This window comes from Mycobacterium sp. JS623, assembly GCF_000328565.1.
Lineage (GTDB): Bacteria > Actinomycetota > Actinomycetes > Mycobacteriales > Mycobacteriaceae > Mycobacterium.
The window spans coordinates 4,996,611-5,052,090 of sequence record NC_019966.1 but is presented as its reverse complement, the minus strand read 5'-3'; the positions used below and the strand labels follow the sequence as shown (position 1 = coordinate 5,052,090).

56 protein-coding genes and 1 pseudogene (2 of these 57 only partly in view) are annotated in these 55,480 nt (G+C 65.9%); 30 read left to right on the top strand and 27 right to left on the bottom strand.

Annotation, left to right across the window (positions count from 1 at the left end; all coding sequences use genetic code 11):
• Positions 1-649: the 3' portion of an NAD(P)H-dependent amine dehydrogenase family protein gene (locus MYCSM_RS24625; protein WP_015308889.1), read on the top strand. It extends 401 nt beyond the left edge of the window; only the last 649 of its 1,050 coding nucleotides appear in the window; its start codon lies beyond the left edge, outside the window; the stop codon is at positions 647-649.
• A 13-nt stretch (positions 650-662) separates the two neighbouring features.
• Here the strand turns inward: MYCSM_RS24625 and MYCSM_RS24620 are convergent, their stop codons facing one another.
• Together MYCSM_RS24620 and MYCSM_RS24615 are read right to left on the bottom strand one after the other, a co-directional pair.
• The gene (locus tag MYCSM_RS24620) at positions 663-1,406 is read right to left on the bottom strand and encodes an SDR family NAD(P)-dependent oxidoreductase (RefSeq protein ID WP_015308888.1); all 744 of its coding nucleotides are present in this window, start codon (positions 1,404-1,406) and stop codon (positions 663-665) included.
• Positions 1,403-2,446, bottom strand: a complete 1,044-nt coding sequence (locus MYCSM_RS24615) for a zinc-binding dehydrogenase (protein ID WP_041312633.1) — start codon at positions 2,444-2,446, stop codon at positions 1,403-1,405. The genes MYCSM_RS24620 and MYCSM_RS24615 overlap by 4 nt, the downstream gene beginning before the upstream one ends.
• A gap of 22 nt (positions 2,447-2,468) precedes the next feature.
• Between MYCSM_RS24615 and MYCSM_RS24610 the strand changes: the two genes are divergently transcribed.
• The gene (locus tag MYCSM_RS24610) at positions 2,469-3,329 is read left to right on the top strand and encodes a class II glutamine amidotransferase (protein ID WP_015308886.1); all 861 of its coding nucleotides are present in this window, start codon (positions 2,469-2,471) and stop codon (positions 3,327-3,329) included.
• Here the strand turns inward: MYCSM_RS24610 and MYCSM_RS24605 are convergent, their stop codons facing one another.
• Positions 3,330-4,046 carry an HAD family acid phosphatase gene (locus MYCSM_RS24605; protein ID WP_015308885.1) on the bottom strand — a complete coding sequence of 239 codons (717 nt, stop codon included), beginning with the start codon at positions 4,044-4,046 and terminating at the stop codon, positions 3,330-3,332.
• 37 nt (positions 4,047-4,083) lie between these two features.
• On the opposite strand from MYCSM_RS24605, the gene MYCSM_RS24600 reads away from it, so the two are divergent.
• Positions 4,084-4,941 (top strand): patatin-like phospholipase family protein, encoded by an 858-nt coding sequence (locus tag MYCSM_RS24600; RefSeq protein WP_015308884.1) that lies wholly within the window; start codon positions 4,084-4,086, stop codon positions 4,939-4,941.
• A gap of 1 nt (position 4,942) precedes the next feature.
• On the opposite strand, the gene MYCSM_RS24595 is transcribed toward MYCSM_RS24600, so the two are convergent.
• Positions 4,943-5,896, bottom strand: coding sequence for a patatin-like phospholipase family protein (locus MYCSM_RS24595; protein WP_015308883.1), 954 nt, complete (start codon positions 5,894-5,896; stop codon positions 4,943-4,945).
• Positions 5,897-5,919: 23 nt separating this feature from the next.
• Positions 5,920-6,351 (bottom strand): lipoprotein LpqV, encoded by a 432-nt coding sequence (locus MYCSM_RS24590; protein ID WP_051073810.1) that lies wholly within the window; start codon positions 6,349-6,351, stop codon positions 5,920-5,922.
• A 287-nt stretch (positions 6,352-6,638) separates the two neighbouring features.
• Here MYCSM_RS24590 and MYCSM_RS24585 point away from each other — a divergent pair, with 287 nt between their 5' ends.
• A complete protein-coding gene (locus MYCSM_RS24585; RefSeq protein WP_015308881.1) occupies positions 6,639-7,190 on the top strand; it encodes a cysteine dioxygenase in 552 nt (183 codons plus the stop codon).
• A complete protein-coding gene (locus MYCSM_RS24580) occupies positions 7,190-7,561 on the top strand; it encodes a rhodanese-like domain-containing protein (RefSeq protein WP_015308880.1) in 372 nt (123 codons plus the stop codon). The genes MYCSM_RS24585 and MYCSM_RS24580 overlap by 1 nt, the downstream gene beginning before the upstream one ends.
• Here the strand turns inward: MYCSM_RS24580 and MYCSM_RS24575 are convergent.
• Genes MYCSM_RS24575 through MYCSM_RS24565 form a run of 3 tightly spaced genes read right to left on the bottom strand, consistent with a single transcriptional unit; the run spans position 7,558 to position 11,112 of the window.
• Positions 7,558-9,252: an alpha/beta hydrolase gene (locus MYCSM_RS24575; protein WP_015308879.1), complete on the bottom strand. Its 1,695-nt coding sequence runs from the start codon at positions 9,250-9,252 to the stop codon at positions 7,558-7,560. The two genes, MYCSM_RS24580 and MYCSM_RS24575, sit on opposite strands and share 4 nt — an antisense overlap.
• Positions 9,253-9,262: 10 nt before the next feature.
• Positions 9,263-10,051 carry an enoyl-CoA hydratase gene (locus tag MYCSM_RS24570; RefSeq protein WP_015308878.1) on the bottom strand — a complete coding sequence of 263 codons (789 nt, stop codon included), beginning with the start codon at positions 10,049-10,051 and terminating at the stop codon, positions 9,263-9,265.
• A 2-nt stretch (positions 10,052-10,053) separates the two neighbouring features.
• Positions 10,054-11,112 carry an enoyl-CoA hydratase/isomerase family protein gene (locus MYCSM_RS24565; protein ID WP_015308877.1) on the bottom strand — a complete coding sequence of 353 codons (1,059 nt, stop codon included), beginning with the start codon at positions 11,110-11,112 and terminating at the stop codon, positions 10,054-10,056.
• A gap of 158 nt (positions 11,113-11,270) precedes the next feature.
• Here MYCSM_RS24565 and MYCSM_RS24560 point away from each other — a divergent pair, with 158 nt between their 5' ends.
• Both MYCSM_RS24560 and MYCSM_RS24555 read left to right on the top strand, forming a co-directional pair.
• Positions 11,271-12,119: a Bax inhibitor-1/YccA family protein gene (locus MYCSM_RS24560; RefSeq protein WP_015308876.1), complete on the top strand. Its 849-nt coding sequence runs from the start codon at positions 11,271-11,273 to the stop codon at positions 12,117-12,119.
• Positions 12,120-12,280: 161 nt separating this feature from the next.
• Positions 12,281-13,144: an endonuclease domain-containing protein gene (locus MYCSM_RS24555; protein WP_015308875.1), complete on the top strand. Its 864-nt coding sequence runs from the start codon at positions 12,281-12,283 to the stop codon at positions 13,142-13,144.
• A 54-nt stretch (positions 13,145-13,198) separates the two neighbouring features.
• Here the strand turns inward: MYCSM_RS24555 and MYCSM_RS24550 are convergent, their stop codons facing one another.
• Positions 13,199-14,416 (bottom strand): acetyl-CoA C-acetyltransferase, encoded by a 1,218-nt coding sequence (locus MYCSM_RS24550; protein WP_015308874.1) that lies wholly within the window; start codon positions 14,414-14,416, stop codon positions 13,199-13,201.
• 32 nt (positions 14,417-14,448) lie between these two features.
• Positions 14,449-15,414, bottom strand: coding sequence for an SGNH/GDSL hydrolase family protein (locus MYCSM_RS24545; RefSeq protein WP_015308873.1), 966 nt, complete (start codon positions 15,412-15,414; stop codon positions 14,449-14,451).
• Positions 15,415-15,611: 197 nt separating this feature from the next.
• Between MYCSM_RS24545 and MYCSM_RS24540 the strand changes: the two genes are divergently transcribed.
• The 5 genes and pseudogenes from MYCSM_RS24540 to MYCSM_RS39130 form a co-directional block, all read left to right on the top strand.
• Entirely contained in the window at positions 15,612-16,673 is a 1,062-nt protein-coding gene (locus MYCSM_RS24540) for an alpha/beta hydrolase fold domain-containing protein (protein ID WP_015308872.1), read from the top strand.
• 29 nt (positions 16,674-16,702) lie between these two features.
• Positions 16,703-18,097, top strand: coding sequence for a cystathionine beta-synthase (locus tag MYCSM_RS24535; protein WP_015308871.1), 1,395 nt, complete (start codon positions 16,703-16,705; stop codon positions 18,095-18,097).
• 118 nt (positions 18,098-18,215) lie between these two features.
• Positions 18,216-18,899 carry an RDD family protein gene (locus MYCSM_RS24530; protein WP_015308870.1) on the top strand — a complete coding sequence of 228 codons (684 nt, stop codon included), beginning with the start codon at positions 18,216-18,218 and terminating at the stop codon, positions 18,897-18,899.
• A gap of 18 nt (positions 18,900-18,917) precedes the next feature.
• Positions 18,918-19,475, top strand: a complete 558-nt coding sequence (locus tag MYCSM_RS24525) for an RDD family protein (RefSeq protein WP_015308869.1) — start codon at positions 18,918-18,920, stop codon at positions 19,473-19,475.
• Positions 19,476-19,488: 13 nt separating this feature from the next.
• Positions 19,489-19,755, top strand: a pseudogene (locus MYCSM_RS39130) (hypothetical protein); the annotation flags it as partial.
• 804 nt (positions 19,756-20,559) lie between these two features.
• On the opposite strand, the gene MYCSM_RS24515 reads toward MYCSM_RS39130, so the two are convergent.
• Positions 20,560-21,726 (bottom strand): acyl-CoA dehydrogenase family protein, encoded by a 1,167-nt coding sequence (locus MYCSM_RS24515; protein WP_015308867.1) that lies wholly within the window; start codon positions 21,724-21,726, stop codon positions 20,560-20,562.
• Positions 21,727-21,780: 54 nt separating this feature from the next.
• Here MYCSM_RS24515 and MYCSM_RS24510 point away from each other — a divergent pair, with 54 nt between their 5' ends.
• Entirely contained in the window at positions 21,781-22,935 is a 1,155-nt protein-coding gene (locus MYCSM_RS24510; protein WP_015308866.1) for a cystathionine gamma-synthase, read from the top strand.
• Here MYCSM_RS24510 and MYCSM_RS24505 read toward each other — a convergent pair.
• From MYCSM_RS24505 to MYCSM_RS24495, 3 genes are all read right to left on the bottom strand, one after another.
• A complete protein-coding gene (locus tag MYCSM_RS24505; protein WP_015308865.1) occupies positions 22,924-23,589 on the bottom strand; it encodes a GOLPH3/VPS74 family protein in 666 nt (221 codons plus the stop codon). The two genes, MYCSM_RS24510 and MYCSM_RS24505, sit on opposite strands and share 12 nt — an antisense overlap.
• Before the next feature lie 61 nt (positions 23,590-23,650).
• Complete coding sequence (gene greA, locus MYCSM_RS24500) at positions 23,651-24,145, bottom strand: transcription elongation factor GreA (RefSeq protein WP_015308864.1); 495 nt, start codon at positions 24,143-24,145, stop codon at positions 23,651-23,653.
• A 238-nt stretch (positions 24,146-24,383) separates the two neighbouring features.
• Positions 24,384-24,806 carry a DUF4307 domain-containing protein gene (locus tag MYCSM_RS24495; RefSeq protein WP_015308863.1) on the bottom strand — a complete coding sequence of 141 codons (423 nt, stop codon included), beginning with the start codon at positions 24,804-24,806 and terminating at the stop codon, positions 24,384-24,386.
• A gap of 109 nt (positions 24,807-24,915) precedes the next feature.
• On the opposite strand from MYCSM_RS24495, the gene mca reads away from it, so the two are divergent.
• Genes mca through MYCSM_RS24475 form a run of 4 tightly spaced genes read left to right on the top strand, consistent with a single transcriptional unit; the run spans position 24,916 to position 28,366 of the window.
• Positions 24,916-25,782: a mycothiol conjugate amidase Mca gene (gene mca / locus MYCSM_RS24490; protein WP_041314861.1), complete on the top strand. Its 867-nt coding sequence runs from the start codon at positions 24,916-24,918 to the stop codon at positions 25,780-25,782.
• On the top strand, positions 25,779-26,015 hold the full coding sequence (locus MYCSM_RS24485; protein ID WP_015308861.1) for a hypothetical protein: 237 nt from the start codon (positions 25,779-25,781) through the stop codon (positions 26,013-26,015). The genes mca and MYCSM_RS24485 overlap by 4 nt, the downstream gene beginning before the upstream one ends.
• On the top strand, positions 25,999-27,984 hold the full coding sequence (locus MYCSM_RS24480) for a thioredoxin domain-containing protein (protein WP_015308860.1): 1,986 nt from the start codon (positions 25,999-26,001) through the stop codon (positions 27,982-27,984). The genes MYCSM_RS24485 and MYCSM_RS24480 overlap by 17 nt, the downstream gene beginning before the upstream one ends.
• Positions 27,985-27,994: 10 nt before the next feature.
• Positions 27,995-28,366 (top strand): nuclear transport factor 2 family protein, encoded by a 372-nt coding sequence (locus tag MYCSM_RS24475; RefSeq protein ID WP_015308859.1) that lies wholly within the window; start codon positions 27,995-27,997, stop codon positions 28,364-28,366.
• A gap of 75 nt (positions 28,367-28,441) precedes the next feature.
• On the opposite strand, the gene trhA is transcribed toward MYCSM_RS24475, so the two are convergent.
• On the bottom strand, positions 28,442-29,179 hold the full coding sequence (trhA, locus tag MYCSM_RS24470; protein ID WP_051073809.1) for a PAQR family membrane homeostasis protein TrhA: 738 nt from the start codon (positions 29,177-29,179) through the stop codon (positions 28,442-28,444).
• 55 nt (positions 29,180-29,234) lie between these two features.
• Between trhA and MYCSM_RS24465 the strand changes: the two genes are divergently transcribed.
• From MYCSM_RS24465 to MYCSM_RS24450, 4 genes are all read left to right on the top strand, one after another.
• Positions 29,235-30,032, top strand: a complete 798-nt coding sequence (locus MYCSM_RS24465) for a (2Z,6E)-farnesyl diphosphate synthase (RefSeq protein WP_015308857.1) — start codon at positions 29,235-29,237, stop codon at positions 30,030-30,032.
• 40 nt (positions 30,033-30,072) lie between these two features.
• The gene (locus MYCSM_RS24460; protein ID WP_015308856.1) at positions 30,073-31,422 is read left to right on the top strand and encodes a hypothetical protein; all 1,350 of its coding nucleotides are present in this window, start codon (positions 30,073-30,075) and stop codon (positions 31,420-31,422) included.
• A gap of 134 nt (positions 31,423-31,556) precedes the next feature.
• Entirely contained in the window at positions 31,557-31,964 is a 408-nt protein-coding gene (locus MYCSM_RS24455) for a hypothetical protein (RefSeq protein WP_015308855.1), read from the top strand.
• A gap of 88 nt (positions 31,965-32,052) precedes the next feature.
• Positions 32,053-32,460, top strand: a complete 408-nt coding sequence (locus MYCSM_RS24450; protein ID WP_015308854.1) for a hypothetical protein — start codon at positions 32,053-32,055, stop codon at positions 32,458-32,460.
• Between the two features lie 73 nt (positions 32,461-32,533).
• Here the strand turns inward: MYCSM_RS24450 and coaA are convergent, their stop codons facing one another.
• On the bottom strand, positions 32,534-33,472 hold the full coding sequence (coaA, locus tag MYCSM_RS24445) for a type I pantothenate kinase (protein WP_015308853.1): 939 nt from the start codon (positions 33,470-33,472) through the stop codon (positions 32,534-32,536).
• 36 nt (positions 33,473-33,508) lie between these two features.
• On the opposite strand from coaA, the gene MYCSM_RS24440 reads away from it, so the two are divergent.
• The 6 genes from MYCSM_RS24440 to MYCSM_RS24415 all read left to right on the top strand — a co-directional run bounded on the left by MYCSM_RS24440 (position 33,509) and on the right by MYCSM_RS24415 (position 39,936).
• Positions 33,509-34,717 (top strand): hypothetical protein, encoded by a 1,209-nt coding sequence (locus tag MYCSM_RS24440; protein ID WP_015308852.1) that lies wholly within the window; start codon positions 33,509-33,511, stop codon positions 34,715-34,717.
• Positions 34,718-34,833: 116 nt separating this feature from the next.
• Positions 34,834-36,300, top strand: a complete 1,467-nt coding sequence (locus MYCSM_RS24435) for a glycine hydroxymethyltransferase (RefSeq protein WP_015308851.1) — start codon at positions 34,834-34,836, stop codon at positions 36,298-36,300.
• A gap of 67 nt (positions 36,301-36,367) precedes the next feature.
• A complete protein-coding gene (locus tag MYCSM_RS24430) occupies positions 36,368-37,189 on the top strand; it encodes an acyl-ACP desaturase (RefSeq protein WP_015308850.1) in 822 nt (273 codons plus the stop codon).
• Between the two features lie 183 nt (positions 37,190-37,372).
• A complete protein-coding gene (locus MYCSM_RS24425; RefSeq protein WP_232425655.1) occupies positions 37,373-38,737 on the top strand; it encodes a PhoH family protein in 1,365 nt (454 codons plus the stop codon).
• 75 nt (positions 38,738-38,812) lie between these two features.
• Positions 38,813-39,694, top strand: a complete 882-nt coding sequence (locus MYCSM_RS24420; RefSeq protein ID WP_015308848.1) for a polysaccharide deacetylase family protein — start codon at positions 38,813-38,815, stop codon at positions 39,692-39,694.
• Positions 39,695-39,705: 11 nt separating this feature from the next.
• Complete coding sequence (locus MYCSM_RS24415) at positions 39,706-39,936, top strand: hypothetical protein (RefSeq protein ID WP_041312628.1); 231 nt, start codon at positions 39,706-39,708, stop codon at positions 39,934-39,936.
• Here MYCSM_RS24415 and MYCSM_RS24410 read toward each other — a convergent pair.
• From MYCSM_RS24410 to glpX, 7 genes are all read right to left on the bottom strand, one after another.
• Positions 39,900-41,735, bottom strand: coding sequence for a metallophosphoesterase family protein (locus MYCSM_RS24410; protein ID WP_015308847.1), 1,836 nt, complete (start codon positions 41,733-41,735; stop codon positions 39,900-39,902). The genes MYCSM_RS24415 and MYCSM_RS24410 overlap by 37 nt on opposite strands.
• 95 nt (positions 41,736-41,830) lie before the next feature.
• Positions 41,831-42,040 carry a hypothetical protein gene (locus MYCSM_RS24405; protein WP_015308846.1) on the bottom strand — a complete coding sequence of 70 codons (210 nt, stop codon included), beginning with the start codon at positions 42,038-42,040 and terminating at the stop codon, positions 41,831-41,833.
• 106 nt (positions 42,041-42,146) lie between these two features.
• On the bottom strand, positions 42,147-44,858 hold the full coding sequence (locus MYCSM_RS24400; protein WP_015308845.1) for a helix-turn-helix transcriptional regulator: 2,712 nt from the start codon (positions 44,856-44,858) through the stop codon (positions 42,147-42,149).
• A gap of 134 nt (positions 44,859-44,992) precedes the next feature.
• Positions 44,993-46,078, bottom strand: a complete 1,086-nt coding sequence (locus MYCSM_RS35345; protein ID WP_051073808.1) for a LuxR family transcriptional regulator — start codon at positions 46,076-46,078, stop codon at positions 44,993-44,995.
• Positions 46,048-47,286 (bottom strand): tetratricopeptide repeat protein, encoded by a 1,239-nt coding sequence (locus MYCSM_RS35340; RefSeq protein ID WP_051073807.1) that lies wholly within the window; start codon positions 47,284-47,286, stop codon positions 46,048-46,050. Before MYCSM_RS35340 ends, MYCSM_RS35345 begins: the two co-directional genes overlap by 31 nt.
• Before the next feature lie 71 nt (positions 47,287-47,357).
• Entirely contained in the window at positions 47,358-48,782 is a 1,425-nt protein-coding gene (locus MYCSM_RS24390) for a class II fumarate hydratase (RefSeq protein WP_015308844.1), read from the bottom strand.
• A gap of 23 nt (positions 48,783-48,805) precedes the next feature.
• Positions 48,806-49,834: a class II fructose-bisphosphatase gene (glpX, locus tag MYCSM_RS24385; protein WP_015308843.1), complete on the bottom strand. Its 1,029-nt coding sequence runs from the start codon at positions 49,832-49,834 to the stop codon at positions 48,806-48,808.
• 56 nt (positions 49,835-49,890) lie between these two features.
• On the opposite strand from glpX, the gene MYCSM_RS24380 reads away from it, so the two are divergent.
• Positions 49,891-50,568 carry a DUF4245 domain-containing protein gene (locus MYCSM_RS24380; protein WP_015308842.1) on the top strand — a complete coding sequence of 226 codons (678 nt, stop codon included), beginning with the start codon at positions 49,891-49,893 and terminating at the stop codon, positions 50,566-50,568.
• Positions 50,569-50,576: 8 nt separating this feature from the next.
• Positions 50,577-51,380 (top strand): dienelactone hydrolase family protein, encoded by an 804-nt coding sequence (locus MYCSM_RS24375; protein ID WP_015308841.1) that lies wholly within the window; start codon positions 50,577-50,579, stop codon positions 51,378-51,380.
• Here MYCSM_RS24375 and MYCSM_RS24370 read toward each other — a convergent pair.
• From MYCSM_RS24370 to MYCSM_RS24360, 3 genes are read right to left on the bottom strand one after another with little or no spacing between them, the layout of a single operon-like run.
• Positions 51,367-52,557 (bottom strand): AI-2E family transporter, encoded by a 1,191-nt coding sequence (locus MYCSM_RS24370; RefSeq protein ID WP_015308840.1) that lies wholly within the window; start codon positions 52,555-52,557, stop codon positions 51,367-51,369. The two genes, MYCSM_RS24375 and MYCSM_RS24370, sit on opposite strands and share 14 nt — an antisense overlap.
• A gap of 10 nt (positions 52,558-52,567) precedes the next feature.
• Entirely contained in the window at positions 52,568-53,428 is an 861-nt protein-coding gene (locus MYCSM_RS24365; RefSeq protein ID WP_015308839.1) for an SDR family NAD(P)-dependent oxidoreductase, read from the bottom strand.
• Positions 53,425-54,195, bottom strand: coding sequence for an SDR family NAD(P)-dependent oxidoreductase (locus MYCSM_RS24360; RefSeq protein WP_015308838.1), 771 nt, complete (start codon positions 54,193-54,195; stop codon positions 53,425-53,427). Before MYCSM_RS24360 ends, MYCSM_RS24365 begins: the two co-directional genes overlap by 4 nt.
• Before the next feature lie 80 nt (positions 54,196-54,275).
• Here MYCSM_RS24360 and MYCSM_RS24355 point away from each other — a divergent pair, with 80 nt between their 5' ends.
• Entirely contained in the window at positions 54,276-54,728 is a 453-nt protein-coding gene (locus MYCSM_RS24355) for an SRPBCC family protein (protein WP_015308837.1), read from the top strand.
• A 13-nt stretch (positions 54,729-54,741) separates the two neighbouring features.
• Here the strand turns inward: MYCSM_RS24355 and MYCSM_RS24350 are convergent, their stop codons facing one another.
• Positions 54,742-55,480, bottom strand: the 3' portion of a protein-coding gene (locus tag MYCSM_RS24350) for a formylglycine-generating enzyme family protein (protein WP_015308836.1). Its footprint extends 140 nt past the window's final position; the window shows 739 of its 879 coding nt (coding positions 141-879); its start codon lies off the right edge, out of view; its stop codon occupies positions 54,742-54,744.

Genomic DNA, 55,480 nt, shown 5'->3' with positions numbered 1-55,480 from the left:
GAAGTTTCCGCTGATGTTCTCCATCATGTCCACGGGCGTGACATTCGTTCGCGCCGAGGAGTTTTCCGACCTGCGGTCCTATGAGGCGCCGGATGTGGTGCGCCACATAATGGGCTTCGGCGAAGTGCCGGAGAAGGCGCTGTCGGGGCCGATGCAGAAGCTGCTCGACGGCGGCTTCATCCAGTCGGTTCAGATGTGTGTGGACAAGCTGGGTTTCAACGCCGACCCGAAGGTGCGGTCTACGCAGGAGATCGCGGTGGCGACGGCGCCTATCGACTCGCCGATCGGGGTCATCGAGCCGGGCCAGGTCGCTGCTCGAAAGTTCCACTGGGAGGCGCTCGTCGGCGACGAGGTCGTCGTGCTCGTGACCGTGAACTGGTTGATGGGTGAGGAAAACCTCGACCCCGCATGGACATTCGGCTCCGAGGGGCAGCGCTACGAGATCGAGGTCCGCGGCAACCCGGATATCACGGTGAGCATCAAGGGCTTTCAATCGGCAATCGGCGGTGAGGGTCCGGAGTACGGCATCGTCGGTACGGCCGCGCACTGCGTGAACTCGATTCCCGCGGTGTGCGCTGCCGAGCCCGGCATCGCCACGTATCTGGACCTGCCGTTGATGAGCGGCAAGGCGGCGCCGCGGTTGAGCTAGCACACAAGTCGCATCAGCGCGGCAGGATACCGCCGTCCAGCGTGACCACCTTGTTGGTCAGATACCCGTTGCGCAGCATGGCAATTGCCATGTCCGCCACCTCGGCGGGCCGGCCCGCGCGGCCGACCGGAATCGGCATCGGTGTGCGGGTGGCGCTATCCGGGTCGACGGGGAACATTCCGGTGTCGCCGATCAACGCAGGCGCCAACGTATTGACGGTGACGCCGTCGGCGGCCACCCGCGGCGCCAGGTGATGCATCAAGCCGTGCAGCCCAGCCTTGCTCGCGGCGTAATGGGCGCCGACGACGCCGCCGTTGAGGCCGGCCACCGACGAAACGAACAACACCCTTCCGAACCGCTTCTCTACCATCGCGGGCAGCACCTGCTGCGCCAGCAGAAACGGTGCCGTCAGGTTGATCGCCAGCGTCGCATTCCACGACTCGAGATCGATGTCCTGCCAACCCTTTACGTCTGCGGTGCCGGCGTTGGCGACCAGGATGTCGACGCCGCCCAGGTCACTCACGGCCCGCGCGACCAAGCGGGCCGGCGCGGCCGGGTCCGCCAGGTCCGCCGATCCGACGACGACGCGTCTGCCGACGCCGCGGGCGTGGGTGGCAACTTCCTCGGCATCATCAGCATGGCGGCCGTACGTCAGGAACAGATCCACGCCCTCGTCGGCGAGCGCCCGGGCGATGCCCTTGCCGATGCCGCCCGACGCGCCGGTCACCAAGGCCACCCGGGCCGCCAGCTCCGTCACGGCTGCACCAAGATCCGAATCGGGTTGCCCTCCTGGCGTTCCAGCTTCTCGATGCCGACCCTGACGTCCTCCAGGGAGACGACGTCGCTGATGGAGCGCGACAGATCAAGCCGGCCCAGGGACACCAAGGTGGCCAGTGTTTCGATGTCGACATTCTGGTAGCCCAGGTGGCCCACCACGTGCTTCTGCGTCAGTCCGAACATGCTGGTTGGACCAACGCTCGGAGCCTCGGCGCTCATCCCCACGCCGACGAGACGCCCGCCAACGGTGATGCAGTCGAGTGCCTGCTCGAACGTCGACTTCAGACCGACCGCATCGAAAGCCACATCCAACATTCTGCCGCCGGTGATCTCGGCGATCTTGTCGCGCAGCGCGGGGTCGCTTGCGTCCAGCGCGTGGTCGGCGCCCAATTCCAGCGCTCGGTCCAACACGGCGGGCTTGATGTCGATCGCGAGCACTGGCGCGGCACCGACGAGTCGGGCCAGTTGGACGATGTGCGTGCCGACGCCGCCGACACCCCACACGCCGACCGATTCTCCGATGCCCACCCGCCCGGTGCGCACCACCGCGCCGAACGGCGTGGACACCGCGTCGGCCAGGATCGCGGCCTGCTCGAGCAGCATGTTCTCGGGCACCCGGGTCAGGCCGACGGCCTGCGCGACCGTGTACTCGGCCCACGCGCCGTCATAGGCGAAGGCCATCAACTGAAGCCGCTGGCAATTGGGGATGTCGCCGCGCCGGCATTTCGGGCATGTTGTACAGGGCCTGCCTGCAGCGACGATCACGCGGTCGCCCTCTGACCAGCCGGTGACATCGGGGCCCAGCTTGGCGATAGTGCCCGACGCCTCATGGCCCTGCGTCACCACCGGCAGCTGTGCGGGGAAGGTGCCGTTGATCAGGCTGAGATCGGAATGGCAGATGCCGCAGAACGCGACCTTGACGAGCACCTCGCCGGGACCCGGCTCTGGAATCGGAACATCCTCCACCGCAATGGTTTTGGAGTCAGCGTAGAAACGCTCGGCACGCATGGTGTCAACCATTCCGTCACGCTACCATCGGGCCATGTGCCGACTGTTCGGCCTTCATGCCGACAAACGCGTGGTTACCGCGACGTTCTGGTTGCTCGATGCGCCCGATAACCTCGCCGAGCAGAGCAAGCGCAATCCCGACGGGACCGGGCTGGGGGTGTTCGCGGCCTGCGGTAAGCCGGGGGTTTACAAGCAACCGATCGCGGCCTGGCAGGACCAGGCGTTCGCGACCGAGGCGCACGAGCTGACCGGCACGACGTTCATTGCCCACGTCCGGTATTCGTCGAGCGCTGCGCTAGAGCCCCGCAACACCCACCCGTTCCTGCAGGACAACCGGATCTTCGCGCACAACGGCGTCGTCGAGGCGCTGGATGTGATCGACGCGCGGCTCGCCGACCTCGGCGTCGACGATTTGGTGGTCGGCGAGACGGACTCGGAGCGAATCTTCGCGTTGATCACCGGCTGCATCAGGCGCGGCGACGATGTCGGCGCGGGCATCGTCGACGCGATCGGTTGGCTGGCCCAAACCGTGCCGATCTTTGCGGTCAACATCCTGCTGAGCACGGCGACCGACATGTGGGCGCTGCGCTATCCCGAGACCCATGAGCTGTATCTCCTCGACCGCCGCGACGTGGACAACCGGCGGCTGCGGATGCGCAGCCCCCGCATCACCGCCCACTGCGACGAGCTGACGTCAGATGCCTCGGTGGTGTTCGCCAGCGAGCCGATGGACGACGATGACTGGCAGCCGCTGGCACCGGGGGAGTTGGTGCATGTCGACGACGACCTGCAGATCGAGCGTCGCATCGCATTCCCGGATTCACCCAAACATCAACTGCGCCATCAGGATTTGACCCCGCGGGCCGCGGCCTCCCAGCACGCCTCGGTGGCGTGATCAGGGAATGCGATAGAACGGGTTCGGCAGAAGGTAGGTCTGCTCGGAGAAGCCGCCGGCCAGGTCGGATGGTTGATCACCGAGATTCGCGATGATCGTGTAGCCCTGCTGCTCGATCTTCTCTCGCTGCGGCGCTTTGAAGTCCGCGGCCGAAACATAGTGGGCGCCAGCGGGTTCCATGATCAACTGGGTATAGCCCGTGTAGCCGACGGCCTGCAGATTGCGTTCGGTGGCCGTGCGCTGGGTCTCATCACGTCCGGTGATGAAGAAGATCGCCGCACCACGATCACGCACCGTCCTGAAGACGTCCATCGTCGGCTGGATCACCGTCGACTGCGCCCGCTGATCCCACGCGATCAAGCCGCACGGGCCTTGCGGCAATCGGTCGCAGGGGCCGTTGAAACGGCCAAAGTCGTTGGCTTTCAGACCTTCCCAGTTCGACAGCGCCGTCTCGTCGATATCGAAGACCACCGCTGGCCGGTCCACCCGCGGCGCCTCGTCGTTGATCCAGGAGATCGCAGGCGCGGTTGCGATCTGCAGGTCGGTCAGGTAGGCGCCGCTGTTGTAATAGTCGGTCGCGGTGAACTTCAGATCGCCGATGTTCGCGGGCTGCGCCGGCGGCGGGATGATCGGCTCGGGCGGTGCGGGCGGCTCGGCAACCGCGCTCGGTGCGAATCCGACTAACCCGCCGACGACCAGGGCTACGACAATGCGCATGTCTGGACCCTAACGGGGGCCTGGCACACTCGCTGCCGTGGCAACGAAACGCGCGCTGGTGCTGGCCGGTGGAGGGCTGGCGGGCATCGCATGGGAGACCGGCATTCTGCGGGGCATCGCCGACGAGTCGCCAGACACCGCGCAGGCCCTGGTGGACGCCGACGTGCTGGTGGGCACCTCGGCAGGATCGACGGTCGCCGCTCAGCTGAGCAGCGGACTAGGGCTGGACGCGCTGTTCGACCGGCAGACCACCACGTCATCGGCCGAGCTCAACCCCAATGTCGGCATCGACGAGATCACCGACATGTTCCTCGCCGCGATGCTGGCGCCGAACACGACGCAGGCGGAGAAGCTGCAGAAGATCGGCGCCGTGGCGCTGTCGACACCGACCGTCAGCGAAGCAGTGCGCCGCCAGGTGATCGCGCAGCGACTGCCTTCGCACGACTGGCCGCAGCGCGTGCTGCGGATCTCCGCGATCGACACCGCCACCGGCGAGCTGGTCACCTTCGACAACGACTCGGGTGTCGGCCTGGTCGACGCGGTGACCGCCAGCTGTGCTGTTCCGGCCGTCTGGCCGCCGGTCACGATCAGCGGCCGGCGTTACATGGACGGCGGCGTCGGCAGCAGCGTCAACATGAGGCTCGCGAACGACTGCGATGTCGCGGTGGTGCTGGTGCCGTCGGGCCGAAACACGCCGTCTCCGTTCAGCGCCGGTGCGGGCGAAGAGGTCGACGCGTTCGGCGGCGCCACGTTCGGGGTGTTCGCCGACGCCGCGTCGATCGCCGCGTTCGGTCCCAATCCACTGGATCCCGCCTGCCGCAAGCCTTCCGCGCTGGCTGGCCGTGAGCAAGGCCGACGGACCGCCGCTGCGATCGCGGACTTCCTCGGCAGCTGAATCAGCTTTCCTGCGTTGACTTTTCGAGCTCGTCGAGCACAGCGACGGCCAGCTCGCGGCCGATGTCGATGACCTCGGCCGCGCGATAGAACTCCAGGCTTCGGCATGCAGTCCGCGGCACCTCGACCAACACATCGGGCGGATACGCCGCCAGCGTGTGCCGTGCCAGCGCCGCCTGCGCGATGTCGATGGTCCGATTCATCACCTCGAAGCTCCCCAGCCGCGGCACTTGCTCAACCGGACCTACTGGCTCTTCCTTGGATACGTCGACCAGTTCCTCGGCGGACTCGTCGGGAGCGGCACCCGTGCGTTCGAACAACGCGGTCGTGCTTCGCCACATCCGGCTCAACCATTCGGAGGTCGCTCGCGGTTCGGTTTCGGTCGGCTCGTAGCGGCCGCCCGTCTCGCTGCCCGCCAAACTGACCGCGATAGTGAGGTCCGCGTTGACGGCGGCGATCGGCGCCATCGGCAACGGGTCGAGGATGCCGCCGTTGGCGAGCAACCGTCCGTCGAACACGTGCGGGGTGATCACGCCTGGGATGGCGATCGAGGCCCGGATTGCCGCATCCACCGGACCACGTTGCAGCCAAACGGATTTCCCCGATAGCAGGTCGGTGGACACCTCGGTATAGGGAATCGGCAGCTCCTCGATTGTCACTTCGCCGAGAATGTCGCGGACAGCGTCCAGGATCTTCTCCGCGCGCAGCACTCCCGCGGCGGCGATCGACGGATCGAGCAGCCGCAGCACCGCCCGCTGTGTCAATGACTTGGCCCAGTCGGAGAATTCGTCGAGCTTGCCCGCGGCCTGCAACCCGCCGACGAGGGCACCCATCGACGACCCTGCGATCCCGACGATGTCGTAGCCGCGGTCGCGCAGTTCGTCGATGACGCCGATGTGGGCGTATCCGCGCGCGCCGCCGCTGCCAAGAGCGAGCGCGACACGCTTTGAAGCCATACCGCTATTTTGCGCCGGTGCGGCTACTCACACTGGCCGTTGCCCGCGGCGGTGATGGCCACGATGACGCCCGCCTGTTGCGCAGGCGTCAGGTTTGCCCACGGGGTATTGAAGTTCCCCGGCCCGATGAAGTCGGGCGCCTGGATCAGCTTCAGGTACGGCTCGACGAGCGTCTTCGGGTCGTCGGCGTGCTGCTCGTCCATCCAGACCTTGGCCGCATGGCAGGCCTGCCCGTACTGCGATTCCGTTGCGTCGGCCGGGACGTCGACCCTGGTGGTGACGCCGCCGGGGGAGACGCCGATCGCTCCTGGCTGTGCGGGTGCCGCAGGCAGAGGCGGCGGCTCGCTCGTAGAGGTCGTCGGCGTCGACGGCTTCTGTTCATTCGACGAACACCCGGCGATCGCGAGCACCATCAAAGCAACCAACAGGACGACGCGTTGGGGGTACCTGCGCATGCCGCCCAATCTATGCAACGCGACCGCGCCCGCTCTGGCGCCTCGTCCCATAACGGGACACCGAGTTAAGTTCATCGTGAATCTAGTGAGATTAGCGCGCTTGAGCAGGCCGGTTACCGAAACGCGTGGATGCGGCCCCGGTGTGCGCCGCCGCGCCCCCATTAAGCGATGCCACACTGGTGGCCGTGACGATCGGATTTCTCGCGCGGGCCATCGGCCCCCTCGGCGAGTGTTGTCGGCCCTAGCGCCGACCGCCCGATCCGTTCCCGTCATTTCTGGAGTCCGTCATGGTTTCCGCACAGCCTGCTGTGTTGTCCTCTGCCGCCCCCGCAGTGTCCTCGCCGACCCGCCTGCGGCTGCCGGACCTGATGCAAGCCACCGATCGCTACGCCGACGACGTACTTTCGGGCCGATTCGAGAGGTTGCTGCCCGCCGACGGGCCACCGACGGATGAGCGCTGGTTCACTCGACTGCACGGCGACGACGAACTCGACGTCTGGCTGATCAGTTGGGTGCCGGATCGCTCGACCGAGTTGCACGACCACGGCGGCTCGCTGGGCGCGCTGACGGTGGTGTCCGGTGCACTGCGGGAGACCCGTTGGGACGGCGAGGCGTTGCGCCGCCGCCGCCTTCGGGCCGGCGATCAGGCCGCCTTCCCGCTCGGTTGGGTGCATGACGTCGTCTGGACACCCGAGCGGGATCTGTCGACGCCGGTCAACCCCACGCTCAGTGTGCATGCATATTCCCCGCCGCTGACGGCGATGTCCTACTACGAGGTGACTGAGCGGAAGACATTGCGCCGCAAGCGAACCGAACTCACAGATGCTCCGGAGGGATGATGAGTCGAATCGAAAGGGTGCTGGATCAGGCCCGCTCGCGGCTGCGCAGGCTCTCTGCGCGTGAGGTGCCCGCGGCACTCGAGCGTGGTGCGCTCTTGGTCGATATCCGTCCGCAGGCTCAGCGTGAGCGCGAGGGCGACGTGCCCGCCGCTCTGGTGATCGAGCGCAATGTGCTCGAGTGGCGCTGCGATCCGACAAGCGACGCCAGGTTGCCGCAGGCCGTCGGTGACGACGTCGAATGGGTCGTGCTGTGCTCGGAGGGTTACACCTCGAGCTTGGCCGCCGCTGCGCTCGTCGATCTCGGACTGCACCGCGCCACCGACGTGGTCGGCGGCTACCACGCTTTGAAGGCCGAAGGTGTTCTGGTCTAAGCGTTTTCGTCGTTTGATAGCAGGGGGCGCAGCTTCTCGGTCTTCTCCGGCGTCCAGCCCGGTGGCTGCAGAATGGCGGCCCAGGCGTTGGCGACGTCCCTGACGTAGACATGGCCGTGCCCGTCGGGCACGTCGACCGCGACGGCCATATCGGCGGACACCTGAAGGAACGTCACGATCGGGATCCACTCCATCCGCGGCGACAGGTCGTAGCCGCGTGGTTCCTTCAGCCAATCCGGTTTGGAGAACAGCAGATCGACGTTCCACCACGCGATCGGATCGGAAGCGTGCTGCAGGTACACCACCCTCGGGTGGCCCCACGGATCCGCTGGCCTGCCGAGGTTCTCTGAACGCGCCGCGAAGCGGACGTTGTCGCCCTTGTCGTAGATGGGTAGCCACATCGGGGAGTCCTTGTCGCGGTTGCGAGTCAGGTCTTCCCAGATCGTGTTGTTGAACGTCGGCCCGGAGAACAGCGCGCCGTCGGTGCGAGCGATGAGGTTGTTGAGGGCGAGGAACGGCGCCTCGCCACCAAACGAGCCCAGGCTTTCACCGAATACGACGAGCTTCGGGCGCTTGCCCTCGGGTAGCTCCCTGACCAAGGCGTCGACGGCTTCGAACAGCGCCTGGCCGGCCTGGCGCGCGTTTTCCTTGTCGACCAAGAACGACAGCCAGCTCGGCAGGAACGAGTACTGCATCGACACGATCGCGGTGTTGCCGTTGTACATGTACTCCAGTGCGGACGCCTCCGCCTCGTTGATCCAGCCGGTGCCGGTGGTGGTCGCGACGGCGACCACGGCGCGGTCCAGCCCGCCCTCGCGGCGCAGCTCTTCGGCGGCCAGTTTGGCGGTCGCCTTGATGCCGTCGGCGGAATGCAGTCCCGCGTAGGCGCGGATCGGTTCGATCGCCGGTGCGCCGTTGAACGTGGTGAGCTCGTCGACCGTCGGGCCTGCGGACACGAACACCCGGCCCTGATGGCCCAACGACTCCCAGCTCGCCAGCGACTCCGGCCCGCCTGACCGCAGCCTCGACGTCGGCGCCGGGAAATCGGGGTCGGTCTCGTCGTTGACGGCCGAGAACGTCTTGTTGATGGTGCTCATGGCGAAACGAGCCACCACGCCGTTGAGCAGCGCGATGGTCAACGCGAGAAGCAGGCCTACGACGATGACGGCCGAAATACGCGGCGGCACAAAGCGATCCCCTTTGCGCACTAGGAAGCGCACGAATCTGCCTATCAGCTGGCCGATTTCGACCAACGCGAACAGCACAACGATCGACAGGACCGCAGTCAGCGGGTGGTCCCAGAACCCAAGGCGCGGAACGCCGTTGAGGTCGCGCACATCGTCCTGCCAGATGTGGAAGTAGATGATCATCAGAATCTGACCGATGACACCGATGACCAGAAGTCCTAGCCACGCTTGCCGCGGTGCCGGCGGGCTGGTGTCCTTCGAGCGCATGTAGCGCACCAGCCATACCGCGAACACGCCGATGGCGTAACCGATGGCGCCTGCGGCACCGCTGACGATGCCTTGGAACAACGGCCCGCGCGGCAGCAGCGACGGCGTCAGCGAGAGCCAGATGAAGACCAGGCCGACGGCCGTGCCGGTGAAGGTGTAATGCCGCTCCCACCACGGCTTCTTGGCGGGCTTCTCCTGCGGAGGGGTGTCCTCGGTGGTCTCCGCCGTGTCCGTCACGGACGGAAATTTACCTGTGCGTGAAGTTCGGGGGGCGTTTCTCGGTGAACGCGTTCATGCCTTCGGTCTGGTCGTCGGTGGCAAACGCAGAGTGGAACAGCCGGCGCTCGTAGAGCAGCCCTTCGGCCAGCGTGCTTTCGAACGCGCGGTTGACGGCCTCCTTCGCCATCCGAGACGCCGATAGCGACATACCTGCGATGGTCTTCGCGACGGCGTTTGCTTCGTCGAGCAGCTTGTCGGCGGGCACCACGCGCGACACCAGGCCGGCGCGGTCGGCTTCTTCGGCATCCATGTTGCGACCGGTGAGGATCAGGTCCATCGCCTTGGCCTTACCGATCGCACGGGTGAGCCGTTGCGAGCCGCCCATCCCGGGCAGCACGCCGAGCTTGATCTCGGGCTGGCCGAATTTCGCGGTATCGGCGGCGATCAGCAGATCGCACATCATCGCCAGCTCGCAGCCACCGCCGAGCGCGTAACCCGCGACCGCGGCGATGGTGGGGGTTCGGGTGGCGGCGAAGCGGCCCCACGCCGCGAAGAAGTCCGCGGCGAACACGTCGGCGAACGACAGCTCGGCCATCTCCTTGATGTCCGCGCCGGCGGCGAACGCCTTCTCGCCGGAGCCCGTGACGATGATCGCTCCGATGCCCGGGTCGTTGTCGAATTCGGCTGCAGCCGTGACGACTTCGTTCATCACCTGACTGTTGAGCGCATTGAGCGCCTTCGGTCGGTTCAGCGTGATGGTGCCGACGCGATCGTCACGGGTGACCAAGATAGCGGAGAATCTGGTCTCGTCATTCATCTTTAGAACTCCAGTTCGCGGTCGGCCGGCGCGAAGTAGGCCTCGACGTCGGCGGTGGTGACGGCCGCCAGCGACGCAGGCGACCATTTCGGGTTGCGGTCCTTGTCGATGACCTGGGCGCGGATGCCCTCAACTAGATCATGCGAGCGCGAGGATCCGCAGGACGTCCGATACTCCTGGCGCAGCACGTCTTCCAGTGTGTCGAGCTTGGCGGCGCGACGGATGGCCTCCAGCGCCACGGAGACCGCGATGGGGGAGCGGCTGGCGATCAGGTTGGCTGCGTCGACGGCGGCGATGCCGCCAATGCGGCCGGCGGGGCTCGTGTCATGTGCGCGCAGCGCCGCAATGATGTCCTCGGCGGTGTCGCCGGCGTAGCAGCGGTCGATCCAATCCTGCTGCGCCAGTAGCTGACTCGGGGGCGGCTTTTGCGTGTACGCGGCCAGCGCAGCTTCGATGCCGTCGGCGATGATCGCATCCTTGAAGGCGGACAACTTGTCGTGGGGCACGAAATGGTCGGCGAAGCCGAGCGCGATCGCGTCTGCGCCGTCGAAGTTGGCGCCCGTCAGCGCGGCGTGAAGGCCGAGCCGCCCCGGTGCCCGAGACAAAATGAGCGTGCCGCCGACGTCGGGGATCAGGCCGATACCGACTTCGGGCATCGCCATTTTCGTGGTGTCGGTGACGACGCGGACACTGCCGTGCGCGCTGACCCCGACGCCGCCGCCCATCACGATGCCGTCCATCAGCGCGATATATGGCTTGTTGAAACGACCTATCTGCGCGTTGAGCAGATACTCGTCGTACCAGAACTGTCGCGCCTCGGCGCCGTCAGCGCGCGCACTGTGATAGATCACGACGATGTCGCCGCCGGCGCACAGGCCACGCTCACCGGCGCCGTCGACTACGACCGCCCGCACGCTGTCGTCCTGCTCCCAGTCGGCGAGCACCTTCGACATCGTGGTGACCATGGGGTGGGTCAGCGAGTTGATCGCCTTGGGGCGGTTGAGGGTGATCAGGCCGAGGCCGTTCTCAACAGTTACTAGGACATCCTCGTTTTCCGCCACGCTTATGCAATCTAGATCGTCGCCCGGATAACGCCAGCGCCGGGTAGGGTTTCCTGTGAACTAGCTGGGAGATTCTCTCGGGAACCGATGCCAGGTAGTTGAACGTTGAGAGTGTGTTCGCCAACTTGCCGAACCACAGCACACGAGAGGAACCGACGGTGCGCGAGACCAGCAACCCGGTATTTCGATCCCTGCCTAAGACGCAGGGCGGTTATGCGCAATTCGGTACCGGAGCCGCCGGCTACGGTACGCAGGCGGTACAGGCCGATCCATACGCCGGCGCGTACCCCGAGCAGCGGCAGGCGGGCGTTGCGCGGCCGCTGACCATCGACGACGTCGTCACCAAGACCGGCATCACGCTCGGCGTGTTGGCAGCGGTCGCGGTGGCCGCCTACTTCTTGGTCGCGCAGAACCTCGCGCTTGCCACGCCGCTGCTGATGGTTGGGATGATCGGTGGCCTGGTGCTCATCCTGGTCGCGATCTTCGGCCGTAAGCAGGACAACCCGGCGATCGTGCTGAGCTACGCGGCATGTGAAGGCCTGGTCGTCGGCGCGTTCTCGTTCGTGGTCGCCAATTTGATGGTGTCGGGCATCAGCGCGGGCGCGCTGATCAGCCAGGCCATCGTGGGCACGTTCGGCGTGTTCTTCGGCATGCTCGTGGTGTACAAGACCGGCGCCATTCGCGTGACGCCGAAGTTCACCCGCTTCCTTGTTGCCGCAGGCTTCGGTGCCGTCGTGCTGATGCTCGTGAACCTGGTGATCGGGCTGTTCACCCACAGCGCCGGACCGCTGCGCGACGGTGGCCCGATGGCGATCCTGTTCTCGCTCTTGATGATCGGCCTCGCGGCGTTCTTCTTCCTGGCGGACTTCGATCAGGCCGACCAGGCGATCCGCGCAGGTGCGCCGGAGAAGGCGGCGTGGGGCATCGCGCTCGGCCTGACCGTCACGCTGGTCTGGCTGTACCTGGAGATCCTGCGGCTGCTGTCTTACTTCAATAGCAGTAACTAGCAGCCCGACGAAAAGGCCCGGCACGAAATGTGCCGGGCCTTTGTCGTTGATTCTGCGCATAGGGCGTTGCGCCGAAACTGCTCACAGATCGCCATTCATCCACAGATTGCGATCTGTGAGCAGTTTCGCGGAGGCTGACGAGCGACAGTCGAGTCATGGAGATGCTCGACGGTCCGTTTATCGGCAGTGAGGCGATAAACAATGGCGCGATTCGGAAGCATGAACTTCGAGCCGAATACCGCCCGGAGTTCCCGGATGTCTACGTACCGAAAGATGCGGTGTTGACGCTGCGTGAGCGCGCGAGGGCCGGTTGGCTGTACTCGCATCGTGAAGGTGTCATAGCGGGCGTGACGGCGTCGGCGCTCCATGGGGCGAGATGGGTGGATAACGACCTACCGATCGAGCTGATCTGGTCCAACGCCCGGCGGCCGCGCGGGCTTCGGACATATGACATGCGGCTTCGCGCTGACGAATTGGCGGAGTACGAACAGATGCGCATCACGACTGTCGAACGCAGCGCCTTCGACATCGGACGCAGAGGTCGACTCGACGATGCTGTTGCTCGCCTCGACGCACTCGGTAATGCAACGCGCTTCAAGGCCGACGATGTGCGTGTGATCGCTGATCACCACCGCGGTGCCCGCGGGATGCTTCAGCTACGCGTCGCGCTCGATCTGTACGACCCCGGCGCAGAGTCGCCGAAGGAAACGTGGTTGCGGCTCTTGATGATTCGCGCTGGATATCCGCGACCGCAGACGCAGATTCCGGTGCCGAGACCGGATGGCCGTGGCTGGTATTACCTCGACATGGGTTGGGAGGACCTGAAGCTCGCCGTTGAGTACGACGGTGAGCAGCATCGCAACGACCCGGCTCAGTTCGCTTATGACATCCTCCGGTCCGAGGATCTCGACGTGATTGGCTGGACGCGGATCAGGGTCGTCAAAGCGAATAGTTCGGTGGACGTTCTCCGTCGACTGGATCGCGCGTGGCGGTCGAAACTGCGCACAGATCGTGAAATTTCGTGAATGCGCGATCTGTCCGCAGTTTCGCAGCAGAAACGAAAGCCAGTGGAACGCTGGCTACGCCAGCCGTTCGACGATCATCGCCATGCCCTGGCCGCCGCCGACACACATCGTCTCCAGACCGAACTGCTTGTCATGGGTCTGCAGGTTGTTCAGCAGCGTCGCAGTGATGCGGGCGCCCGTCATACCGAACGGGTGACCCAGCGCGATCGCGCCGCCGGACACGTTCAGCCTGTCGAGGTCCATCCCCAACTCGCGTGCCGAGCCCAGCACCTGCACCGCGAACGCTTCGTTGATCTCGTACAGGTCGATGTCGTCGATCGTCATGCCCGCGTTGGCCAGTGCCTTCCGCGTCGCCTCGATCGGACCGAGGCCCATGATCTCCGGTGACAGCCCCGACACGCCCGTCGCGACGATGCGCGCCAACGGCGTCAGCCCCAATTCGCGAGCCTTGGCGTCCGACACCACGACCACCGCGGCGGCGCCGTCGTTCAGCGGGCACGCATTGCCCGCGGTGATCGTGCCGTTCGGCCGGAACACCGGCTTGAGCTGGCTGATCTTCTCGTAGGTGGTGCCTGCGCGTGGCCCGTCGTCCTTGGAAACCGTCGAGCCGTCGGGCAGTGTCACCGGGACGATCTCGCGATCGAAGAAGCCGTTGTTGATGGCCTCCTCGGCGCGGTTCTGGCTGCGCACACCCCAGTGGTCCTGGTCCTCGCGGCTGATGCCGGTGTGGATCGCGACGTTCTCGGCCGTCTGACCCATCGCGATGTACACGTCGGGCAGCAGCCCGTCGGCACGCGGATCGTGCCACTCTTCGGCGCCGGCCGAAGCCTGCATTGAGCGCTGCTCCGCATCGGAGAACAGCGGGTTGTGCGAGTCCGGCCAGCCGTCAGAAGTGCCCTTCGGGAACCGCGAAACCGTTTCCACCCCAGCGGAAATGAACGCGCTGCCCTCGCCTGCCTTGATCGCGTGGAAGGCCATCCGCGTGGTCTGCAGCGACGACGAACAGTACCGGTTGACGGTGGTGCCGGGCAGGAAGTCGTAGCCAAGTTCGACGGCTACCGCACGGCCGATGTTGAAGCCGGCTTCACCGCCAGGCTGCCCGCATCCCATTATCAAGTCGTCGATCTCGCGGGGGTTGAGCCCCGGCACCTTGTCCAGCGCCGCGCGCACCATCTGGGCGGCCAGGTCATCCGGCCGCATATCGACCAGTGAACCCTTGCCTGCGCGGCCGATCGGCGAACGCGCGGTCGAAACGATGACGGCTTCAGTCATGACGGCTCCTCGTATCGAGTGATAGGAGAAACCTAGCTGGCGGGCACCACGATGGGTGCGGGCACCCCGGTCGAGCGACGCCACAGCCTGCGTACGTTGGTCACGCGGGCCAGCAACGAGCTGTGATCGGCCGATCGCTGCTCCAAAGCGTCTTGGGCGACCGGGTGACCGATGAACTCCGGCAAAGCTTTACCGAGCGCGGGCAGCAGCTGGCTGGCCGCCAACGCGTATCCGGCGGCCGACGGGTGAAACATGTCGTGGGAGAACAGCACCTCGGGCATCTTTCGGAATTCGGGCGCCAGCAGGTCCGAGAACGGAACGGGCACACCGCCAGCCGACCGGATCTCTGAGGCCTGCGCGCGCGCCAGCCGCAGCCCGCGGCTGCGTGCCACCCAGCGCAGTGGCTGCGGGATCGCGGTGATCACCCCGAAGTCCGGGCAGGTGCCGACCACAACGACGGCGCCGCTGGCGCGCAACCGCCGCACCGCCCGGCCCACCCTGCGCGCCGACGGCCCGATGCCGTTCGGCTTGGTGATGTCGTTGGCGCCGATCATGATCACGGCAGCATCCGGCGGCGGGCCGGCGACGAACATCGCGTCGATCTGGCCCGACAGCCCCTTCGACGTCGCGCCCACGATCGCCTTGGTGCTGAGCCGCACGCGCTTGCCGGATTCCTCGGCCAGCCCCCGCGCGATCAGCACACCGGGCAGCTCGTCGGCGACCTGGCAGCCGTAGCCCGCAGCAGTGGAGTCGCCGAAGATCATCAGGTGCAGATCGAACGGGATCCCGCGGTGCCACTTCTCGAATGGACCGCCGCCGGGCGCATATACGCCGTCGGCGCGCGGGGGGATGTCCCACGACTTGGGTATGACCTGTCGCGCCTGGTCAGCCTGCCCGCTCAGTAGGTTACGGGCCCCGACGTAAACGGTGCCCGTGGAAGCCAGCCCGGCTGCCGCCGCCAGGGCGATGGTCGACCGACGCCCCACACGAATGCGCACGGGACAAGTTTATGTGGGAAATCGGGGGCTTTCCGCGTGGCAAGACCCGGCCGGCGGTCACATTGCGGTATCAAGTCCGGTATCGATTTTGAAAAGTTAATTGTTGAATGGTCTATAGGGTGTCAAGCTAACCTCGTTGGGTTAGCCCAGTTAAGTCTGGGGCACCCCGGCACTACACAGGCGTAGGAGTGGTGGCGATGACGGCACCGAGCAAGGTATCGAGAGCGTCTCATGCTGGCGTCAGCCCAGCTAGCTCGCGTAGACCACGAAAATTTCCGGTCAGTGACGGCGCGCCCGTAGAGGTTGTCGAAGACGGTCCCAGTCTCGCTGGGCGGCTGACTGCTCTCGCGGCTCTGCTAACTATTCGACCCACGCTAGCAATCGGTAGTTATGCGCCACGCCTGCCCTGGCCATGGGGTTTGGTCGACTTCGTTTCGCGTGTCATGCGGCCAACTCCCGGCACCGTTCGCGCCACCATATCTTTGCCGCATTGCACTGCGCAGCTGGTCCGCGCCGGTGGCGTACTTCCCGCTGACGGCAAGCACAGCGTCATTCTCTACATGCACGGCGGCGCGTTCCTCACCTGCGGCGCCAACTCGCACGGTCGAATGGTGACCGCGCTCTCGAAATTTGCCGACAGCCCGGTGCTACTCGTCAACTACCGCATGATCCCCAAGCACTCCGTGGGGCAAGCGCTCGACGACTGCTACGAGGCCTACAAGTGGCTGCGCCTCAAGGGCTACGAACCCGACCAGATCGTGCTTGCAGGCGACTCCGCGGGCGGGTACCTGGCCCTGGCGCTGGCCGAGAAGCTGCAACAGGAGGGCCTGGCCGGGGAGACGCCGGCCGCCATAGTGACCATGTCGCCGCTGTTCGAGATCGACAACGAAACCCGGGCCAACCACCCGAACGTCCGCACCGATGTGATGTTCCCGCCCAAGGCATTTCACGCGCTCGTCGAGCTAATCGAAGAGGCCGCCGAACGACATATCGTCGACGGCAAGCCCGAAGAGGTCTACGAGCCACTCGACCACATCGAGCCCGGACTTCCGCGCACGCTGATTCATGTGTCCGGATCCGAGGTTCTGGTCAGCGACGCCCGCAAGGCCGCACACATGTTGGCCGCCGCCGGCGTGCCGGTTGAGGTGCGCGTCTGGCCCGGCCAGATGCATGTGTTCCAGCTGGCCGCCCCCATGGTGGCCGAGGCCAGCCGGTCGCTGAAGCAGATCGGCGATTACATCCGAGAGGCGACCTGGTAGTCGATTCTCGGGCCTGAGACGATGGACGCATGCGCATCGCCCGGCACATCAGTGAGCTCATCGGCAATACGCCTCTGGTACAGCTGAACTCAGTTGTTCCCGACGGCGCCGGCACCGTCGCGGCGAAGATCGAATACCTCAACCCCGGCGGCAGCGCCAAGGACCGCATCGCGGTCAAGATGATCGACGCCGCCGAGGCCAGCGGTGAGCTCAAGCCCGGCGGCACCATCGTCGAGCCGACCTCCGGCAACACCGGCGTCGGGTTAGCTCTGGTAGCCCAGCAGCGCGGTTACAAATGCATCTTCGTCTGCCCCGACAAGGTCAGCGAGGACAAGCAGAATGTGTTGCGCGCCTATGGCGCCGACGTGGTGGTGTGCCCGACTGCTGTGCCGCCCGATCATCCGGACAGCTATTACAGCGTCTCCAATCGGCTGGTCGAAGAGATCGATGGCGCGTGGAAACCCGACCAGTACTCCAATCCGATGGGGCCGGCCAGCCACTACGAAACGACGGGCCCCGAAATCTGGGCCGACACCGACGGCAAGGTCACGCACTTCGTCGCGGGCGTCGGCACCGGCGGCACCATCACCGGTGCTGGCCGCTACCTCAAGGAAGTTTCCGGCGGGAAGGTCAAGGTCGTCGGTGCCGACCCCGAGGGATCGGTGTACTCCGGGGGCACCGGGCGGCCCTACCTGGTCGAGGGCGTCGGCGAGGACTTCTGGCCGTCGGCATACGACCCGACGGTGCCCGACGAGATCATCGCGGTCTCCGACGCCGACTCCTTCGAGATGACGCGGCGCCTCGCGCGCGAAGAAGCACTATTGGTAGGCGGCTCGTGCGGCATGGCCGTCGTCGCCGCGGCCAAGGTCGCCGAGAAGGCCGGCCCTGACGCGCTGGTGGTCGTGCTGCTGCCCGACGGCGGAAGAGGCTATCTCTCAAAGGTTTTCAACGATGCGTGGATGTCGTCGTACGGCTTCCTGCGCACTCGGTTGGACGGTTCGGTCGAGGAGTCGACGGTCGGTGACGTACTGCGGGGCAAGTCGGGTGCGCTGCCCGACCTGGTCCACACGCATCCGTCGGAAACCGTGCGCGACGCGATCAGCATCCTGCGTGAGTACGGCGTGTCGCAGATGCCGGTCGTCGGCGCAGAGCCGCCGGTGATGGCGGGTGAGGTCGCAGGCAGCGTGTCGGAGCGGGAACTGCTGTCTGCGGTGTTCGAGGGCCGGGCGAAGCTCGCCGACGCGGTATCGGTGCACATGAGCCCGCCGCTGCCGTTGATCGGTGCAGGGGAACTGGTCAGCAATGCGGCCAAGACGCTGCGCGAATGCGATGCGGTGATGGTGGTTGAGGAAGGCAAGCCGGTCGGCGTGCTGACCCGTCACGACCTGCTGGGCTTTCTGTCCGACGGCAAAACCCGCCGATAGTGATATGCCCGACGCGGGTTTTCATGATCGAATCCGGGTGGAAAGCCCTGCTATTGGGGACCTCTCAGGTTAGGGTGAGCACGCTCGTTGCCAGCTAATTCCACACTGGAAGGCGTCCATGACCGATCAACCGCCACCACCTCCTGGTAACTATCCGCCTCCGCCACCTCCACCCGGTGGTTATCCGCCACCTCCTCCGCCGCAGGGCTTTGGTTACCCGCCGCCTCCACCTCCGCCTGCCGGTGGTGGTTACCAACAGTCGCCGCAGGTCGCGACCGGCTATCCACCGTCTGCTCCCGCCGGTGGTCTGGCGTTGCCCCAAGAGGCGTACACGCCGTGGCCCACCCGCGTGCTGGCGTATCTCATCGACGCCATCCCGATCATCATCCTGGAAGCCATCGGATGGGGATTGCTCCTCGGCACCCGCGAAACGGCATGCATCACCGACACATCCGAGTACAACCTCGGCGAGTACTGCGCGACCGGTGCGTCGACGCTTGGCCAGGTGTCGATGATCGTCGTGGGAATCATCGCTTTCGCGTATTGGGTCTGGAATTTCGGCTACCGCCAGGGCACCACGGGCTCGAGCATTGGCAAGGGCATCATGAAGTTCAAGATCGTCAGCGAAAAGACCGGCCAGCCAATCGGTTTCGGGATGTCTTTTGTGCGCGAGCTCATCTACCTGGTGGCCGCCGGCATCTGCGGCATCATTTGGCTCGTCGCCGTCCTGTTCCCGCTATGGGACCAAAAGCGGCAGACGTTGGTGGACAAGATCATCAGCACGGTCGCACTCCCGATCTAGGCGACTTCTGGAGATTCAGTGACCGACCAGCCCCCCTCGTCACCGCCGGCGGCCGCGTTGCCGAAAGAGGCGTACACAGCGTGGTTTACGCGCGTTGTCGGATACGTCATCGACATCGTGCCCGCGGCGGTGGTGCTGGGTATCGGGGCGGGCATCGCCTTCGGCACAGCCGCCAACCAGTGCACGGGCGGCAGCGGCCAGTACGAATACGGCTACTACTGCACCTCGTCGATGACGGCTTTCGGCATGATCGCCTACATCGCGGCGTATCTCGTCGCGTTCGCCTATGGGATCTGGAATGTGGGCTACCGCCAGGGCACCACCGGCCAGAGCATCGGCAAGTCGGTGATGAAATTCAAAGTGATCAGCGAGAAGACCGGCCAGCCAATCGGTTTCGGCATGTCGATCGTCCGTCAGATCGCCCACGTCGTCGACGCGATCATCTGCTACATCGGTTTCCTGTTCCCTTTGTGGGATGCCAAACGGCAGACCATCGCTGACAAGATCATGTCGACGATATGTGTGCCGATAGAACAGTCGGCGCTCAATCCGCAACCGCTGCCGCCGCAGCAGTAATGAGGAAGGGTCAATGACCGATCAACCGCCCCCGCCGCCGGGGAACAATCCGCCCCCACCACCCGGTGGTTACCCGCCGCCGCCTCCCCCGGGCGGCTACCCGCCACCGCCTCCGCCGAGCGGTTACCCACCCCCGCCACCCGGCGGCGGCTACCCACCGCCTACACCGCCGGGTAGCTATCCGCCACCGCCCCCACAGAGCTATCCACCGCCGCCACAGGGTTATCCGCCCCCTTCGGCGGGTGGTTATCCGCCACCTGGTGGATACCCGCCGCCCGGTGGATTTGCGCCTGCGGCGCCACAAATCAGCGTCGGCGAGGCCTTCTCGTGGGCATGGGGTAAGTTCCGAGAGAACGCCGCGGCGCTCGTCGTGGCGACGTTGGTTTACGCGGTGATCGTGGGTGTGCTCTACGGCATCGTCTACGGCATCGCGTTCGCGTTGGCTCCCAGCCCCGTCACCACGTACGACTCGTATGGCGGCGGTTTCGAGTATTCGGCGAGCAGCTCGCTCGGCGTTGCGAGTATCGCCGTGTTGGTGCTCGGCGGGATCGTGCTGTTGGTCGCGGTCGCGGCGATTCAGTCCGCGTACTACGGTGGAGCGCTGGATATCGCGAACGGACAACCTGTTTCGATCGGGTCCTTCTTCAGGCCCCGAATGGTCGGCAGCGTCATCATCGCGACAGTGCTCATCGGCATTGCGTCCGTAATCGGTTCGCTCTGCTTCATTTTGGGCATCGTGATCGCGATCTTTACGCTCTTCACCGCTGTCGCTATCGTCGACCGAAGCCTGTCGCCGATAGACGGCATCAAGGCGAGCATCGACATCGCCAAGGTGAACTTCGTTCAGGTGCTTCTGACCTGGCTGCTGGCAGCTGTGATCTTCACTGTCGGTCTGATCGCGTGCGGCGTTGGGGTGCTTGTCTCCGCCCCCGTTTCCGTGCTCTATGTGGTGTACGCCTACCGTCGCCTCACCGGCGGGCAGATCGCTGCGCTGAATCCGCAGCCGCTGCCGCCGGGGCCGCCGCGGCAGTTCGGTGGGCCACCACCGCAGCAGTTCGGTCCACCGCCACAGCAGTAACGACGCTCATCGGAAGGCGCTGACGCCCGTCAGCGCCTCTCCGATGACCAACTGGTGTACCTCGGACGTGCCCTCGTAGGTCAGCACGGACTCCAGATTGTTGGCGTGCCGGATCACCGGATATTCGAGTGTTATTCCGTTGGCGCCCAACAGCGTTCGGCATTGCCGCGCTATCTTGATCGCCTCACGCACGTTGTTGAGTTTGCCGACGCTCACCTGCTCCGGCCGGATACGGCCGTCGTCCTTGAGTCGGCCAAGGTGCAGCGCAAGCAATTGCGCCTTGCCAAGCTCGACCGCCATATCCGCGATCTTGGCCTGCGTCAGTTGATATCCCGCAAGCGGCTTTTCGAACACTTCGCGGGTGCCGACGTAATCCAGAGCGGTCTCCAAGCAGTCGCGGGCGGCGCCGACGCTGCCGAACACGATGCCGAACCGCGCCTCGCTCAGGCAGGCGAGCGGACCCGAAAGGCCCGAGGCGTCGGGCAATTGAGCGTCAGCGGGTAACCGCACATCGTCGAGATGCAGCTCCGAGGTGACCGATGCGCGCAGCGACAGCTTGTGCGTCATATCGCGCGCCGAAAAGCCCTTGGTGCCTGCGGGCACGACGAAGCCGATGATGCCCTCCTTGGAACGGGCCCAAACAATCGCGACGTCGGCCACCGAACCGTTGGTGATCCACATCTTCGAACCGTTGAGGATCCAGTCCGATCCGTCGCGGCGCGCGGTGGTGCGCATGCCGCCGGGGTTGGAGCCGAAGTCCGGCTCGGTCAGCCCGAAGCAGCCGATGACGTCCCCGGTGGCCATCGCGGGCAGCCACTGCTTGCGCTGCTCCTCGCTGCCCCAGCGGTAGATCGCGAACATCGCCAGCGACCCCTGCACCGAGACCAGGCTGCGCAGACCGGAGTCGACGGCTTCGAGCTCCTGGCACACCAGGCCGTAGGCCGTCGCGGTCGAGCCGCCACAGCCGTAGCCCTTCAGGTGCATGCCCAGCACGCCGAGCTTGCCAAGATCGGCGGCCAGTTCGCGAACCGGCACCTCGCCTGCCTCGAACCAGTCGGCGATGTGCGGGCGCAGTCGTTGTTCGCCGAACCGGCGCACCGTCTGCCGCAACTCGATGTCTTCGGGCGTCAACAGCGTGTCGAGGTCGAGCAGGTCTTCGATCCGGGTAGGCATGGTCCATGTCTACACCGGCGAAGCGGCCATCCGGGCCTCGATACGCTGAGCGGGATGACTGAGCACAAATACCAGGGCCTGGCCACGAAGGCCATCCACGCGGGTTTTCGACCAGACCCGGGCACCGGCGCGGTCAACGCCCCGATCTACGCGAGTTCGACGTTCGCGCAGGACGGCGTCGGCGGGTTGCGCGGAGGATTCGAGTACGCCCGCACCGGCAACCCGACGCGCGCGGCGCTCGAGGCGTCGCTGGCCGCGGTGGAGGAGGCGACGTTCGGGCGGGCCTTCTCCTCAGGTATGGCGGCCACCGACTGTGTGCTGCGCGCGGTGCTCCGGCCAGGCGATCACATCGTCATGCCCGACGACGCCTACGGTGGTACCTTCCGGCTGATCGACAAGGTGTTCACGCAGTGGGGGATCGGCTACTCGGCGGTCGCGCTGTCTGACGTCGACGCTGTCCGCGAGGCGATCACACCGAAGACGCGCATGATCTGGTTGGAGACACCGACCAACCCATTGCTGTCGGTCGCCGACATCTCCGCGATCGCACAACTAGCGGCGCCGTCGAACATAAAGGTGTTGGTGGACAACACGTTTGCCTCGCCCGCACTGCAGCAGCCGCTGACGCTCGGCGCCGACATCGTGCTGCATTCGACGACGAAATACATCGGCGGACACTCCGATGTGGTCGGCGGCGCGCTGTTGACGAACGACGAAGAACTCGACAACGCGTTCGCCTTCCTGCAGAACGGCGCGGGCGCGGTGCCGGGTCCATTCGATGCGTACTTGACGATGCGCGGGCTCAAGACGCTGGTGCTGCGGATGCAGAAGCACAGCGAGAACGCCGCAACGGTAGCCGAGTTCCTCGACAACCATCCGGCAATCGAAACCGTGCTCTATCCGGGCCTGCCCAGCCATCCCGGCCACGAAGTAGCCAAGCGACAGATGAGCGCTTTCGGCGGCATGGTGTCGGTGCGAATGCGTGGCGGACCGCAAGCGGCGCACGACTTCTGCTCTCGGACAGAGATTTTCATTCTTGCTGAGTCGTTGGGCGGGGTCGAGTCGCTGATCGAATATCCGGGCGCGATGACGCACGCGTCGACCGCGGGCTCGCAGCTGGAGGTGCCCGACGACCTGGTGCGACTGTCGGTCGGCATTGAAGATCCCGCCGACCTGCTCGCCGACGTGGAGCAGGCGCTAAGAAGCTAGCGCGCTTCGCACCGCCGACGCGGTGATCGCCAGATTCACCTCGGGCAGCGCGGTCGGATACTCGTCAACCCAACTGCCCATGGCGATTTCGCCTGCGCGCGCGTGCACCCACCGCCAGCCGCGGTCATTGAGGCTCAGCAGCGCTCCGAGACCGTCGACGGCGTGCAGCAGCGAGATGATGGCCGCTGTCGGCGGGGCGGGCGGTCTGCGGTCGAACAACGACGCCAGCAGCGCCGAGCGTGCGTGTGCGACCCGGTCCCTGTTGATCAACGGCCAGGCATAGGGATGGCCAAACCGTCTGGAGTTCAACCGAACACGGCGGATCTGGCCCATGTACTCCAGGTAGTTGGCGAGGTTCTCCTCGGTGTGCTTGGACAGCCGCTTGACCGCAGTCGCGGGACGCAGCGGCCGTCGCTGCAACAGCTCGAACGCGGGTGCGACCACCGGATCCATTGGGCCTGGCGCCGATAGCGCCACTAGCCGGCCGGTCTCAACCGGCTCACCGGCCATCGCGGGCCGGATTCGACAAGCGAGCGCGAGATCGAGCAACACCGCGCCGGTGAGCACCCGCTCCCGGCGGGAGCGGTCAAGGCCCGGCTGCGCGGACGCGTTGTCCAGTAGCAGCAGAAAAAGGTCCTCGGCGATCTGCGCCATAGGCGGACTGTAAACCGCGCCCTGACGTGGTCGCGACTTAGGGACGCGGCTGAGCCGCGACCTAGGAGTGGTAGGGCTCGGCGCTGACCAGCGTCACCTTGACGGTGTTGCCGTTAGGCACCTGATAGCTGCGGGTCTCGCCCACCTTCGCGTCGATCAGCGCGCCGCCCAGCGGCGAGTTGGGGGAGTACACCTCGAGCTTGCCGTCCGAAACGCCCTCCTGGCGGGTGGCGATCAGGAACGTCTCGGTGTCGCTCTTGTCGTCGTCGTAGTAGACCTTGACCACGGAGCCGGGCAGCGCCACGCCGGACTGCTTGGGGGCCTCGCCCACCTTGGCGTTGTTCAGCAGCTCCTGCAGCTGGCGGATGCGGGCCTCCTGCTGGCCCTGCTCCTCGCGGGCGGCGTGATAGCCGCCGTTCTCGCGCAGATCGCCCTCTTCGCGGCGGTCGTTGATCTCGGCTGCGATGACCGGTCGGTTGGCGATCAGCTGATCGAGCTCTGCCTTCAGCCGGTCATACGCCTCCTGGGTCAGCCAGGTGACCTGGGTGTCGGTCATGTCTTCGCGCTCCTGTCGTCGTTGCTCTCGCGCTTGTTCGCGTAAGAAGTCTCGTGTCTACGGCGCCGGGAGCTTCCTGCGTGTATTGCCGCGATCATCAACGCCTAACCCGCGCACAAAAAGCAGCAATACACGGCCCCAGCAGGAACCGTGTATCGGACCATTCTAGCACCGTCGCGACAGCGGATTTTTACATTTCGGCTGCTCGCCGTTTGCTGCGCCGACGTCTGCGGTCCGCCTAGGAAGCCACCAGGTACGACGGCACGTCGGTGCCGCAACCGTAGACGTCGCCGACCACCGGCGGTTTGCTGGTCTTGACGATCGTCGTCACCTGCACGGTCTTTTGCGTCGACGGACTGACCAGCACCTCGCGGCGGCCGGTTTCGCTGCCGTCGATCGAGCGGGCCCGGACGATGCACACCACCGGCCGGGACGGGTCGTCGCGGGTCACGGTGACCGTCACCTGCACGGTTTGGTCGTCGACCAGCTGATAGCCGCCCAGCTCGCCCTTGACCTCGCCGGTGCCGAGCCGCTGTGAGGCGATCACGGCGATCGCAATGCCGACCCCGAGCACCAGGACACCCAGGAGGATGGCGATCCAGCGGCGGTTGGTCCGCGACAGCCGCTGCGGCCCGTAGCGGGCGGTGGGACGCTCGATCATCTCGTTTTGCAAACCCGTCGGTCGGATAGATCTACTAGTGCTGGAACTATAGGGGCACCGACGATGGTTGAACCGTCTCGGAATGTCTGCACAGGTGAGAGAGAACAGGTTGAGCGAGCTGCGGTTGATGGCGGTGCACGCCCACCCGGACGACGAGTCCAGCAAGGGTGCCGCGACGATGGCGCGGTACGCCGATGAGGGCGTGCGCGTGATGGTGGTGACGCTCACCGGTGGCGAACGCGGGGACATCCTCAATCCCGCGATGGACCTGCCCGACGTGCACGGCCGGATGGCCGAGATCCGCCGCGACGAGATGGCCAAGGCCGCCGAGATCCTCGGGGTCGAGCACCACTGGCTGGGCTTCGTCGACTCCGGCCTTCCTGAGGGCGACCCACCACCCCCGCTGCCCGACGGCTGCCTCGGCCTGGTGCCACTGGAGGAACCCGTCGAGGAACTGGTGCGCGTCATCCGCAAGTTCAAGCCGCACGTGATGACGACGTACGACGAGAACGGTGGCTACCCGCATCCGGATCACATTCGCACCCATCAGGTTTCGGTGGCCGCCTACGAGGCTGCTGGTGACTACCTGCGCTTCCCCGATGCAGGCGAGCCCTGGAATGTGCTCAAGCTGTACTACAACCACGGTTTTCTGCGGAAGCGCATGCAGCTGCTGCAGGACGAGTTCGCCAAACACGGCCAGGAGGGCCCGTTCGCCAAGTGGCTCGAACAGTGGGACGCCGACCACGACATCTTCGACAAGCGGGTGACGACGCGAATCGAGTGCGCGAAGTACTTCCCGCAGCGCGACGACGCACTGCGCGCCCACGCCACCCAGATCGATCCCAACAGCTTCTTCTTCGCCACCCCGATGGAATGGCAGCAAAGGCTTTGGCCCACTGAAGAATTCGAGCTTGCCCGATCGCGGGTGTCGGTGTCGTTGCCAGAAACCGACCTGTTCGCGGGCATCGACACATGAACGACACGCTGATGCTCGCGATCGGCTTGCTTGCCGATGATGCGCCCCGCAACACCGGCCCGGACTTTGGCAAGGCCAGCCCGTTCGGCCTCGTCATCATCGTGCTGTTGTTGATCGGCACGTTCGCGTTGGTGTGGTCGATGAATCGGCACCTGCGCAAGCTGCCCAAGTCCTTTGACTCCGAGCCGGACCAACCGCTCGACGAGGACCACAAGAGTGAGCCCGGCGGGTAACACCCTTTCGGAGGCGACCAGCCCCTACCTACGCCAGCACGCCGACAACCCGGTGCACTGGCAGCAGTGGACGCCCCAGGCACTGGCCGAGGCGGCCGAGCGCGACGTGCCGATCCTGCTGTCGGTCGGGTATGCGGCCTGTCACTGGTGTCACGTGATGGCCCACGAATCGTTCGAGGACGACCAGGTCGCCGCGGCGATGAACGAGGGTTTCGTCAACATCAAAGTCGACCGCGAGGAGCGGCCCGACCTCGACGCGGTCTACATGAACGCGACCGTCGCGCTGACCGGGCAGGGCGGCTGGCCGATGACGTGCTTCCTCACGCCGGACGGCAGGCCGTTCTTCTGCGGGACGTATTATCCGAAGCCGAACTTCTTGCAGCTGTTGGCCGCTGTCACTGAGACCTGGCGCAGCAGGCGCTCTGAGGTCGAGCAGGCCTCCGACCGGATCGCGGGTGAGCTGCGATCGATGGCCTCAGGCTTGCCCGGCGGAGGGCCGCCGGTGCAGCCGGCGCTGTGCGACCACGCCGTCGCCGCAGCGCTGCGGGACGAGGACATCGAGCGCGGTGGCTTTGGCGGTGCGCCGAAATTCCCGCCGTCGGTGCTACTGGAAGCGCTGCTGCGCAATCACGAACGCACCGGCGACATCATGCCGATGGAGACGGTGGAGCGGACCTGCACAGCGATGGCGCGGGGCGGAATCTACGACCAGTTGGCCGGCGGGTTCGCCCGCTACAGCGTTGACGCGTCGTGGGTGGTGCCGCATTTCGAGAAGATGCTGTACGACAATGCGCTGCTGCTTCGGGTGTATGCGCACTGGGCCCGGCGCAGCGGTAACCCGTTGGCGCGCAGGGTTGCCCAGCAGACTGCCCGCTTCGTCATCGATGACCTGAGCGTCGGTGGCATGTTCACCTCGTCGCTGGACGCCGACGCTGACGGCGAAGAAGGCTTGACCTACGTCTGGACGCCTGCACAGCTGCGCGACGTGCTGGGTGACGACGACGGGCGTTGGGCTGCAACGCTTTTCACTGTGACCGAGGCAGGCACCTTCGAGCAGGGCAGCTCGGTGCTGCAGCTGCCGGCCGATCCGAACGACGCGCTTAGGTTCGAGCGGGTCCGCGGGAAGCTGCTGACCGCGCGGCTGACCCGGCCGCAGCCCGGCCGCGACGACAAGGTCGTCACTGCTTGGAATGGGCTGGCGATCACTGCCCTCGCCGAGGCGAGTGTGGCGTTGGGCCGCCGTGGGTTGCTTGGCGCGGCAACGCAATGCGCGCAGTCGATCCTCGATTTGCACCTCGTCGACGGCCGGCTGCGGCGTGCCAGCCTCGGCGGTCGGGTCGGCGACAGCGCCGCGATCCTCGAAGACCACGCGACCCTGGCGACCGGGCTGTTGACGCTGTATCAGCTGACGGGCGATGCGTCCTGGCTGGAGTCGGCCACCGGGCTGCTCGACGTCGCGCTCGACCATTTCGCCAACCCCGAGCGGGACGGCCGTTGGTTCGACACCGCTGACGACGCCGAGCAGCTGATGGTCCGGCCGGCCGACCCGCTGGACGGCGCCACCCCGTCGGGCGCCTCGTCAATCGCGGAGGCGCTGCAGCTGGCCACTCACCTGGCACCTCACCCGGAGCGTTACGCCGCCGCCGCCGAAGCCACCTTGGCCAGCGCGACGCCGATCCTGGCCCGGCTGGCCCGCTCGGGCGGACATTGGCTTGCAGTTGCCGAAGCCGCAGTGCGCGGGCCGATTCAGATCGCGGTGTCCTGCGATCCGCAGCATTCGCAATTGCTCTCTGCCGCACGCGAATTGGCGCCTGGGGGAGCGGTTGTCGTCGGTGGGCCGGTGGATTCCTCGGAGCTTCTGCTTGACCGCGGCAGGGTCAACGGCGCCGATGCCGCGTACGTTTGTCGCGGTCGGATGTGCGATCTGCCTGTCACCACTATCGCCGAATTGACGGCCGCGCTGAGGTAGCGTCTCGGCCATGCCGAGCGCCGAAGACATCACCCAGACCGTCACCCGCTACCTCGATTTCGTCTCGAGGGGGCAGCCCGATGAGGTCGCCTCGCTCTACGCAGACGACGCCACCGTCGAGGACCCCGTTGGCGGCGAGGTGCACATCGGCCGCCAAGCGATCCGCGGTTTCTACGGCGCGATCGAGAACGTCAAGGCCGAGACTGAGGTATTGACCCTGCGCGCGATCGGCAACGAGGCGGCGTTTCATTGGACACTGTCGCTCGACTTCGGCGGCAACGGGATGCGCATCGACATCATCAGCACGATGACGTTCGATGAGGACAGCAAGATCTCATCGATGAAGGCCTACTGGAGCCAGGACAACGTCACGACCTTCTAGCGCGAGCGACCCCAAAATGCCACCTTTCGGCGGCGTGTCGTGTACAAACACGGCCGCTCGAGCGGAAAGGGTGACCTAGAAGACGGCGAACCACATCGCGATGTAGTGGCAGATCGCCGCGACCGCGGTACAGGCGTGGAAGAACTCGTGGTGCCCGAATGTCGTCGGCCACGGGTTGGGCCACTTCAGCGCATAGAGAACGCCACCGATCGAATACAGCGCACCGCCGACGATCAACAACACCAGCGCGGCGACGCCTGCGCCGTCCATGATCGGTCCGACGAACCACGCCGCGACCCAGCCGAGCAGGATGTACAGCGGCACACCGACCCAGCGCGGCGCGGACGGCCAGAACATCTTGAGCAGCACGCCCGCGATCGCGCCGCCCCACACGATCCAGAACAGCACCCAGCCCTTTTCCGACGGCAACGCCAGTAGGGCGAACGGCGTGTAGCTGCCCGCGATGAAGATGAAGATCATCGAGTGATCCGCGCGCTTCATCCACTTGCGCGCATCCACCGAGCGCCAGGTCACCCGGTGGTAGGTGCCGCTGACGGCGAACATGGCCACGATCGTGAAGGTGTAGAGCAGCGTGGCCAGGCCGGCGCGCGTCGACTCCACGGCCCACGACACCGACACCAGCGCGGCGCCGGCGATGAACGCGACGACGGCGCCATAGACGTGGATCCAGCCGCGCAGCCGTGGCTTGCCGAGGAACTGGGCGACGCCATCGGCAACGGCTTCGGGCAAGTCCTCGGCGTATACGCGCGGCGGCTGTTGCTGGGCCTCGTCGGCGGTGTCGATCTGGGCCATGTCACCTCCATCAATGCCATGGGGGTCTTCGACCGAAACAGTAGTCTGGATCCTCGTGGACATCATTCCTCCTCGTCTCAAGGAACCGATGTACCGCCTCTACGAGATGCGGCTGCGTCAGGGGTTGGCGTCCTCGAAAACTGAACTGCCCCGCCACATCGCGGTGCTGTGTGACGGTAACCGACGATGGGCACGTGATGCTGGTCACGCTGACGTGAGCTACGGCTACCGAATGGGTGCCCGCAAGATCGCCGAGATGCTGCGCTGGTGTCAGGAAGCCGGCATCGAGATGGCCACGGTCTATCTGCTGTCCACCGAGAACCTGCAGCGTGACCCGGGTGAGCTGGCGTCGCTCATCGGGATCATCACCGACGTCACCGAGGAGATCTGCGCCCCTGCCAATCGATGGAGTGTCCGTACGGTCGGCGACCTCGAGCTGATCGGGGAGGAGCCGGCGCGACGGCTGCGCGAGGCCGTCGAGTCGACGCAGTCGGAAGCGGCTGCCGGGGTATTCCATGTCAACCTCGCTGTCGGCTACGGCGGGCGCCAGGAGATTGTCGATGCGGTTCGGGCGCTACTCGGCAAGCAGCTGGCCGACGGCGCTAGCGGCGAGCGGTTGATCGAGGCCGTCACCGCCGACGCGATCTCGGAGAACCTCTACACCTCGGGACAACCGGACCCCGATCTGGTGATCCGCACATCGGGGGAGCAGCGGCTGTCCGGCTTCCTGCTGTGGCAGAGCGCGTACTCGGAGATGTGGTTCACCGAGGCGTACTGGCCGGAGTTCCGGCGGGTCGACTTCCTCCGGGCGCTGCGTGACTACACCGCGCGCCATCGCCGGTACGGCCTGTAATCGGCTCGGCCGATCTGGCATGTGATGCCACACTTGAGCCATGGCTGCGTGGTCAGCGGTGGTGTTCTCGCTCAGCTGGTGGTTGGGCCTCTATCTGCTGGCCCGTGACCCACGCAAGCCCGTGCTGGTCCTCGCCGCGATCGGGTTGACCAGTTTCGCATCAGTGGTGGCGCTCGATGCGGTCCGCGTTGTCAGCGGGTCCGACGTGCTGAGCAGCATCGAGGTCTACCTCGTCGTCGTGCCTGGCGTCGCGTGGTTCGCGGTATTGCTCGAAATGTCGCGGCCGAGTGACACCTGGCGCAGTCGGGTAGGCGAAATCGCGCTTGTGGCCGGTGTCGGCGCTGTCGCGCTGTTCGGCGCCGTGCTGGCAGGCAACGTCGACGGCCCGGTGCGGCTGGGTCACTGGGTGATGTTCGCGGCGATCTCGTCGTCCACGCTGGGCGCGATGATCATCGTGGTGATGCAGCGCTCGCCCCGACGTGTCACACGGTTCGTTGTGATCGGCACGCTGTTCTTCGCGCTCGCCAACGCGATCGTCGTCATCCCGCTGGGTTTGGTCCCGAGCTGGATTGCGTTGGCGTCCACGGGGTTCGACGTCGGGGTGCTCGGCTTGGCCGTCGCGATGTGGGACGCGTTCGACGAGGGGCAGGCGTTGCGGGCCGATATGCTGCGGTCGTTCGCGGCGACAGCCGTGGTGGCGCTGTTGTTCGGCGGGCAGCTGTTGATCGGCCTTGCGGTATCGGGGCAGCAGACGGCGTTGACGGTGCTGCTGTTCACCAGCCTGGGCATCGCAATCGCGATCAACGTGCTCGCCGATCCGTTGGCCGGGCTGCTCGACCGTGTCGCGTTCTCCCGCTCGCCCGACCTCCGGGCCGACCGCGCCGCGTTGCGGCGCACCGAAGCGGCGTTGCCGCTACGGTCGGCCAACCCGCTCGACGGTGTCGATGACGACACCTTCGTCCGCCTCACCCGCCGCGCGCTCGGCCACTACGGCGATCTGTCCAAGCTCGTCGCCAGTCCGCTGACAGCGCTGCCGATCATCGATGAGCGGCTGGCCGCCCGCGGCGCGCCCGATGCACCGTTGGAGCGAGCCAACGAACTCAAGGCCCTGCTGGCCGATCACATCGCACGGCTCAAGCCCCGCGACGGCGGCGACTTCGGCACTACCGAGCAATGGCGGCATTACAACTCGCTGTACTTCCCGTATGTCGTCGGGGTGCGCGCCTACGCGCAGAACGCCACCGCCTCGGGACTGGACCCGGTTGCCCGGCAGGCGTGGCAGTGGTTCGTCACCGAGGTGCCGCAGCGGTCGCTGCACAATTGGCAGAACGCCGCGGCCCGGCTGATCGCCGCGGATCTGCGCGGAAATCTCGTCGCTGCCCAAGATTGAGTCGTTGCCCAGCCCTGATTGGTCACCTCCTCCTCGGGCTCGTTCCTCGCCCGCATCGTCGCTGACCTGCGGCTGGCAGTAACTGGCAGCGTCCGGCGTCGATCTGGCAGTGGATTCTGAGCAATCTCAGAACCATGACCGCAATCAGCACCCGCCCGGTCCGGGAAAGTACCGACTCGCTATTACGTTTTGCCCTTCGCGCCGACGCCACCCTGTGTGCCGGCCTTGGGCTGCTCGTCGCGATGGCGGCCGATCCGCTGTCGCGGCCGTCCGGTCTGTCGTCGACGTCGGAGTGGATCGGCGGCGCGGCCTTGGTGGTCTACGGCGCTGCGATCTACCTGGCCGCCGGCCTGCCCGACGTCCGACGCGTCGGCGTCGGTGTGCTGGCCGGAAACGTCGCCTTCGCGATCCTCGTCACCGTAGTCCTCGTCGCCGGGTGGCTACCGCTGACCGAACTCGGAGTCGCCGCGACGGTCGCATTCACCGTCGCGACCCTCGCCTTCGCCTCCGCCCAATACCTCGGAGTGCGTCGTCTCGCGTGATTCCCACATGACTGGTCCGGAGCCGCCGCCGTAAGAGGTTGCGGCGTCGGCTCCGGAACGGTACTCACCCAACAAGAAAGGAAGTTTCATGACCGCCATCAGCACACCGAAACTCGCGCAATCCAGCGACTCGTTCCTGCGCTTCGCCCTTCGAACCGACGCGACCTGCAGCGGACTGATGGGTATCGCAGGCCTCGCGCTGGCCGGCTGGATCTCGGAGACATCAGGCATTACAAAGGCATTCGAGTACTCCGTGAGCGCACTCTTCGTCGCCTTCGCTGTGGGCGTGTTTCTCCTGGCCGCGAGGCCGTCGGTCAGGCAGGCGGGCATTGTGATCGCCGCGGGCAACGTGCTCTACACGGTCGCAAGCATCGTCTTCGTGCTGGCGGACGTCTTCCCGCTGACCACCACAGGTGTGGTGTCGACCTTGGCCGTCGGTGTCTACACCCTGATCATGGCCGAACTGCAATACCAGGGCTGGCGCCGCGCCAAGTAGTCGTCCAGCGGCCACTTATGGCACGGTTTCTCCCGAAACGCGTGTCATAAGTGGCCATTCGACGTGTTCGGGTCTACAGCTTGCGCAGCCGCAGCCGGTTGATCGCGTGGTCGGCGTCCTTGCGCAACACCAGCGTCGCGCGGGGGCGCGTCGGCAGGATGTTCTCAATCAGGTTGGGCCGGTTGATCGAATGCCAGATATCGCGGGCCGCGAACACCGCGGCTTCATCGGTCAACGTGGCGTAGTGGTGGAAGTGCGATGCCGGATCGGCGAACGCCGTCGTCCGCAGGCCGAGGAACCGGTTGATATACCAATGCTCGATATCCTCGATGCGGGCATCGACGTACACCGAGAAGTCGAACAGATCCGACACCATCAGCGCCGGGCCCGTCTGTAATACATTGAGGCCCTCGAGAATCAGGATCTCCGGGTGTTTGATGATCTGCTTTTCGCCAGGCACGATGTCGTAGAGCAGATGCGAATACACCGGCGCGCAGACCTTGTCGGCACCCGACTTGACGGCCGTGACGAACCGCATCAGCGCGCGCCGGTCGTAGCTCTCAGGAAAACCCTTGCGGTGCATCAGGTTTCGTCGGGTCAGCTCGGCATTCGGATATAGGAAGCCGTCGGTGGTGACCAGGTCGACCTGCGGGTGGTTCCCGAAGCGGGCCAGAAGAGCTTGCAGCACACGGGCAGTCGTCGACTTGCCGACCGCGACGCTGCCGGCCACACCAATGACGAACGGCACCGGCCGGTCCGGATTCTGCTGCGGCTCACCAAGGAACTCAGACGTAGCGGCGAACAACCGCTGGCGCGCCGCGACCTGAAGGTGGATCAACCGAGCCAGCGGCAGGTAGACCTCTTCGACCTCCAGCAGATCCAGCTTCTCGCCGAGACCCCGCAGCTGCAGCACCTCGTCTTCCGTCAACTTCATCGGCGTCGACATGCGCAGGGCGCGCCATTGACTCCGGTCGAACTCCACATAGGGGCTCGGCTCGCTCAGCCGCGGCATGGGCTCAGTCTTGCATTTACGGTTGAGGCCATGAATATGGGCCCGGGCGCCGGCGCTTCATCTCCCTTAGTCCGTGAGTATCTGCTGCTCGGTTTGCGCTTCGACCGGATCGAGCACGGCTACGTCGACTCCTTCACCGGCGACCCCGCCCTGCGTCAACAGGTACAGAACGAGCCGGTCCCGGACCCCGCTGACCTGGCCGTTCAGGCCGAGCGATTGCTGGCCGAAATCCCCGATGGTCTCGAACCGGCCCGCGCTGACTACGTCGCGGCCCACCTGCGGGCGCTGGCCTGCGCGGGCAAGAAATTCGCGGGCCAGGACGTCGGCTTCGTCGACGAGGTTGCCGCCTACTTCGACGTGCGCATCACCAAGGGTGATCCCGAGCGCTACGAGCAGGCCCACCGCAAGCTCGACGACGCGCTACCGGGCAACGGATCGCTCGCCGAACGCATGCAGAACTACCGCGCGTCCGAAGAGATCCCGCCGGCCCGGCTCGAGGAAGCCATCCACGCGTTCTCCAGCGCGCTGCGTGACCGGGTGCGCGCCGAATACCCCTTGCCCGACACCGAGACCATCACCTACGAGGTGGTCACCGACAAGCCATGGTCGGGGTTCAACTACTACCTCGGCGACTACCGCTCCACCGTCGCCGTCAACGCCGACCTCAAGCAGCAGATGTCCAACCTGCCGCGGCTGGTCGCGCACGAGTCCTATCCGGGCCACCACACCGAGCACTGCCGCAAGGAAGCGGGCCTCGTCGAGGGCAAGGGCCAGGCCGAGCAGACGATCTTCCTGGTCAACACGCCGCAATGCCTGATGGCCGAGGGGCTGGCCGACCTGGCGCTGCACGCCGCGATCGGACCGAACTGGGGCGGCTGGGCCAGCGACATATACGCGGATCTGGGGCTGCGGTTCGACGGCGAGCGCGCGGAGGGCGTGTCGGAAGCCTCGGCAGCGCTGGCCGACGTGCGCCAGGACGCCGCGCTGATGCTGCACGACGAGCACCGCGACGTCGACGACGTCGTCGCCTTCCTCGAGCGCTGGCTGCTGGTCAACGACGAGCGCGCCCGGCAAATGCTGCGCTTCCTGTCCTCGCCGCTGTGGCGCGCCTACACCAGCACCTATGTCGAGGGCTACCGGTTGCTCCGCGGCTGGCTGGACGCCAGGCCCGACGGGATCAGCCTCACCGAGCGCTTCGGCCGACTGCTAGACGAGCCGCTGATTCCGTCGGCGCTGCGGGCATGACAGCCACGTTGCGTGACGCCATGGCGGAAAATCGGCCTGAACTTCGCCACCGCCTCACGTAAACCGCGGTAGACCATGAGCCTTCAGTCGATTCTGCGGGACGTAGGCTGAACCGCATGACCGCTGACTCGACCGCGACCACCACCACCGCTGCTCCCGGTGCCGAGTACGCCGATACCGCAAGCGCCGCTTACCGCTCGATCCTGCAGATCATCGAGTCCGTCGAGCCGCGCATCGCGGCGGCCACACGCAAAGAGCTTGCCGACCAACGGGATTCGCTCAAACTGATCGCCAGCGAGAACTACGCCTCACCGGCGGCGTTGCTCACCATGGGCAGCTGGCTGTCCGACAAGTACGCAGAAGGCACCATCGGGCACCGGTTCTACGCCGGCTGCCAGAACGTCGACACCGTCGAAACCGTGGCCGCCGAACACGCCCGCGAACTGTTCGGCTCGCCCTATGCCTATGTGCAGCCGCACTCGGGCATCGACGCCAACCTCGTTGCGTACTGGGCGATCCTGGCCACCCGCATAGAAGGTCCCGGACTAGCGGCGCTCAATGCGAAGAACGTCAACGATCTCGCCGAGGCGGACTGGCAGGAGCTGCGCGCCAAACTAGGCAACCAGCGGCTGATGGGCATGTCGCTCGACGCGGGCGGCCATTTGACCCACGGCTTCCGGCCGAACATCTCCGGCAAGATGTTCCACCAGCGCAGCTACGGCACCGACCCGAACACCGAGCTGCTCGACTACGACGCGCTCGCGAAGGCCGCGCGCGAATTCAAGCCGCTGATCCTGGTCGGCGGATACTCGGCCTACCCGCGGCGGGTCAACTTCGCCAAGCTGCGTGAGATCGCCGACGAGGTGGGCGCCACCCTGATGGTCGACATGGCGCACTTCGCAGGCCTCGTCGCGGGCAAGGTGTTCACCGGCGACGAGGACCCGGTGCCGCACGCCCACGTCACCACCACCACGACGCACAAGTCGCTGCGCGGGCCGCGCGGCGGGCTGGTGCTGGCGACTGCCGAATACTCCGACGCTGTGGACAAGGGTTGCCCAATGGTGTTGGGCGGGCCGCTTTCTCACGTGATGGCGGCCAAGGCCGTCGCGCTGGCCGAGGCCCGTCAACCAGCGTTCCAGGCCTACGCGCAGCGGGTGGCAGACAACGCCAAGGCGCTCGCCGATGGCTTCTTGAAGCGTGGCGCGCGACTGGTCACCGGCGGCACCGACAACCACATCGTGCTGCTCGACGTGACATCGTTCGGGCTGACCGGTCGCCAGGCCGAGTCCGCGCTGCTGGACTCCGGTGTCGTCACCAACCGCAACTCGATCCCGGCCGACCCCAACGGCGCCTGGTACACCAGCGGCATTCGGTTGGGCACCCCGGCGTTGACTACCCGCGGCTTCGGGGCCGACGACTTCGACCGCGTCGCCGAGCTGATGGTCGACGTGCTGTCCAACACGCAGCCGGAGGGAACGTCGAAAGCGAAGTACCAGCTGGCGGACGGCACCGCCGAGCGGGTGCACGCCGGCGCTACGGAACTGCTGGCGGCCAACCCGCTGTACCCCGGCCTGACGCTGTAGTTCGGCGCGCGCGAGCCACGGCCACCCGATTTCAGAAAACATGTGAATTCGGGTTACAGTTACTTTTATGGCACAGAAACCTGTACCTAATGCGCTGATACTCGAGCTCGAGCCGGTCGTGCAGAAGGAACTGCGGCGCCACATCGACTCCGAGGACCTCTGGTACGCCCACGACTACGTGCCGTTCGAGCAGGGCGAGAACTTCGCCTTCCTCGGCGGCCGCGACTGGGATCCATCGCAGGTCACCCTGCCCAAGGTCGTCACCGATGCCCTCGAGATCCTGCTGATCACCAAGGACAACCTCGCCGGCTATCACCGCGAGTTCGTGTTCAGCTTCATCCTCGAGGAGAAGTGGGGCCGCTGGATCGGCCGCTGGACCGCCGAGGAGCACCTGCACGCGATCGCGCTGCGCAACTATCTCGTCGTCACCCGCGAGATCGACCCTGCCGCCAACGAAGACGTGCGCGTCGAGCACGTGATGAAGGGCTATCGCGCCGACACCTACAGCCAGATCGAGCGGCTGGTGTTCATGGCGTTCTTCGAGCGCGAGCACGCCGTGTTCTGCCGCAACCTCGAGGCGCAGATCGCCGAGCCGGTGCTGAAGGGGTTGGTCGGCCGGATCGTCCGCGACGAGGAGCGGCACGAGGAGTTCTTCGGCAACCTCGTCGGGCACTGCCTTGGCTACCGTCGCGAGGAGACGATCGAGGCGATCGCCCGGCGCGCAGCCGAACTCGACGTCGTCGGCGGCGACATCGACGCGTACAAGGACAAGATTGCGCACATGGCCGACGCCGGCATCTTCGGACCGGAGCAACTGCGCCAGGTGGTCGCCGACCGCATCACCGCGTGGGGCGTCGCCGATGAGCCGTCACTGAAGCAGTTCCTCTGACCCAGGGTTAGCCACGGAGCCGCTCCGGCCGGCGACCTCGGACACGGCGCGCCTGCACGGCGCGAAGCGAGAAGCGGGAGTAGCGTCGTTTCTCGATGGCTAGCGACATGCTCTGCTATCCGGGCGGTACCGATCGTTATCACGAGAGGACCGGCCCCGGTCCTGGTACCGCAGCGTCCGCCGATGTGTGTTCGTGCGGGGTCGCATGAACTCCCTCGCCTCGAGGAGCGCTACGTGACCAAAACTGCCGTCCGGACCTATGTGCTCGACACCTCCGTGCTGCTGTCCGATCCCTGGGCCGCAACGAGGTTTGCCGAACATGAAGTCGTGGTCCCGTTGGTGGTCATCAGCGAGCTGGAAGCCAAGCGGCATCACCATGAGCTTGGCTGGTTCGCCCGGCAGGCACTGCGGATGTTCGACGATCTGCGGCTCGAGCACGGACGGCTGGATCAGCCGATTCCTGTTGGGACGCAGGGCGGAACGCTGCACGTCGAGCTGAACCACAGCGATCCGAATGTGCTGCCCGCTGGCTTCCGTAACGAGAGCAATGACGCGCGGATCCTGACGGTCGCGGCCAACCTCGCCGCGGAGGGTAAGCGAGTCACGTTGGTCAGCAAGGACATTCCGCTGCGGGTGAAGGCGGGCGCGGTCGGCCTGGCCGCCGATGAGTATCACGCGCAGGACGTCATCACGTCCGGCTGGACGGGAATGGACGAGATCGAGCTGTCGGCCGACGACATCGACAAGCTGTACGCAGACGGCGAGATCGATCTGGAAGCGGCGCGTAACCTCCCGTGCCACACCGGAGTCCGACTGCTTGGCGGCACCTCGCACGCGTTGGGGCGGGTCAATCCGGAGAAGCGGGTGCAGCTGGTGCGTGGCGATCGCGAGGTGTTCGGGTTGCGCGGGCGCTCGGCCGAACAGCGGGTGGCACTGGATCTTCTGCAAGACGAGTCGATCGGCATCGTGTCGCTCGGCGGCAAGGCGGGCACCGGCAAGTCTGCGCTCGCGCTGTGCGCGGGGCTGGAGGCCGTGCTGGAACGTCGCACCCAGCGCAAGGTCGTCGTGTTCCGGCCGCTGTACGCGGTCGGCGGACAGGAGCTCGGCTACCTGCCCGGCAGCGAGAGCGAAAAGATGGGCCCGTGGGCGCAGGCCGTCTTCGACACGCTCGAAGGTCTGGCGAGCCCCGCGGTACTGGAAGAGGTGCTCTCCCGCGGCATGCTCGAAGTGCTGCCGCTGACACACATCCGCGGCCGCTCGTTGCACGATTCATTCGTGATCGTCGACGAGGCGCAGTCCCTTGAGCGCAACGTATTGCTGACCGTGCTGTCGCGGCTCGGCGCCGGATCGCGAGTGGTGCTCACTCACGATGTCGCGCAGCGCGACAATCTGCGGGTGGGCCGCCACGACGGTGTGGCCGCGGTGATCGAGAAGCTCAAGGGCCATCCGCTGTTCGCGCACATCACGCTGCTACGCAGCGAACGCTCACCGATCGCGGCGCTGGTCACCGAGATGCTCGAGGAGATCAGCCCCGGCGCCCTGCCCTGACCGCGATTTCGGCGCGCCTACAGGACGCTGAGCGGGCGTAAGCGCGCCGAAGCCGCAACTCGGTAAACTCGCGGCGTGCCGAAGCGACCCGACAGTCAGCGCTGGCGCTACGCCAGGACCGTGCTTGGCGTTGGCGCGGCCGCTGCGGTGCTGATCATCGGCGGGCTCACCGGGCACGTCCGTAAGGCCAGCGCCGAGGACGTCGACTGCTCGAAAGAGAAGTGCGTGGCGCTGACCTTCGACGACGGGCCAAGCCCGTACACCGACCGGCTGCTACAGATCCTCAAGGACAACGACGCGCGCTCGACGTTCTTCCTGATCGGCAACAAGGTTGCGGCCAACCCCGCGGGTGCCAAGCGCGTCGCCGACGCCGGCATGGAGGTAGGCAACCACACGTGGGAACACCCGAACATGACGACCATCCCGCCCGAGGACATTCCGAGCCAGATCTCGAAGGCCAACGACGCGATCCAGGCCGCAACTGGCCAAAAGCCACGGCTCCTTCGCACCGCGGGCGGGCTGATCAATGACAATGTCTTGGCGGCCGCCAAGCAGCAGGGGATGGCCGACATCAATTGGGACGTCATCCCTTTCGACTGGGCCAACGACTCCAACACCGGCGCCACCCGCTACATGCTGATGACGCAGATCAAGCCTGGCTCGGTGGTGTTGTTCCACGACACCTACTCCAGCACAGTCGATCTGGTCTATCAGTTCGTCCCCGTCCTGAAGCGCAACGGCTACCACCTGGTGACCGTCAGTCAGCTCGTCGGCCCGCGTGAGCCGGGCACCAGCTACGGCAGCCGGGAAAACGGCCCGCCGGTCAACGATCTGACCGACATCCCGCCGGCCGAAATCCCGACGCTGCCGAATACACCGTCGCCCAAACCGATGCCGAACTTCCCGATCACCGACATCGCGGGTGCCAATTCCGGCGGCGCCAACAACGGCGCCTAGTAAGGGCAACCGTGCGCGCCGACAACGCGTTCGTGGGGTGGCGCGATGCCGATTGGCGGGTGGTGAGTTTCGCCGCCGGCCCGCTGTTCGTGGTGCGATTGCCCGCGGTGTCCATCGCCCAGGTCGGCACCGACTCGCCCGCCCGCAGCAGGCTGTTCACCGTATGGCTCGGGCCACGCGGCATCGGCACCCTGGTCGCACAGCCTCAGGGCACCGCTCTGGATTCGGCTCTTGCCCGCTGAGTCGCCGCAGCCGACGGCGCAAGAATCCTGAATTCCGGTTCGATAAGCCGTGTTTCGATGCTGCCGCCAGACGGCTTGAGCCACGCCGCCTCGGCCGAGGTGTTTCCAGCGTCGTAGTCCCACTTCTTGCAGACGTTGTCTATTCCGATCGGATAGACGGTCACTGCCTCCTTCGTGACGTGGATGCGCAGAAAGTTCTTGTAGCCGGAGTAGCGGAACGACGAGAACGCCTCCGTGCTGTTCCAACCGAAGAGGGTGAACACCACGAACAGGAATGTCGCGAAGATCAATGAGCCGACAATGCCGCCAGCCAGACCGATCAACAGCGTGCACAGCAGTAGCCGCCAACCTGTCAGTGTCTCGCTTTGAAAGGCCTGCACGCAAACCATCGCGATCGCGGCCTGCGCAGCAACGTGGGCAGCGGTCTGAGTAACCCCGGCGAGCCCTCTGTACATTCGGGACTTCCCAACGTTCACGCGTTTCGGCACGATGTAAAACGCGGAAAGTATTGCGGCGACGGCGAATACGATGGCCAGCGTCGTCACACCCATCGCGCTTACGAGGAAGTCCTGGAAGCCAAACGGCTCCCGCTTGATGTCGAGGGTGATCTCGTTGTTCTGCTGCCCGAGCCGCGACACACTGGAAACGAACAACAGCACGTACATGATCGCCGGTATGAGCATGAACCACGGGTTGCGCAATCCAAGGGAGAAGATGTGACCGTTGAGCCGGCGCGACTGGCCAAGGCTGGGATAGCGGCATGCCAGATTGAAGGGTTCGGTGTCATCGGTCGCGGGATTGTCGTCGCCGATGGGCCTCGGCACATTCGCGGGGTCGGCTAGCTTCTGCGTCGTCGAGAGGAACGCCCCGCCGCCGCCGGCGGTAACCCTCATTCGGGGTCCCTCCGGGCCAACGTCTTTCGCTGCTTCATAGCGCGCGTAGTGGTGCTTGTCGCCAGACAGCATCAGGATTGTGCGTACGCCGGGAGGCACCATGGTCCGTTCCACAAACGCGAGGTTGCGGTACGCGTCTTTGGCGTCGCGAACGTCGGTCCAACTCGGTTTTGCGGTGCACAGGATCAGCGCGTCATCCGGGGTCATCTGGGTGGCAGCTGTCTTGAAGTACTTGATCTGCAGGGCGTCGACGTAGTTGTCGCTCTGAATGTCGATGCCCCACAGCCAAAATGGTCCGGGCAGGTCGACGGCGAAGTAGCTACGGCTCTGCTCCAGCTCGCGGCCGCCGATCCAGTCGGCCTGCGCGAACAGCCTCATGAATCCCGTGAGGCCGTCGTACCAGTCGTGATTGCCCGGAATCGCCAGCATGCGCGCATGCTTCTCCTGCGGGCGTGACGAATCAGGTTCCGTCCACGGCAGAGCGGCAAGGTATGGCCCGCTGAACCTATCTTCGTATTCCTTGGGGGTGGCGTACGGGTATACCTCGTCGCCGCCGAAGACGATCAGCTGTGCGCGGGGCAGCTTGCGGTCGAGTCCGATTGGCGCGATCTCGCGCTGCGAGGCACACCACGCCACGGAATAGGTCTGATTGAATCCGTCTGCGGTGTCGGCGATGAAGTCGATCCATACGTCGTCCGACCCTGCACCTGCGCGCAGCACGCGGGATTCCAGAGTGCTTTGCATTTCCCGCTTGTCGAGATAGTCGCCGAAGGCTGCCGACAGCACGACCTTGGCTGCCGCGCGCGCCAACGTTGGCGGACTGAACCATCGCACAGCCTTGCGCCGGGCGAACCCGAGTTCGTTGTCGCTGGTTGGTCGCGGTCGCGGTTGAATGGCCGATGTCATGTCGCCTCCCCGAAGTGCGACCATATCGTTTGAAACCGCAAAAGATGACCGCATTGGGCACCGGGCCGCAGGCCCGGCGACGCGACGGCTGACGGCTAGCGGCGCCGGCCGCCCCGCATGAGGAACCAACCCGCGGCGGCTGCGCCGCTCAGTGCGACCACCCGGTCGGCGCGGTCGGCCTTGGGCAGATCCAGTAGCGAGACCAGGCCCAGCATCGCGAAGCCGGTGCGTAACGCGGGTTGGCTGGTCGCCGTGGTCACCAGGGTCGCCGGGCCGCGGGTGGCCGGGTCCAGGGTTACGGTCAACGTTCCTCCTGCTGAATGAGAATTCCAACTCAGGCTGGGCTCGACGCTAATTCGGTCAAGAGTGTTGAGAAATAGGGTGTTTCCCTATATCTGATTTCTGACCCGGCTAGCGCTTACCCATGTGACGGCCGAGTTCAGCTCGTGACTTGATGCCCAGCTTGCGGTAGATCCGCGCCAGGTTCGCCTCGACGGTCTTCGGGCTGATGAACAGGGCGGTCGCAACGTCGCGGTTCTTCATCCCCGAGGCGGCGAGCTCGGCGATGCGTTGTTCCGATGGGGTGAGCTGCCCGGTCTGCCGGGGGCCGACGTTCGCGCGGGCGAGTTCGGTGCGGGCACGGTCGGCCCACAGCGGGATGTGCAGCCGCTCGAAGATCTCCAGCGCTTCGTGCAGGCTGGCCGAGGCGGCTTCCTTCCTGCGTTGCCGGCGTTGTAATTGACCCAACAGCAACAACGTTCGGCCGCGCTCGAACGGCATCGGCAGCCGGTTGTGCTGGGTGATCGCGTCCGCGGCGGCTGCGGCGGCGGCATCGATGTCACCGCCGGCGGCCAGCAGCATGCTCCTGCCGCGGGCGCCCGCGGCCAGCATCCACGCGCGGTCCAGCCGCTGCCCGTTGCGCTCGAGGGCCTCGATCAGCGGCTCCGCCTCGGTGTCCCGCCCGATCTGGATCAGCGCCTCGATGGCATCTGCCAGAAATGCGCCAGAGGGCAGCTCGGTCGAGGTCGACTTCGGATCGAACTTGGCGATCAGGGGCTGAAGCGTCGCGACCGCTGCTTCGTAATTGCCGAGCGAGACATCGAGGAAACCAAGGGCGGCAACCACCCTATCCGTCAAGCGAACTGCGCCCGTTCGCCCGCCGGTCTCCAGCGCCGCTGCGGCCGCCTCTCGCGCGTCGGCTTCACGGCCCGCATACGTGGCAAGCTTCGCTCGCAGGCTGTACGCCACGAACAGCGGCGTGTCACCGCCCAGTTGGCGGGCTCGCTCCATGGCGTCCTCGGCGACCAGTTCGGCCTCGACGAACTGACCGCGCCAGATGCTGCTCAGCACCACGTGCTGGGAGATGAAGATCAGCTCGCCCTCTTCACCCGTCTCAGCGCAGCGCCGCCTGACCCCTTCGAGCACCTGATGAGCTTCGTCGAGCCGGCCGGTCCACTCCAGCAGCAGTGCGCGCTGAACCGACGGCCGAAACACCAAGGGCGTGAAGATCTCCGGGTCCTCCAGCTCCGCGGCCCGACGAAGCTCGTCTTCGTCGAACCCGCCGCCACCGAGGAACCGCAGGATCACCCGCATGCCGAGCGCCAGACCGAGCAGATGCCCCTGGCCGAGACGCTCGGCCTGGGCCACGGCCTGCTCGGCCATCTGCACGCTCGCGCGCGGCTCGTTGGCTTGAAGCAGGGCGTAGGCCAACGTGATCAGAATCTGCACGCGCAGCGGGCTGTCGGGGTTGACCTCACTGAGCGCTCGCTGCAGCAGCGTCGCGGCCTCGACGAACCCGTCGCCGTATAGCCGCACGACGGCGAGTCGGCTCAACGCCTCTGCGCGCAGATCGCCTGGCTCGAGCCGTTCGACGGTGTCTTCGAGGACGGCGCGCGCCCGCTCTTGGTCACCTGCGTCGAAATGGTTTAGGGCAGAACGGAGTCGACGTTCGGGGGTATCACCTCCGAGACCGATCGCCAGGTCCATCAGCTCGGCGGCTGCCGCGGGTGCACCGCGAACGCGTGCGGCTTCGGCCGCCTTGTCGAGCGCGCGTAACGTGATCTGGTCGCCGCTGGTGGCGGCCAGCGCAAGATGCCGTGCCCGTAGCTCGGGTTCGTCAACGATGTCGGCCAGTCGGCGATGCATCGTTCGACGCCGGCTGGGCTCGGCTTCGGTGTACACACCCCTGGCCAGTAGGGGGTGGGCGAATTGGATCCTGTTGCCGTCGATCGCGATGATGCCCTTGGTTTCTGCACTCTCGAGAAGCCCGATCAACCGGTCGTCTTCGCCGATCGTCGCGCTCGACACCTGCTCCACCGTCGGCGAAGGCATGCAGGACGCCGCAAGCAGCGCATCGTGGACGTCGGGGTGCAGGCCGGACAGCCTGGTCCGCACGACATCGGCCAATGTACGCGGCAGCGTGGTCTCGACACCAGGTGCGCGTTCGGCGATGGCCCGCGCCAATTCGATTGCGTAGAAGGGGTTTCCGCCAGACAGCTGATGAATCCGGCCCATCGTCGGGCGCGAGAACGGTCGGCGCAGCCGCGCCGACACCGCCTCGTGCAAGTCATGGATACCCAAGGGATTCAAGCGAACTCGGCTCACTGCGTCGGGACGCGGCAGCTGTAACCAGGCGGCGCCACTGCCGTCTCCATTGGTGCGCACGCTGCCGAGGATGCCGACGGGCCCGGCGAGCCGGCGCGCTGCGAACGCCACCACGTGCATGCTGGACGGGTCGATCCATTGCATGTCGTCGATCGCCAACAGCAGCGCGCCGTCGTCGATCAGGTATCCGAGGACCGACAGGAACGCCGCGGCCACTGCGCGTTGATCGGTGGCCGTTCCGTCCTCGGCGCGCATCAGCACCTGGTCGACCGCGTCTCGCTGCGGTTCGGGCAGTTCGGCCCACGCTGATGCGGGCACACCGTCCAGCAGGTCGGCCAGCGCCGTATAGGCCAGTACGGATTCGGCCGCCGCCGCGCGGGCCGACAACACCCGGAATCCGGAGTCGTGCGCCAGCTCCGTGGTCTCCAGCCACAGGGTGGTCTTGCCGATTCCGGGTTCACCCTCGATCAGCAATGCCGACGGCTCTGCCATCGCAGATGACAAGAACCGATTGATCATCGGGCTTTCCGTTGGACGGCTCTGCACCCCTGCTCCCCGCACAGCTAAAACAATTCCAGCTAACGGCCATCCGGTCCGCTTTTTCAGTCAACTAGGCAGAATTACCGCAGCTGGCAACATTCCCGCCAGTATGGTTACCCGTTGTGCCGGATCGTATGCGCATGCCGGCCGAGTTCGGCGCGCGATCGGATGCCCAGCTTGCGGTACACCCGCGCGAGGGTGGCCTCGACGGTCTTCGCGCTGATGAAGAGCGCGGCCGCCACGTCGCGGTTCGTCATCCCCGACTCCGCGAGTTCAGCAACGCGTTGTTCTGCAGGTGTCAGAACTTCCTGCGGCGGCCCGGCTCTAGGCCGGGTGCCAGCAAGCTCGGCGCGAGCACGGTCGGCCCAGAGCGGGGTGCCGAGTTGCTCGAACACCGCCAGCGCCTCTCGTAGCACGGTTGTGGCCTCGGAGCGATCGCGGCGCAACAGTTGGCCGAGCAGCAACTGCGTCCGTGCCCGCTCGAACGGCATCGGCAGTCGGTCGTGCTCGGTGAGCGCGTCGAGTGCGCTCTGCACCGCGGCGGCCACGTCACCGCGGGCGGCCAGCACCATCGCGCGTCCGCGGGCGCCGACCGCCCGCATCCACGCTCGGTCGAGACGGCGACCATTGCACTCGAGCGCGTCGACAAGGGGTGCGGCCTCATCTGCGCGGCCCAAGGCGGTCAACGCCTCCACCACGTCGGGCACGAACGCCGCCGCGTTGATCTCGGTGGAGGTCGGCACGTATCTGGACAGCAGCGGCTGCAGCGAGTCCACAGCGTCTGCGTGATTGCCGACTGATACCTCCAGAAACCCAACCGCGGTGCGCGTCCAATCCTGGTGCCACGCGGCACCGGTGCGCTTGCAGGCGTCGATCGCATCCGCGACAGCCAGCCGAGCATCGTCTTCAGCGCCGGCGTACACGGCGAGCCATGCCTGCAGGACAAGGCTCAACATGGTCGGGAATTCGGCGTCGAGTTGTCGCGCCAGCGCCGTCACGTCAGCGGCCAGTCGGTTGGCTGCGGCGAAGTCCCCCCGCCAAATCCGGTTCACCACAACATAGAAGTCGACGAAGATCAGTTCGCCTTCCTCGCCCTTGTCGGTGCAGCGGCGCTCGATTGCCTGCATCCGGTCGTACGACGTATCGAGGTCACCGGTACACGCCAGTATCAGCGCATGCTCGACGCTGGGCCGAAGCATGATGGGCGTGAACGCGTCGTGGTCCTCCAGTTCGAGTGCTCGTTGCAGGCTCTGTTCGTCATCCCGCCACCGACGAAGAATTGAATTGTCGCCCGTGCCCCGAGGGCCTCGCTGAGCAGACCGGGGACAGCGACACGTTCGGCGAGCGACACGGCCTCTTCTGCACGGCGCCAAGCGGTTTCGGGTTCGCCTGTCATGTACAGCGCGTACGCCAACGTGGTCGCCATGCGAACCTGCACGGGGTCATCGGGGGCGTCCTCGTCCAGCGCCCGGCGCAGTAATTCGGACGCCTCGAGGTAGCCGTCATCGATCAATCGCACGACGGCCAACGCATACAGTGCCTGCGCACGGACCGGTCCTGGTTGCATGCCCGTGATCGCTCGTTCCAGCAGGGTCCGGGCACGTCCCGGGTCTCCGGCGTCGAAACAATGCACTGCCAACCGGATTCGCCGTTCCGGGGTGTCGCCGCCGAGTCCGATGGCCAGCTCGAGCAGCTCGGCCGCCGCCGCTGGCGCGCCGCGAGCATGAGCGGACGCGGCCGCGTCGTCCAGCGCTGCGAAGGTTTCGGCATCGCCGGTGGTCGAGCCCATTGCCAAGTGCCGTGCGCGAAGTTCCACCTCGTCGACGACTCCGGCGAGGCGGCGATGCATCAGTCGACGCTGCGTCGATGAGGCATCGGCGTACACGCCGCTGGCCAGCAGGGGATGGGTGAACCTGATCCGGTTTCCTTCGATGGCGATGATGCCGTGGCGTTCCGACCTTTCCAGGAGTTCGATCAGCCGGTCATGGTCGACGGCAGAAGCTTCGCCGACCAGCTCGACCGTCGGCGCCGCAAGACAAGCGGCGGCGAGCAGCACCTCTTGCACCGCGGGGTCCAGGCCGCCGATCCTCGCCCGCACCAATTCGGCCAGGGTGCTTGGCAGCATCTCGCCGGCGTTCGCGATAAAGGCGCGCGCCAATTCGATGGCGTAGAACGGGTTTCCGGCCGAGACCTGATGCATCCTCGCCATGACGGCCCGTGGTACTGGCCGGCCCAGCTCGTGTTTGACAACGCTTTCCAGCGCCTGTGATGACAACGGGTGCAACGTGATTCGGCGTACGGCGGCCTCACCGTCGACCACCAGCGCCGACGGCCTGTTCTCCGCGACAGCCAGGAACTCGCCGAGAGCCTGTTCCTCGGCGGGGCGACTGGCCATGCCCACGGTCATTTCCGCAGAATGACAGCAACCGCTGGCGACCGGTTCCTTTTTCAAGCGAATGCTAGGCGTCGCCGTCCGCTTTATCGCTCTTCGCGCAAGCGCTCGTCGTCGACCTTGGCCATCGCCAGCACGTCGAGACGCTTGTCGAGCTCTTCCAGCGACAGTTTGTCGCCGATCAGGCCACGGTCGATGACCGTCTGACGGATGGTCTTCTTCTCCTTCAACGCCTGCTTGGCGACCGCCGCGGCTTCCTCGTAGCCGATCGCGGAGTTCAGCGGCGTGACAATCGACGGCGAGGACTCGGCGAGCTCACGCAGCCGCTCCTCGTTGGCGACAAGACCGTCAATGCAGCGCTCCGCGAACAGCTTTGATGAGTTCGTCAGGATCTTGAATGACTCCAGCAGGTTGCGGGCCATCATCGGGATGTACACGTTGAGTTCGAATGCTCCCGATGCGCCACCGAACGCAATGGCGGCGTCGTTGCCGACCACCTGCGCGGCAACCTGCGTAACCGCTTCGGGGATAACGGGATTGACCTTGCCAGGCATGATCGAGCTGCCCGGCTGTAGGTCGGGAAGCTGAATCTCGCCGAGGCCGGTCAGCGGGCCAGACCCCATCCACCGGATGTCGTTGGCGATCTTCGTCACCGACACCGCGATGGTACGCAAGGCACCCGACGCTTCAACCAGCCCGTCACGTGCCGCCTGCGCCTCGAAATGGTTAGCCGCGACCCGCAATTCGGCAATACCGGTTTGCTCGGTGAGCACAGCGACCACGCGCTCGTCGAAATCGTCGGGTGCGTTCAGGCCGGTGCCGACGGCGGTGCCGCCGATGGCCAGCTCGCCCAGCCGCGGCAGCGTGGCCTTCACCCGTTCGATGCCCGCCTCGACCTGCCGGGCGTAGCCGGAAAACTCCTGGCCGAGCGTCACCGGCACGGCGTCCATCAGGTGGGTGCGGCCGGACTTCACCACGGTGCGCCATTGCCGCGCCTTGCCCGCCAGCGACTCGTGCAGCACCTCGAGTGCCGGAATCAGGTGGCGCACAGCGGCTTCCGTCGCCGCGATGTGCGTTGCGGTGGGGAACGTGTCGTTGGACGACTGCGACATGTTGACGTCGTCGTTCGGATGCACCGTAACGCCGTTCTGGGCGGCGATGCCGGCGATCACCTCATTGGTGTTCATGTTCGAGCTGGTGCCCGAGCCGGTCTGGAACACGTCGATCGGGAACTGGTCGTCGTGCAGCCCGTCGGCTATCTCGGCGGCCGCGGCGATGATCGCGTCGGCCTTCTCGGGGGCAAGCAGCCCGAGATCCTTGTTCACTTGCGCGCAAGCGCCTTTCAGCAGTCCCAGCGCCCGGATCTGCGTGCGCTCGAGACCGCGCCCCGAGATCGGGAAGTTCTCCACCGCACGCTGCGTCTGCGCGCGCCACAGCGCGTTGACAGGCACCCGGACCTCGCCCATGGTGTCGTGCTCGATGCGGTACTCGACATCGCTGTCGATGCTCATGTGTGTCCTTCTCGGTGAGGTGATTACGGGAGCGGGTAAACGGCGTTGCTGTCGCCGGTGAAGTCGATGGCGGAGTATTCGTTGAGCTTGGACAACCGGTGGTAGGCCTCGATCATCCGCACGGTGCCCGACTTCGACCGCATCACGATCGACTGGGTGGTGCAGCCGCCGCCGTAGTAGTGCACGCCCTTGAGCAGGTCACCGTCGGTAACCCCGGTGGCGCAGAAGAAGACGTTGTCGCCCGAGACCAGGTCCTCGGTGAGCAGCACCTGGTCCAGGTCGTAGCCGCGGTCGAGGGCCTTCTGCCGTTCTTCGTCATCCTTGGGCGCCAATTGGCCCTGGATAGCACCGCCCATGCAGCGGATCGCGGCCGCGGCGATGATGCCTTCGGGCGTGCCGCCGATGCCGACGAGCAGGTCGGTGCTGGTGTTGGGGCGGCACGCCGAGATGGCGCCCGCGACGTCGCCGTCGGAGATCAGTCGGCACCGGGCGCCGGCGGCACGGACGTCGGCGATCAACTGTTCATGGCGGGGCCGGTCGAGGATGCACACGGTGAGGTCGGACACTGATACGTTCTTGGCCTTGGCGACCTTGCGGATGTTCTCGCCGATGGGGGCGGTGATGTCGATGGCGTCGACCGCATCGGGCCCGACAGCGATCTTGTTCATGTAGAAGACCGCCGACGGGTCGTACATGGTGCCGCGCTCGGAGACCGCCAGCACAGAGATCGCGTTGGCCAGCCCCTTGGCCATCAAGGTCGTGCCGTCGATCGGGTCGACGGCGAAGTCGCATTCGGGGCCGTCGCCGTTGCCGACCTCTTCGCCGTTGTAGAGCATCGGGGCGTTGTCCTTCTCGCCCTCGCCGATCACCACCACTCCGCGCATGGAAACCGAGTTGACCAGCTCACGCATGGCGTCGACGGCGGCGCCGTCGCCGCCTTCCTTGTCGCCGCGGCCTACCCAGCGGCCTGCTGCCATGGCGCCGGCCTCGGTGACTCGCACGAGTTCGAGGGCGAGGTTGCGATCTGGGGCTTCACCACGCGCGGGGCTCATGGGCCAGATTCTCCCATTGCCAGGTCGGAGTTTGGCAGCTGGGATACTGGCGGGTGATGGATGGACAGCCAATACCCCCTGCCGATGTCGCCGCCCAAGCGGTTCCGGCCCCCAAGCCTGCGAAGCCCCGCATCCTGCAGGACGGCCGCGACATGTTCTGGTCGATCGCGCCGCTGGTGATCGCCTGCATTGTGCTGGCAGGCATGCTCGGCATGTGCTCGTTCGCGCCGACCGGGCCCGGCAAGGGGCCGACGCCGACCTACGACGCTCCAGCGGCGCTTCAGGCCGACGCTGACGCCCTGAAGATCCCGATTCGGTTGCCCAAGCTGCCCGAGGGCTGGCAGCCCAATTCCGGTGGACGAAAAGGGATCGACGGCGGCCGCACCGATCCGGTGTCGCGTCAGCAGGTCCGCGCCGTCAGCTCGACCGTCGGATACCTGGCCCCCAGCGGCATGTACCTCAGCCTGACGCAGAGCAACGCCGACGAGGACAAGCTGATCACCTCCCTCGACACCGACGTGTATCCGACAGGGACACGGGACGTCGACGGCGTGAAGTGGGTTGTGTACGAGGGCGCCGACCAGGACGGCAAGCGGGCAGAGCCGGTGTGGACCACCCGGCTCAGTGGCCCGGGCGGCCCGGCGCAGATTGCCATAACAGGTGCCGCGGGTACCGACGAGTACCGTACGCTGGCCCAGGCGACGCAGATCGCCTCGCCGCTCACCGCCAAGTAGGGGATTCGATGACCGCGCCGCAAGGGGACTTGACCGGTTGGACCGTCGCGCCGTTTTCCGCGGCCGGCTACACCCACGACGTATACCGCAAGGGCGAGGGGCCCGGCGTGGTGTTGATCCCGGAATTGCCAGGGATGGGTCCAGAGGTTATTGGCCTGGGTAATCACTTGGTGGACAATGGATTTACTGTCGCGTGCCCGTCACTGTTCGGCACACCGGGCGCTGCGGCGATGAGGCCGGGGGCGATCCCGGTCATGGTGCGCGCATGTGTGACAAGGGAATTCGCAGGTTTCGCGTTGAACGCCGACCGGCCGGTGGCCCATTACCTACGCGCGCTGGCCCGCGACCTCAACGAGAAGACGCCAGGCAAAGGCGTTGGCGTCATTGGGCAGTGCTTCACGGGCGGTTTCGCATTGGCTGCCGCGGTAGATGACAGCGTGTTGGCGCCCGTGCTGAGCCAGCCTTCGGCGCCGATCGGATTGACGGCCAAACACCGAGCCGACCCCGGCCTTTCCGAAGGCGAACTGAAGGTCATCGAACAGCGCGCCGCCAACGAGGGCCTGTGCGCGCTGGGGCTGCGATTCAGCGAAGATCCGCTATCTCCTGGTGCGCGGTTCAAGACGCTCAAGGACCGGCTGGGCGATGCCTTCGAGGTCATCGAGATCGACTCGAAGAAGGGCAACGAGCACGCTTTCGGCAGGATGGCCCACTCCGTGCTGACGCTAGAGGTCCGCGAGCAGGACGGACACCCGGCCTACGAAGCACGCAAGCGCGTCGTCCAATTCCTCACCGAGCGTCTCAGCTCGGATTAGGCGGTAGCACGGTTGGTTTAGCCGCGGCCTTCGCGGGTTTCTGCTTGCCGCGGCGCTGACCAAACCAGCCGAGAAGCCGACGCTGCTTTGGCTTTTCGTCGTCGTCGGGCTGATCCATCGGCACGCCCTTATACACGGCCAGGTAGACGCTGATCGTGGTGACGATGACGATCATCAGCACAGGACCGATCACGATGCCCCACGCGCCGAACATGGCGATGCCGGAGAAAACGGCGAGCAGCATCAGTGCCGAGTCGAGGCGCGCGGCCCGCGGTACCAGGATCGGTCGCAGGAAGTTGTCGATGTTCGTCACGACGATGAGATGGAAGACGATCACGAACACGCCACCGAATACGTTGCCGAACAAGATCATTCCGATACCGAACGGGATCGTCACGATGCCGCTGCCGAGCGGAATCACCGACAGCGCGGAAAGCAGCACCGCGAAAAGAAAGAAGCCTTGGTGGAACCCGGCGATGTAGATGGATGCTGCGCCCGCGACGCCCTGACAGACGGCGATGACGAATTGGCCCATCACGGTGCCCTTGACCATCGCGCCCATCTTCGACATGTAGACGTCGGTGATGTCCTCGCCGAGCGGGTTGAGTCGACGGATCAGCATGAGCACCTTGTCGCGGTTGGTCAACAGCGACAGGAAAACGTAGAGAAACAGGATCGCGGCCGTCACGCCGCCGAAGACGCTGCCCGCCGCACCCTGCAGCAGACCGAGCAGCCATTCGCCGACCTTCTGCGCCGCGGTCGCCATCGAGCCCCGCAGTGAGTCGGGCGTGACTGTCACATTGATGAACGGCACCCGGTGCAGCACGTCATTGACGAAGCGCAGCGCTTGATCGCCGAGCGTCGAAAGGTCGGTCCTGCCGACCCACTCGGCCACCCGCTCGACCATGTTGGTGATCTGCACGACGGCGAGCAACACGAACAGCCCCATGGGCACAACGACCGAAGCGATTGCGGCCAACAGGGTCAGCGTCGCGGACAAGCCGGCGCCGAAGCGGTTGTTGAGCCAATTGAACAACGGGGTGAACAGGTAGGCGGCGACGGCCGCCACGACGATGAGTATGAAGTAGCCGCGCAGGAAGTACGCGCCAAACAGGAGCGCGATCACGGTCGCAACCGCCAACGCACGCTTCTGTGTCAGCGTGAACTCGGTGTCCATGGCTGTGACGCTAGCTGAGCTGTGAGCGTCCTGTGGCCTGGCTGGCGCGCTGGCGTTCGATGAACCCGATCGACACCCGGTTCATCAGAGTCGGTGCGAGTCGGGCAAAAATCCACTGGGCGTGTGCCAGCCGCGGTTTCACGAGTATTGCTTTGTTCTTCTCGATGGCGCGCAAGGTATCTCGCGCAAGCCGGTCGGGGTCGTAGGCGGTTTTCACGCCTTGGCCCTCGAGAAAGTAGTTGCGCCCGACGAATCCGCCGACCGCACCCTTGTCGAGGATGGGGGTCTCGACGGCCGACGGGCACACTACCAACACGCCGACGCCGCGACTGATGGCCTCGGATCGCAGGGCCATGGATAACCCGACGACGGCGTGCTTGGTGGTGACGTAACTGGTGATCTGTCCGGCCGCCGTCAGCCCCGCCATCGAAGCGGTGTTGATGATGTGCCCGTGGCCTTGCTTCACCATCAGCGGGTAGGCCGCGGCGACGCCGTGTACGACGCCGCGGATGTTGACGTCGATGATCGCGTTCCACTGGTCGAGCGTGAGCAGTTCGGTGTCGCCGCCCCACACGATGCCGGCATTGTTGAACATCAGGTCCAGCCGCCCGCGGCGATCGACGACCTCGTCGACGACCGTCTGTACGGCCGCCGCGTCGGTGACGTCCAGGCGTGCGGCGCGAGCGTTGGCGCCCAGGGCTGTGGCGGTGCGTTCGGCGGCGTCTCCGTCGATGTCGGTACAAACCACCTCGGCGCCACCGGCCACCAGCGCGCGGCATAGCGCAGCGCCGATACCCGAGCCGGCGCCGGTGACGATCGCCTGTTTGTCGTTGAAACGCTTGGCTTTCGGCTCTTCGCTAGCGAGGCTCATCGCGGTGCCTCCGCCAGTTTCATCACATGGCCGAGGATGTCCGGGTAACGCTTGAGGTGCGCGCCGCCGTTGAGGTCGAGCACTTCTCCGGTCAGCCATGAGGACGCGGGTGAGCACAGGTACAGCACGGCGCCCGCGATGTCCTCGGGCGTGCCGGCCCGGCCAAGCGCGGTGTTTTCGACGTACTCCTCGACGACGCCGGGCACGGCGGCGGCGGGTTCGGTGAGCGGGGTGTGGACGAAGCCGGGTGCGACGGCGTTGACGCGGATTCCGCGTGGGCCGAGCTCGAGGGCGGCGACCTGGGTGAGCATCGAAAGGCCTGCCTTGGCCGCGCAGTAGGCGCTCATGCCTGCCGCGGGCTGGCGGCCGTTGAGTGAACTGATGGAGACCAAGACGCCGCCGGGGCGCAGGGTGCGGCCCGCGTGCTTCGCGACGATGAACGCCCCGGTGAGGCAGACGTCGATGACGTCGCGGAATTGGTCGGCGGGCATGTCGGTGATGAGGCCGACGTTGGAGAACCCGGCGCAGTTGACGACGATGTCGACAGGGCCGGTCTGTTCGAACAGCCGTTGTACGGAGTCCTCGTCGGTGACGTCGACGGCCGCGGAGGTGTGGGGCGCGCCGAGTTGAGCGGCCCGGCTGTGTGCGCCGTCGGCGTTGAGGTCGGCGACGGTGACGCGGTCATCCTGGGCGGCCAGTGCTTGGGCCGTCGCCCAGCCGATCCCGGAAGCTCCGCCGATCACGACAGCGTTGCGCTGCTTGCTCATCCCGCGGACCTTTCGACGCTGAAAGTAGAACGTGTTCCAACTTAGCGGTAGGGCAAACTCGCGATGTGACCGATTTGAAGATGTCCGATTCGATTTCCATAGCGGTATCGGCCGATGAGTTGTACGCGCTGGTGTCCGACGTGACGAGGATGGGCGAGTGGAGCCCGGTATGCAAGGCCTGTTGGTGGGACGAAGGGGCAGGCCCGGAGGTCGGCGCCTGGTTCACCGGCCGCAATGAGCTTCCGGAGCGGACGTGGGAGACACGCAGTCAGGTGGTCGCCGCCGATCCCGGTCGCGAGTTCGCGTGGGAGGTGAACAACGGCTGGGTCCGCTGGGGCTACACCTTTGAACCCGAGAACGGTGGCACCCGGCTCACCGAGCATTGGGAGTTCCTGCCCGCAGGCATCGCCGGCTTCCACGAGCGCTGGGGCGATAAGGCCGACGCACACATCGAGCATCGACGCGAACTTGCCAGGACTGGTATCCCGGCGACGCTCGCGGCGATCAAGAAGACCGCGGAAGCCGGCAGCTAGCGCTGAGCCAACCTCACCGCTTGACGCAGCGAAAGCCGATGTGGCTCATGCCCGTATCGACGGGTTGCGGCCGCCGCGCCGCGGGCCGGTATCGCAAGCAATAGTTGTCGGCGCACAGGAAAGAGCCACCCTTGACCACTCTCCGCGGCACCCGGAACTGCGGCTGACGCGGGTCGTAAGTGTCTTCGGCACAGCAGGATTGACGTGCTCTGGTGTCGGCATACCAGTCCGTGGTCCACTCCCACACATTGCCGGCCATATCGACCAACCCATACCCGTTGGGCGGGAAGCTGCCGACAGGTGTGGTGCGGCCGTAGCCGCGGTCGGGCCGCCACGGGAAATCGCCATGCCAATAGTTGGCCAGCGACTGGCCCGGCTGTTCGGGTTCCTCGCCCCACGTATACGTCGCGCCACCGAGACCGCCCCGTGCGGCCGTTTCCCACTCCGCTTCGGTGGGCAGCGCAAGCCCCGCCCACGACGCGTACGCCTCCGCGTCCTCGTAGGCGACATGCACGACGGGATGATCGGCTCGCTTGTCGATCGACGAGTTCGGGCCGACGGGATGCCGCCACGACGCCCCCGGCGTCCACGTCCACCACAGGTTCAGGTGCCTCAGGTCAACCGGGCCCTGAGTGCGGGTGAACACCATCGACCCCGGCTGCAAGTTCTCCGCAGGCGCGCCGGGATAGTCGGCGGGAACCAGCGCCCGCTCGGCAACCGTGAGATACCCAGTGGCAGCTGCGAACTCGGCG

What these genes read in the sequence shown, in the direction of transcription:
- MYCSM_RS24365 (WP_015308839.1), bottom strand. Translation starts at nt 53,428, where the DNA reads ATGAGCCTCGCTAGCGAAGAGCCGAAAGCCAAGCGTTTCAACGACAAA.
- MYCSM_RS24460 (WP_015308856.1), top strand. Translation starts at nt 30,073, where the DNA reads ATGGCTGCGTGGTCAGCGGTGGTGTTCTCGCTCAGCTGGTGGTTGGGC.
- MYCSM_RS24380 (WP_015308842.1), top strand. Translation starts at nt 49,891, where the DNA reads ATGGATGGACAGCCAATACCCCCTGCCGATGTCGCCGCCCAAGCGGTT.
- MYCSM_RS24390 (WP_015308844.1), bottom strand. Translation starts at nt 48,782, where the DNA reads ATGAGCATCGACAGCGATGTCGAGTACCGCATCGAGCACGACACCATG.
- MYCSM_RS24610 (WP_015308886.1), top strand. Translation starts at nt 2,469, where the DNA reads ATGTGCCGACTGTTCGGCCTTCATGCCGACAAACGCGTGGTTACCGCG.
- MYCSM_RS24595 (WP_015308883.1), bottom strand. Translation starts at nt 5,896, where the DNA reads ATGGCTTCAAAGCGTGTCGCGCTCGCTCTTGGCAGCGGCGGCGCGCGC.
- MYCSM_RS24515 (WP_015308867.1), bottom strand. Translation starts at nt 21,726, where the DNA reads ATGCCTACCCGGATCGAAGACCTGCTCGACCTCGACACGCTGTTGACG.
- MYCSM_RS24370 (WP_015308840.1), bottom strand. Translation starts at nt 52,557, where the DNA reads ATGGACACCGAGTTCACGCTGACACAGAAGCGTGCGTTGGCGGTTGCG.
- trhA (WP_051073809.1), bottom strand. Translation starts at nt 29,179, where the DNA reads ATGGCCCAGATCGACACCGCCGACGAGGCCCAGCAACAGCCGCCGCGC.
- MYCSM_RS24375 (WP_015308841.1), top strand. Translation starts at nt 50,577, where the DNA reads ATGACCGCGCCGCAAGGGGACTTGACCGGTTGGACCGTCGCGCCGTTT.
- MYCSM_RS24400 (WP_015308845.1), bottom strand. Translation starts at nt 44,858, where the DNA reads ATGATCAATCGGTTCTTGTCATCTGCGATGGCAGAGCCGTCGGCATTG.
- MYCSM_RS24530 (WP_015308870.1), top strand. Translation starts at nt 18,216, where the DNA reads ATGACCGATCAACCGCCACCACCTCCTGGTAACTATCCGCCTCCGCCA.
- MYCSM_RS24535 (WP_015308871.1), top strand. Translation starts at nt 16,703, where the DNA reads ATGCGCATCGCCCGGCACATCAGTGAGCTCATCGGCAATACGCCTCTG.
- MYCSM_RS24410 (WP_015308847.1), bottom strand. Translation starts at nt 41,735, where the DNA reads ATGACATCGGCCATTCAACCGCGACCGCGACCAACCAGCGACAACGAA.
- MYCSM_RS24585 (WP_015308881.1), top strand. Translation starts at nt 6,639, where the DNA reads ATGGTTTCCGCACAGCCTGCTGTGTTGTCCTCTGCCGCCCCCGCAGTG.
- MYCSM_RS24495 (WP_015308863.1), bottom strand. Translation starts at nt 24,806, where the DNA reads ATGATCGAGCGTCCCACCGCCCGCTACGGGCCGCAGCGGCTGTCGCGG.
- glpX (WP_015308843.1), bottom strand. Translation starts at nt 49,834, where the DNA reads ATGAGCCCCGCGCGTGGTGAAGCCCCAGATCGCAACCTCGCCCTCGAA.
- greA (WP_015308864.1), bottom strand. Translation starts at nt 24,145, where the DNA reads ATGACCGACACCCAGGTCACCTGGCTGACCCAGGAGGCGTATGACCGG.
- MYCSM_RS24455 (WP_015308855.1), top strand. Translation starts at nt 31,557, where the DNA reads ATGACCGCAATCAGCACCCGCCCGGTCCGGGAAAGTACCGACTCGCTA.
- MYCSM_RS24580 (WP_015308880.1), top strand. Translation starts at nt 7,190, where the DNA reads ATGAGTCGAATCGAAAGGGTGCTGGATCAGGCCCGCTCGCGGCTGCGC.
- MYCSM_RS24615 (WP_041312633.1), bottom strand. Translation starts at nt 2,446, where the DNA reads ATGGTTGACACCATGCGTGCCGAGCGTTTCTACGCTGACTCCAAAACC.
- MYCSM_RS24570 (WP_015308878.1), bottom strand. Translation starts at nt 10,051, where the DNA reads ATGAATGACGAGACCAGATTCTCCGCTATCTTGGTCACCCGTGACGAT.
- MYCSM_RS24475 (WP_015308859.1), top strand. Translation starts at nt 27,995, where the DNA reads ATGCCGAGCGCCGAAGACATCACCCAGACCGTCACCCGCTACCTCGAT.
- MYCSM_RS24485 (WP_015308861.1), top strand. Translation starts at nt 25,779, where the DNA reads ATGAACGACACGCTGATGCTCGCGATCGGCTTGCTTGCCGATGATGCG.
- MYCSM_RS24550 (WP_015308874.1), bottom strand. Translation starts at nt 14,416, where the DNA reads ATGACTGAAGCCGTCATCGTTTCGACCGCGCGTTCGCCGATCGGCCGC.
- MYCSM_RS24505 (WP_015308865.1), bottom strand. Translation starts at nt 23,589, where the DNA reads ATGGCGCAGATCGCCGAGGACCTTTTTCTGCTGCTACTGGACAACGCG.
- MYCSM_RS24555 (WP_015308875.1), top strand. Translation starts at nt 12,281, where the DNA reads ATGCTCGACGGTCCGTTTATCGGCAGTGAGGCGATAAACAATGGCGCG.
- MYCSM_RS24440 (WP_015308852.1), top strand. Translation starts at nt 33,509, where the DNA reads ATGGGCCCGGGCGCCGGCGCTTCATCTCCCTTAGTCCGTGAGTATCTG.
- MYCSM_RS35345 (WP_051073808.1), bottom strand. Translation starts at nt 46,078, where the DNA reads ATGCTTCGGCCCAGCGTCGAGCATGCGCTGATACTGGCGTGTACCGGT.
- coaA (WP_015308853.1), bottom strand. Translation starts at nt 33,472, where the DNA reads ATGCCGCGGCTGAGCGAGCCGAGCCCCTATGTGGAGTTCGACCGGAGT.
- MYCSM_RS24450 (WP_015308854.1), top strand. Translation starts at nt 32,053, where the DNA reads ATGACCGCCATCAGCACACCGAAACTCGCGCAATCCAGCGACTCGTTC.
- MYCSM_RS24435 (WP_015308851.1), top strand. Translation starts at nt 34,834, where the DNA reads ATGACCGCTGACTCGACCGCGACCACCACCACCGCTGCTCCCGGTGCC.
- MYCSM_RS24540 (WP_015308872.1), top strand. Translation starts at nt 15,612, where the DNA reads ATGACGGCACCGAGCAAGGTATCGAGAGCGTCTCATGCTGGCGTCAGC.
- MYCSM_RS24510 (WP_015308866.1), top strand. Translation starts at nt 21,781, where the DNA reads ATGACTGAGCACAAATACCAGGGCCTGGCCACGAAGGCCATCCACGCG.
- MYCSM_RS24605 (WP_015308885.1), bottom strand. Translation starts at nt 4,046, where the DNA reads ATGCGCATTGTCGTAGCCCTGGTCGTCGGCGGGTTAGTCGGATTCGCA.
- MYCSM_RS24590 (WP_051073810.1), bottom strand. Translation starts at nt 6,351, where the DNA reads ATGCGCAGGTACCCCCAACGCGTCGTCCTGTTGGTTGCTTTGATGGTG.
- MYCSM_RS35340 (WP_051073807.1), bottom strand. Translation starts at nt 47,286, where the DNA reads ATGACCGTGGGCATGGCCAGTCGCCCCGCCGAGGAACAGGCTCTCGGC.
- MYCSM_RS24425 (WP_232425655.1), top strand. Translation starts at nt 37,373, where the DNA reads ATGTGTGTTCGTGCGGGGTCGCATGAACTCCCTCGCCTCGAGGAGCGC.
- MYCSM_RS24355 (WP_015308837.1), top strand. Translation starts at nt 54,276, where the DNA reads ATGTCCGATTCGATTTCCATAGCGGTATCGGCCGATGAGTTGTACGCG.
- MYCSM_RS24430 (WP_015308850.1), top strand. Translation starts at nt 36,368, where the DNA reads ATGGCACAGAAACCTGTACCTAATGCGCTGATACTCGAGCTCGAGCCG.
- MYCSM_RS24360 (WP_015308838.1), bottom strand. Translation starts at nt 54,195, where the DNA reads ATGAGCAAGCAGCGCAACGCTGTCGTGATCGGCGGAGCTTCCGGGATC.